General features: G+C 67.4%; 58 protein-coding genes and 3 pseudogenes. 39 read left to right on the top strand and 22 right to left on the bottom strand.

From position 1 onward, the window contains the following. Positions 1-182 precede the first annotated feature (182 nt). On the top strand, positions 183-1,049 hold the full coding sequence (locus tag C5E41_RS28855; protein ID WP_104378872.1) for an alpha/beta fold hydrolase: 867 nt from the start codon (positions 183-185) through the stop codon (positions 1,047-1,049). 79 nt (positions 1,050-1,128) lie between these two features. Here C5E41_RS28855 and C5E41_RS28850 read toward each other — a convergent pair whose 3' ends face one another. Together C5E41_RS28850 and C5E41_RS28845 are read right to left on the bottom strand one after the other, a co-directional pair. Beyond that, complete coding sequence (locus C5E41_RS28850; RefSeq protein WP_104378871.1) at positions 1,129-1,707, bottom strand: isochorismatase family protein; 579 nt, start codon at positions 1,705-1,707, stop codon at positions 1,129-1,131. 35 nt (positions 1,708-1,742) lie between these two features. Further along, positions 1,743-3,056 carry a nicotinate phosphoribosyltransferase gene (locus tag C5E41_RS28845; protein WP_104378870.1) on the bottom strand — a complete coding sequence of 438 codons (1,314 nt, stop codon included), beginning with the start codon at positions 3,054-3,056 and terminating at the stop codon, positions 1,743-1,745. Between the two features lie 242 nt (positions 3,057-3,298). Between C5E41_RS28845 and clpS the strand changes: the two genes are divergently transcribed. The 10 genes and pseudogenes from clpS to C5E41_RS28795 all read left to right on the top strand — a co-directional run bounded on the left by clpS (position 3,299) and on the right by C5E41_RS28795 (position 10,448). Continuing rightward, positions 3,299-3,604: an ATP-dependent Clp protease adapter ClpS gene (clpS, locus tag C5E41_RS28840; protein ID WP_104378891.1), complete on the top strand. Its 306-nt coding sequence runs from the start codon at positions 3,299-3,301 to the stop codon at positions 3,602-3,604. A gap of 22 nt (positions 3,605-3,626) precedes the next feature. After that, complete coding sequence (gene aosR / locus C5E41_RS28835; protein WP_104378890.1) at positions 3,627-4,196, top strand: oxidative stress transcriptional regulator AosR; 570 nt, start codon at positions 3,627-3,629, stop codon at positions 4,194-4,196. Positions 4,197-4,236: 40 nt separating this feature from the next. Continuing rightward, positions 4,237-5,295, top strand: a complete 1,059-nt coding sequence (locus C5E41_RS28830) for a P1 family peptidase (protein WP_258081327.1) — start codon at positions 4,237-4,239, stop codon at positions 5,293-5,295. A 163-nt stretch (positions 5,296-5,458) separates the two neighbouring features. Then, entirely contained in the window at positions 5,459-5,881 is a 423-nt protein-coding gene (locus tag C5E41_RS28825; protein WP_030516111.1) for a Mov34/MPN/PAD-1 family protein, read from the top strand. Between the two features lie 47 nt (positions 5,882-5,928). Beyond that, positions 5,929-6,198 (top strand): annotated as a pseudogene (locus C5E41_RS28820) (MoaD/ThiS family protein); the annotation flags it as partial. Between the two features lie 101 nt (positions 6,199-6,299). Then, complete coding sequence (locus C5E41_RS28815) at positions 6,300-7,262, top strand: cysteine synthase (protein ID WP_104378867.1); 963 nt, start codon at positions 6,300-6,302, stop codon at positions 7,260-7,262. Between the two features lie 99 nt (positions 7,263-7,361). Then, a complete protein-coding gene (locus C5E41_RS28810; RefSeq protein WP_439956553.1) occupies positions 7,362-8,138 on the top strand; it encodes a rhomboid family intramembrane serine protease in 777 nt (258 codons plus the stop codon). A gap of 68 nt (positions 8,139-8,206) precedes the next feature. Then, on the top strand, positions 8,207-8,971 hold the full coding sequence (locus C5E41_RS28805) for a cyclic nucleotide-degrading phosphodiesterase (protein ID WP_104378888.1): 765 nt from the start codon (positions 8,207-8,209) through the stop codon (positions 8,969-8,971). Positions 8,972-9,072: 101 nt separating this feature from the next. Beyond that, positions 9,073-9,840 (top strand): ribonuclease PH, encoded by a 768-nt coding sequence (rph, locus tag C5E41_RS28800; protein ID WP_104378887.1) that lies wholly within the window; start codon positions 9,073-9,075, stop codon positions 9,838-9,840. Next, positions 9,840-10,448 carry a non-canonical purine NTP pyrophosphatase gene (locus tag C5E41_RS28795; protein ID WP_104378866.1) on the top strand — a complete coding sequence of 203 codons (609 nt, stop codon included), beginning with the start codon at positions 9,840-9,842 and terminating at the stop codon, positions 10,446-10,448. The genes rph and C5E41_RS28795 overlap by 1 nt, the downstream gene beginning before the upstream one ends. An 89-nt stretch (positions 10,449-10,537) precedes the next feature. Here C5E41_RS28795 and C5E41_RS28790 read toward each other — a convergent pair whose 3' ends face one another. From C5E41_RS28790 to C5E41_RS28770, 5 genes are all read right to left on the bottom strand, one after another. Then, entirely contained in the window at positions 10,538-10,945 is a 408-nt protein-coding gene (locus tag C5E41_RS28790) for a DUF3817 domain-containing protein (protein ID WP_030516104.1), read from the bottom strand. Then, positions 10,942-11,415, bottom strand: coding sequence for a transcriptional regulator (locus C5E41_RS28785; RefSeq protein ID WP_104378865.1), 474 nt, complete (start codon positions 11,413-11,415; stop codon positions 10,942-10,944). Before C5E41_RS28785 ends, C5E41_RS28790 begins: the two co-directional genes overlap by 4 nt. A gap of 52 nt (positions 11,416-11,467) precedes the next feature. Continuing rightward, the gene (locus C5E41_RS28780; RefSeq protein ID WP_104378864.1) at positions 11,468-12,343 is read right to left on the bottom strand and encodes an oxidoreductase; all 876 of its coding nucleotides are present in this window, start codon (positions 12,341-12,343) and stop codon (positions 11,468-11,470) included. Between the two features lie 434 nt (positions 12,344-12,777). After that, complete coding sequence (locus tag C5E41_RS28775; protein WP_104378863.1) at positions 12,778-13,986, bottom strand: FAD-dependent monooxygenase; 1,209 nt, start codon at positions 13,984-13,986, stop codon at positions 12,778-12,780. A 187-nt stretch (positions 13,987-14,173) separates the two neighbouring features. Further along, entirely contained in the window at positions 14,174-14,833 is a 660-nt protein-coding gene (locus tag C5E41_RS28770) for a PadR family transcriptional regulator (RefSeq protein ID WP_104378862.1), read from the bottom strand. A 151-nt stretch (positions 14,834-14,984) separates the two neighbouring features. Here C5E41_RS28770 and C5E41_RS28765 point away from each other — a divergent pair, with 151 nt between their 5' ends. Further along, entirely contained in the window at positions 14,985-15,599 is a 615-nt protein-coding gene (locus C5E41_RS28765; RefSeq protein ID WP_104378861.1) for an NAD-dependent epimerase/dehydratase family protein, read from the top strand. A gap of 229 nt (positions 15,600-15,828) precedes the next feature. Beyond that, positions 15,829-16,488, top strand: a complete 660-nt coding sequence (locus C5E41_RS28760) for a pentapeptide repeat-containing protein (protein ID WP_104378860.1) — start codon at positions 15,829-15,831, stop codon at positions 16,486-16,488. Here C5E41_RS28760 and C5E41_RS28755 read toward each other — a convergent pair. Continuing rightward, entirely contained in the window at positions 16,485-17,225 is a 741-nt protein-coding gene (locus C5E41_RS28755) for a VIT1/CCC1 transporter family protein (protein WP_258081326.1), read from the bottom strand. The two genes, C5E41_RS28760 and C5E41_RS28755, sit on opposite strands and share 4 nt — an antisense overlap. A gap of 100 nt (positions 17,226-17,325) precedes the next feature. On the opposite strand from C5E41_RS28755, the gene C5E41_RS28750 reads away from it, so the two are divergent. Next, the gene (locus C5E41_RS28750; RefSeq protein ID WP_104378859.1) at positions 17,326-17,973 is read left to right on the top strand and encodes a methyltransferase domain-containing protein; all 648 of its coding nucleotides are present in this window, start codon (positions 17,326-17,328) and stop codon (positions 17,971-17,973) included. Here the strand turns inward: C5E41_RS28750 and C5E41_RS28745 are convergent. Both C5E41_RS28745 and C5E41_RS28740 read right to left on the bottom strand, forming a co-directional pair. Next, on the bottom strand, positions 17,945-18,907 hold the full coding sequence (locus tag C5E41_RS28745; RefSeq protein WP_258081325.1) for an MBL fold metallo-hydrolase: 963 nt from the start codon (positions 18,905-18,907) through the stop codon (positions 17,945-17,947). The two genes, C5E41_RS28750 and C5E41_RS28745, sit on opposite strands and share 29 nt — an antisense overlap. Before the next feature lie 22 nt (positions 18,908-18,929). After that, positions 18,930-19,376 carry a MarR family winged helix-turn-helix transcriptional regulator gene (locus tag C5E41_RS28740; RefSeq protein ID WP_104378858.1) on the bottom strand — a complete coding sequence of 149 codons (447 nt, stop codon included), beginning with the start codon at positions 19,374-19,376 and terminating at the stop codon, positions 18,930-18,932. An 87-nt stretch (positions 19,377-19,463) separates the two neighbouring features. On the opposite strand from C5E41_RS28740, the gene C5E41_RS28735 reads away from it, so the two are divergent. Beyond that, on the top strand, positions 19,464-20,408 hold the full coding sequence (locus C5E41_RS28735) for a phosphotransferase (protein ID WP_104378857.1): 945 nt from the start codon (positions 19,464-19,466) through the stop codon (positions 20,406-20,408). 3 nt (positions 20,409-20,411) lie between these two features. On the opposite strand, the gene C5E41_RS28730 is transcribed toward C5E41_RS28735, so the two are convergent. Continuing rightward, a complete protein-coding gene (locus tag C5E41_RS28730) occupies positions 20,412-20,921 on the bottom strand; it encodes a YbhB/YbcL family Raf kinase inhibitor-like protein (protein ID WP_104378856.1) in 510 nt (169 codons plus the stop codon). A 50-nt stretch (positions 20,922-20,971) separates the two neighbouring features. Here C5E41_RS28730 and C5E41_RS28725 point away from each other — a divergent pair, with 50 nt between their 5' ends. Then, complete coding sequence (locus C5E41_RS28725; protein WP_104378884.1) at positions 20,972-21,268, top strand: DUF6412 domain-containing protein; 297 nt, start codon at positions 20,972-20,974, stop codon at positions 21,266-21,268. A gap of 115 nt (positions 21,269-21,383) precedes the next feature. Then, complete coding sequence (gene yidC / locus C5E41_RS28720) at positions 21,384-22,220, top strand: membrane protein insertase YidC (protein WP_104378855.1); 837 nt, start codon at positions 21,384-21,386, stop codon at positions 22,218-22,220. On the opposite strand, the gene ctaD is transcribed toward yidC, so the two are convergent. Next, positions 22,217-23,962, bottom strand: a complete 1,746-nt coding sequence (gene ctaD / locus C5E41_RS28715; RefSeq protein WP_258081324.1) for an aa3-type cytochrome oxidase subunit I — start codon at positions 23,960-23,962, stop codon at positions 22,217-22,219. The two genes, yidC and ctaD, sit on opposite strands and share 4 nt — an antisense overlap. Before the next feature lie 341 nt (positions 23,963-24,303). On the opposite strand from ctaD, the gene C5E41_RS28710 reads away from it, so the two are divergent. Both C5E41_RS28710 and C5E41_RS34590 read left to right on the top strand, forming a co-directional pair. Beyond that, positions 24,304-26,853, top strand: a complete 2,550-nt coding sequence (locus tag C5E41_RS28710) for an ATP-dependent Clp protease ATP-binding subunit (protein WP_104378853.1) — start codon at positions 24,304-24,306, stop codon at positions 26,851-26,853. Between the two features lie 133 nt (positions 26,854-26,986). Continuing rightward, a complete protein-coding gene (locus C5E41_RS34590; RefSeq protein ID WP_219823277.1) occupies positions 26,987-27,172 on the top strand; it encodes a hypothetical protein in 186 nt (61 codons plus the stop codon). A gap of 57 nt (positions 27,173-27,229) precedes the next feature. On the opposite strand, the gene C5E41_RS28700 is transcribed toward C5E41_RS34590, so the two are convergent. Beyond that, positions 27,230-27,949 carry a TetR/AcrR family transcriptional regulator gene (locus tag C5E41_RS28700; RefSeq protein WP_104378852.1) on the bottom strand — a complete coding sequence of 240 codons (720 nt, stop codon included), beginning with the start codon at positions 27,947-27,949 and terminating at the stop codon, positions 27,230-27,232. 113 nt (positions 27,950-28,062) lie between these two features. Here C5E41_RS28700 and C5E41_RS28695 point away from each other — a divergent pair, with 113 nt between their 5' ends. Continuing rightward, the gene (locus C5E41_RS28695) at positions 28,063-28,833 is read left to right on the top strand and encodes an SDR family NAD(P)-dependent oxidoreductase (RefSeq protein ID WP_104378851.1); all 771 of its coding nucleotides are present in this window, start codon (positions 28,063-28,065) and stop codon (positions 28,831-28,833) included. Between the two features lie 103 nt (positions 28,834-28,936). Then, positions 28,937-29,419, top strand: coding sequence for a nuclear transport factor 2 family protein (locus C5E41_RS28690; RefSeq protein WP_104378883.1), 483 nt, complete (start codon positions 28,937-28,939; stop codon positions 29,417-29,419). A 13-nt stretch (positions 29,420-29,432) separates the two neighbouring features. Here the strand turns inward: C5E41_RS28690 and C5E41_RS28685 are convergent, their stop codons facing one another. Next, a complete protein-coding gene (locus C5E41_RS28685) occupies positions 29,433-30,440 on the bottom strand; it encodes an AraC family transcriptional regulator (protein ID WP_104378882.1) in 1,008 nt (335 codons plus the stop codon). A gap of 69 nt (positions 30,441-30,509) precedes the next feature. On the opposite strand from C5E41_RS28685, the gene C5E41_RS28680 reads away from it, so the two are divergent. Beyond that, complete coding sequence (locus C5E41_RS28680) at positions 30,510-31,982, top strand: flavin-containing monooxygenase (protein WP_104378850.1); 1,473 nt, start codon at positions 30,510-30,512, stop codon at positions 31,980-31,982. 17 nt (positions 31,983-31,999) lie between these two features. Here the strand turns inward: C5E41_RS28680 and C5E41_RS28675 are convergent, their stop codons facing one another. Beyond that, positions 32,000-32,422: a PPOX class F420-dependent oxidoreductase gene (locus C5E41_RS28675; protein WP_104378849.1), complete on the bottom strand. Its 423-nt coding sequence runs from the start codon at positions 32,420-32,422 to the stop codon at positions 32,000-32,002. Positions 32,423-32,571: 149 nt separating this feature from the next. On the opposite strand from C5E41_RS28675, the gene C5E41_RS28670 reads away from it, so the two are divergent. The 5 genes and pseudogenes from C5E41_RS28670 to C5E41_RS28655 all read left to right on the top strand — a co-directional run bounded on the left by C5E41_RS28670 (position 32,572) and on the right by C5E41_RS28655 (position 35,559). Continuing rightward, entirely contained in the window at positions 32,572-33,057 is a 486-nt protein-coding gene (locus C5E41_RS28670) for a methylated-DNA--[protein]-cysteine S-methyltransferase (RefSeq protein ID WP_104378848.1), read from the top strand. Beyond that, positions 33,047-33,799: a 2OG-Fe(II) oxygenase gene (locus C5E41_RS28665; protein WP_104378847.1), complete on the top strand. Its 753-nt coding sequence runs from the start codon at positions 33,047-33,049 to the stop codon at positions 33,797-33,799. The genes C5E41_RS28670 and C5E41_RS28665 overlap by 11 nt, the downstream gene beginning before the upstream one ends. 25 nt (positions 33,800-33,824) lie before the next feature. Further along, positions 33,825-34,100: pseudogene (locus C5E41_RS35460) on the top strand (Ada metal-binding domain-containing protein); the annotation flags it as partial. A 198-nt stretch (positions 34,101-34,298) separates the two neighbouring features. After that, complete coding sequence (locus C5E41_RS34585; protein WP_146099151.1) at positions 34,299-34,808, top strand: hypothetical protein; 510 nt, start codon at positions 34,299-34,301, stop codon at positions 34,806-34,808. Positions 34,809-34,854: 46 nt separating this feature from the next. After that, a complete protein-coding gene (locus tag C5E41_RS28655) occupies positions 34,855-35,559 on the top strand; it encodes a VIT1/CCC1 transporter family protein (protein WP_104378845.1) in 705 nt (234 codons plus the stop codon). 25 nt (positions 35,560-35,584) lie between these two features. On the opposite strand, the gene C5E41_RS34185 is transcribed toward C5E41_RS28655, so the two are convergent. Next, complete coding sequence (locus C5E41_RS34185) at positions 35,585-35,758, bottom strand: hypothetical protein (RefSeq protein ID WP_181063468.1); 174 nt, start codon at positions 35,756-35,758, stop codon at positions 35,585-35,587. A gap of 118 nt (positions 35,759-35,876) precedes the next feature. Continuing rightward, positions 35,877-36,875: an acyl-ACP desaturase gene (locus C5E41_RS28650; RefSeq protein WP_104378844.1), complete on the bottom strand. Its 999-nt coding sequence runs from the start codon at positions 36,873-36,875 to the stop codon at positions 35,877-35,879. A 217-nt stretch (positions 36,876-37,092) separates the two neighbouring features. Between C5E41_RS28650 and C5E41_RS28645 the strand changes: the two genes are divergently transcribed. The 3 genes from C5E41_RS28645 to C5E41_RS28635 all read left to right on the top strand — a co-directional run bounded on the left by C5E41_RS28645 (position 37,093) and on the right by C5E41_RS28635 (position 40,665). Next, positions 37,093-38,337: a KasA/KasB family beta-ketoacyl-ACP synthase gene (locus C5E41_RS28645; protein ID WP_104378843.1), complete on the top strand. Its 1,245-nt coding sequence runs from the start codon at positions 37,093-37,095 to the stop codon at positions 38,335-38,337. 99 nt (positions 38,338-38,436) lie between these two features. Then, positions 38,437-40,329 (top strand): long-chain-fatty-acid--AMP ligase FadD32, encoded by a 1,893-nt coding sequence (gene fadD32 / locus C5E41_RS28640; RefSeq protein WP_104378881.1) that lies wholly within the window; start codon positions 38,437-38,439, stop codon positions 40,327-40,329. A 135-nt stretch (positions 40,330-40,464) separates the two neighbouring features. Beyond that, positions 40,465-40,665: a hypothetical protein gene (locus tag C5E41_RS28635; protein ID WP_030516058.1), complete on the top strand. Its 201-nt coding sequence runs from the start codon at positions 40,465-40,467 to the stop codon at positions 40,663-40,665. A 54-nt stretch (positions 40,666-40,719) separates the two neighbouring features. Here C5E41_RS28635 and C5E41_RS28630 read toward each other — a convergent pair whose 3' ends face one another. Further along, positions 40,720-41,886 (bottom strand): thiolase family protein, encoded by a 1,167-nt coding sequence (locus C5E41_RS28630; RefSeq protein WP_104378842.1) that lies wholly within the window; start codon positions 41,884-41,886, stop codon positions 40,720-40,722. A 218-nt stretch (positions 41,887-42,104) separates the two neighbouring features. Between C5E41_RS28630 and C5E41_RS28625 the strand changes: the two genes are divergently transcribed. The 4 genes from C5E41_RS28625 (at position 42,105) to C5E41_RS28610 (ending at position 47,665) form a co-directional block, all read left to right on the top strand. Further along, the gene (locus C5E41_RS28625; protein ID WP_104378841.1) at positions 42,105-43,619 is read left to right on the top strand and encodes a hypothetical protein; all 1,515 of its coding nucleotides are present in this window, start codon (positions 42,105-42,107) and stop codon (positions 43,617-43,619) included. A gap of 45 nt (positions 43,620-43,664) precedes the next feature. After that, positions 43,665-44,504: a DUF72 domain-containing protein gene (locus tag C5E41_RS28620; protein WP_104378840.1), complete on the top strand. Its 840-nt coding sequence runs from the start codon at positions 43,665-43,667 to the stop codon at positions 44,502-44,504. A 99-nt stretch (positions 44,505-44,603) separates the two neighbouring features. Further along, positions 44,604-45,116: a MarR family winged helix-turn-helix transcriptional regulator gene (locus tag C5E41_RS28615; protein WP_104378839.1), complete on the top strand. Its 513-nt coding sequence runs from the start codon at positions 44,604-44,606 to the stop codon at positions 45,114-45,116. Beyond that, positions 45,113-47,665 (top strand): MFS transporter, encoded by a 2,553-nt coding sequence (locus tag C5E41_RS28610; RefSeq protein ID WP_104378838.1) that lies wholly within the window; start codon positions 45,113-45,115, stop codon positions 47,663-47,665. Before C5E41_RS28615 ends, C5E41_RS28610 begins: the two co-directional genes overlap by 4 nt. Here the strand turns inward: C5E41_RS28610 and C5E41_RS28605 are convergent. Then, a complete protein-coding gene (locus C5E41_RS28605; RefSeq protein WP_104378837.1) occupies positions 47,638-48,114 on the bottom strand; it encodes a hypothetical protein in 477 nt (158 codons plus the stop codon). The two genes, C5E41_RS28610 and C5E41_RS28605, sit on opposite strands and share 28 nt — an antisense overlap. 387 nt (positions 48,115-48,501) lie before the next feature. Between C5E41_RS28605 and C5E41_RS28600 the strand changes: the two genes are divergently transcribed. From C5E41_RS28600 to C5E41_RS28590, 3 genes are read left to right on the top strand one after another with little or no spacing between them, the layout of a single operon-like run. Beyond that, positions 48,502-49,551 (top strand): helix-turn-helix domain-containing protein, encoded by a 1,050-nt coding sequence (locus tag C5E41_RS28600; protein ID WP_104378836.1) that lies wholly within the window; start codon positions 48,502-48,504, stop codon positions 49,549-49,551. Beyond that, on the top strand, positions 49,548-50,951 hold the full coding sequence (locus C5E41_RS28595) for a pyridoxal phosphate-dependent aminotransferase (RefSeq protein ID WP_181063467.1): 1,404 nt from the start codon (positions 49,548-49,550) through the stop codon (positions 50,949-50,951). The genes C5E41_RS28600 and C5E41_RS28595 overlap by 4 nt, the downstream gene beginning before the upstream one ends. After that, positions 50,948-51,955: a hypothetical protein gene (locus C5E41_RS28590; RefSeq protein ID WP_104378834.1), complete on the top strand. Its 1,008-nt coding sequence runs from the start codon at positions 50,948-50,950 to the stop codon at positions 51,953-51,955. The genes C5E41_RS28595 and C5E41_RS28590 overlap by 4 nt, the downstream gene beginning before the upstream one ends. Here C5E41_RS28590 and lipB read toward each other — a convergent pair. From lipB to C5E41_RS35455, 3 genes are all read right to left on the bottom strand, one after another. Continuing rightward, positions 51,913-52,548: a lipoyl(octanoyl) transferase LipB gene (gene lipB, locus C5E41_RS28585; RefSeq protein WP_104378833.1), complete on the bottom strand. Its 636-nt coding sequence runs from the start codon at positions 52,546-52,548 to the stop codon at positions 51,913-51,915. The genes C5E41_RS28590 and lipB overlap by 43 nt on opposite strands. 75 nt (positions 52,549-52,623) lie before the next feature. After that, positions 52,624-53,853: a DUF475 domain-containing protein gene (locus C5E41_RS28580; protein WP_104378832.1), complete on the bottom strand. Its 1,230-nt coding sequence runs from the start codon at positions 53,851-53,853 to the stop codon at positions 52,624-52,626. 122 nt (positions 53,854-53,975) lie between these two features. Next, positions 53,976-54,470, bottom strand: coding sequence for a lytic transglycosylase domain-containing protein (locus C5E41_RS35455; protein ID WP_258081323.1), 495 nt, complete (start codon positions 54,468-54,470; stop codon positions 53,976-53,978). Positions 54,471-54,867: 397 nt separating this feature from the next. Between C5E41_RS35455 and C5E41_RS28570 the strand changes: the two genes are divergently transcribed. Next, positions 54,868-55,377 carry a MarR family winged helix-turn-helix transcriptional regulator gene (locus tag C5E41_RS28570; protein WP_104378830.1) on the top strand — a complete coding sequence of 170 codons (510 nt, stop codon included), beginning with the start codon at positions 54,868-54,870 and terminating at the stop codon, positions 55,375-55,377. A gap of 13 nt (positions 55,378-55,390) precedes the next feature. Further along, a pseudogene (locus tag C5E41_RS28565) lies at positions 55,391-55,644 on the top strand (MFS transporter); the annotation flags it as partial.

Raw genomic sequence — 55,644 nt, 5'->3', positions numbered from 1 at the left:
TCGACCCGACCGGCGGTGGTCGCCCGTGCGTGCCCGCTCCCGTCTGCGCGAGGTTGTGCACAAGCCGGGAGTTGTCCACAGGGGCGTCGGGGTGACGCCGGATCCGGTGGCCGCGTCCGGGACGGCCAGTAGGGTTGGCGGTGATCCGCATCAGGGGGTGCGGTACGGGGAAGGAGACGCGCGTGGAGCCGGATTACCGCACCTGGATCGCCGGGGGTTCGCACCTGGAACTGAGTGGCCACCGGATCTTCCACCGGCAGGACGGCCCGAGCGACGGGCGGCCGGTGACGCTGCTACACGGATATCCGACGTCCTCGCACGACTGGGTCTCGATACTGCCCGCCCTCACCGAATCCGGCTGCGGGGTAACGACTCTGGATTTCCTCGGCTTCGGTGCCAGCGACAAACCGCGCGGGCACGACTACCGGATGACCGAACAGGCCACGCTGGTCGAACAGCTCTGGCAGCGGCTCGGAATCACCGGCACCGCGCTCGTGGCACACGATTACGGGGTCAGCGTGGCACAGGAGTTGCTGGCCCGCGACAGTGCGCGGGTACGGCGGATGGCCTGGCTCAACGGCGGCCTGTACCCGGACCTGTACCGGCCCTTGCCGATTCAGCATCTGATGACCACCCCGATCGGCAAGATACTGAATCCGCTCATGTCCGAGACGACCTTCCGGATGACGCTGCGCAGGATCCTGGGGCGCCCGGTCTCCGATGCCGATCTGCATCAGATGTGGCTGGCGATGACCGACGGCGGCGGTAAGCGCGTGCAATGGGCGCTCAATCGCTACCACGCCGAGCGTCGGGCCAACGCCGAACGCTGGCAGCGGGCACTCGAAAGTTATCCCGGCCCGGTGCTTTTCGTTTGGGGCCCGGCCGACCCGATCAGCGGTGGACACCTGCTGCCGCGACTGCGGGAACGGCTGCCGAAGGCGCGTTTCGAGGTGTTGGACGCGGCGCCCGCGACCGGTCACTACCCGCAGGTCGAGAACCCCGGACCGGTGGCCGCCGCCCTGGTGGAATTCCTGGCCGCGGACTCCTAGTCCATCTCGCGGCGGTGGTCCGGCGTGCGCCGCGGACCGTGCCGGCGTCGCGATCGGGCAAGGGGCCTTCGCCGCCCGCTCATGTGTTCGTGGGCACGCTGCCCGCCAACTCCACTCCGGCCGCCCGCAGACCTTCCAGCGCGGTGGCGGTCGTCTCGGGTGACACCGCCGCGGTGAGATGCAGCAGCACCCGCGTGGACAGACCGGCAGCGCGGGCATCGTCGGCGGTGGCTCGGACACAGTGGTCGGTGGCGATTCCACAGATGTCCACGGCGTCGATGCCGTTGCCGCGCAACCATTCCGCGAGCTCGACCGCATCATTGGTCGAACCCTCGAATCCGGAATAGGCGGCACTGTAAGCGCCCTTGGAGAACACCGCGTCCACCGCGGAGATATCGAGATTCGGATGGAAATCCGCACCCGGCGTGCCGGCCCGGCAGTGCGGCGGCCAGGTATCAACGAAATCGGGACGATCGGAGAAATGAGAACCCGGATCGATATGGAAATCGCGAGTGGCGGCGATCGCGGCATAGTCGCCGCGGTGCGCGGCCAGATAGTCGCTGATCTGCCGGGCCACCGCGGCGCCGCCGGAGACCGCGAGGGAGCCGCCCTCGCAGAAATCGTTCTGCACATCGACGACGATGAGTGCTCTACCCATCTCCCGCACCTCGTTTCGCGCCGGTTGCCTCTACTTCATTGTAGGAATGTGGTCGCGACAGCCGGTTCGCCCGCGGACAGTTTCAGACCTTCCCAGGGCAGGCTGACCAGCCCGCGTGCCACCAACTCCCGGCTGCTCGCCAGGTCCGGTGAATCGGCTACCGGCTCGCCTTTGCGAATGATCGGAATCAGCAGATCCCGCACCTCGTACCCATTGCCGGTGGGTCGGGGCGCCGCGGCCGGATACACGATCTCCTCGACGATGGTGCCGGTATCGCGGGACAGTCGGACCGCGCGCTTGGTGCCGCCTCGCGACTGTTTGTGGCTACTGCGCTTGGCCACCGGGACGCCCTCGACCTCCACCAGCTTGTAGACCATTCCGGCGGTCGGCGCGCCCGACCCGGTGACCAGTGACGTGCCCACGCCGTATACGTCGACCGGCTCGGCGCGGAGGGCGGCGATCGCGTATTCGTCCAGATCACCGGACACCACGATGCGGGTGTGTTTCGCGCCGAGGGCGTCGAGCTGGTCGCGCACCTGCCGCGCCAACACGCCCAAGTCGCCGGAATCGATACGCACACCGCCCAATTCGGGCCCTGCCACCTCGATCGCGCGGGCCACCCCGGCGGTGATGTCGAAGGTGTCCACGAGCAGTGTGGTGCCGATGCCCAGCGCGTCCACCTGACTGCGGAATGCCGCCGCCTCGTGCTGTCCGTCGGGGCCGCTGTGCAACAGCGTGAAGGCGTGCGCGCTGGTGCCGGCGCCGGGAATCCCGTAGCGCCGCACCGCCTCCAGATTCGAGGTGGCGTCGAATCCGGCCAGATAGGCGGCGCGAGCGCAGGCGGGAGCGGCCAGTTCGTGAGTGCGGCGCGAACCCATCTCGATCATCCGGCGCCCCGCGGCCGCGCTGACCATACGGGCCGCCGCGGCGGCGATCGCACTGTCGTGATTGAGGATCGACAGGATCAGCGTCTCCAGTACCACGCACTCGGCGAAACTGCCCCGCACCGACAGGATCGGCGAGCCGGGGAAGTAGAAATCACCTTCCAGGTAGCCGTCGATATCGCCGGTGAAGCGGAAATCGCGCAGCCACTCCAGGGTTCGCGGGTCCAGGAATCGCGCTGCCACAGCGAGTTCGGCTTCGCCGAAACGGAAGTCCCGCAACGCGGTGAGCAACCGGTCGGTACCCGCGACAACGCCGTATCGGCGGCCGTGTGGCAACCGGCGAGCGAATACCTCGAAGGTGCATTGCCGTTGTGCCGAACCGTCGGCCAGGGCGGCCGCGAGCATGGTCAGCTCGTACTGGTCGGTCAGCAGGGCGGTGCTCGCGGCGGCGGCCGATGTGTCCACCCGGCCACTGTAGACATACCGGACGCGCGGCGGCGCGGATGGGCTTCGGGACAGCACGGCGCGGGTGTTGTTAATCCGGAGGCGCGTCGTACTCTGAGGGTATGGGTCTGTGCATGAGAGACGCCGTCCGGATCGCCGCCGGTCCGGTCGGCGCGAACCAGGCAGCGGCGCGAGTGACGGGCCCGCAGGACACGGCGTGGCTCGGGCAGTCGTGGGCGGGGCGGAGCAGCCGCGTATGCGTCGTGGCCGGACAGTTGTCGGCGGCTCAGGCCACACCGGAAGCCGTCGAGGTCACCGAGATCCTGGAGGCCGAGGATCGGCCGTGGGTCACGGTGGTCTGGGACGACCCGGTGAACCTGATGCACTACGTCACCTACATCTTCCAAAAGCTCTTCGGTTACAGCAAAGCCAAGGCAACCGAGCTGATGCTGCAGGTACACAACGAGGGCAAGGCGGTGGTGTCGTCGGGGTCCCGGGACAGGATGGAGCACGACGTTCAGCGTCTGCATGCCGCCGGACTCTGGGCGACCATGCAACGTGACCAGTGACCGCGACGGCTACGGTAGCCCCGTGCGCAAGTGGAGCAGGAAGAACTCGCTGAGCGGGCTCAAGCTGCGGTCGGAAATGGACCCCAGGGAGGCGGACGTCCTGCGTTCGCTGGTGGGGGCGGTAACCGGACTGCTCACCGATCGGGCCCGGTCCACTCCCGAGGACGATCTCGCGGAGCTGACCGGACTTCGCACCGGCAACAGCGTTCCGCCGGAGGACCCGCGCCTGGCGCGGCTGCTGCCCGACTTCCATCGCAAGGAACCCGGTTCCCCGGACGCCGACCGCGCCGATCTCAACAGCGCCCTGCGCAGCCTGCACGAACCCGACATCATCGACGCGAAGGTCGCCGCCGGCATGGTGGTCCTGGAAACCCTGCCCGAGCGCGGCGGCAAGATCGTGCTCACCCCCGAACAGGCCGACGCCTGGCTGAACGCGCTCAACGACGTGCGGCTGGCGCTCGGCACCGCGCTGGGCATCGACGCCGATACGCCGGACCAACTCGAGCCGGACGACCCTCGCGCCCCGCACCTGGACGTCTACCACTGGCTGACCTGGATGCAGGATTCGTTGCTGCACGCCCTCGCTCCCTGATTCCGCTCTCGCGCGGATGCCGACCTCTGCAGGAGGACATGTGACTTCGGTGCCGGGTCAACGCGATGCGATCACCGATGTGGCAGGTGTGCTCGTCGGCCATCATCACGAACTCGATCCGGACGCGACTCCGGGTTCCGGCGCCGCGACTGGCTGCACCGTGGTGCGCGTGCCGGGCGGCGCCACCGCCTCGGTCGACGTGCGCGGCGGGGGACCGGGTACCCGCGAGACCGATCTGCTCGATCCCGGACAGACGGTGCGGCAGGTGCATGCGGTGCTGCTCACCGGCGGCAGCGCCTACGGGCTGGCGGCCGCCGACGGGGTGATGCGCCGGCTGGAGGAGGACGGCGAGGGCATTCCGATGGATCCGGCCGATCCCTCCCGGGTGGTGCCGATCGTGCCGGGCGCGGTGATCTTCGATCTCCCGGTGGGAGCGTGGGATATCCGGCCGACCGCGGAATTCGGTTATCGCGCAACGGAATCGGCGAGTGCGGTGTTCGAGCGCGGCAGTGTGGGCGCCGGTACCGGCGCGCGCGCCGGCTCCCTCAAAGGCGGAATCGGCACGGCCAGTGTGCATTTCACCGCGGGCCCGGCCGACGGTCACACCGTCGGGGCGTTGGTGGTCGCCAATCCGGTCGGCTCGGTATTCGATCCGCGTACCGGTCTGCCGTGGGGAGCCGGTACCGACGGACCGGAGCATTTCGGTCTGGCACCCGCCACCGCCGAAGCGCTGGCCCGCGCCAATGCCCTACCGGTGAAGGGAACGGTGCTCAACACCACCATCGGTGTGGTGGCCACCGATGCCGCGCTGGATCCGGCGGGATGCCGTCGCCTCGCCGTCACCGCGCACGACGGGCTGGCGCGCGCGATCCGCCCCGCCCATTCCCCGCTCGACGGCGACACGCTGTTCGCGCTTGCCACCGGCACGGTGACCACGGAATCGAATATCGCACTGCCACCCGCGTTTCCGGCGGATCTGCCGCTGCTCGACGAACTGTGCACCGCGGCCGCGGTCTGTGTGGAGCGGGCGATCGTGGACGCGATCTTGCGGGCTAGCCCGGTGGCGGGTATTCCGACCTACCGCGAGTTGTTCGGCTGAGTGGTGTCCGGCACCGGCCGAGGTCTTCCGTCGCCGTCCGAGGCGCTATATCAGGCCCGGCCGCGCGGTGGGTGGGAATAGCCGAATATCCTCGGCCGTTGACGGCAGCGATACGGCCCGTGCGGGCCGGGCGCGTCGTGCGGTGAGCGGAAGGATTCGAACTGTGCTGGTGATCAGGGCCGATCTCGTGGATGCGATGGTGGCGCACGCCCGCGCCGATCATCCCGACGAGGCCTGCGGTGTGATCGCCGGCGCCGAGGGCTCCGACCGTCCCGAGCGATTCGTGGCGATGATCAACGCCGAGCGCTCGCCTACCTTCTACCGGTTCGACTCCGGCGAACAGCTGCGGGTCTGGCGGGAGATGGACGACCGCGACGAGGAGCCGGTGGTGATCTACCACTCGCACACCGCCACGGAGGCCTATCCCAGCCGTACGGACATCTCGTACGCGTCCGAGCCGAACGCTCACTACGTGCTGGTGTCCACCCGTGACCCGCACGAGCACGAACTGCGCAGCTACCGGATCCTCGACGGTGTGGTCACCGAGGAGCCGGTGAAGATCGTGACCGAATACCCCCGGGCCTGAGCCCGACGCGTCCGCGAACCAGGCGACCAGAAGAAACAGGAGCACCCATGTCGGTAACCGTGTCCATCCCGACCATCATGCGCACCCTCACCGGAGGTGAGAAGCGGGTCCAGGCGACCGGTTCCACCCTCGCCGAGGTGATCGGCGACCTCGAGGCCAACTACCCCGGACTCGAACAGCGCCTGCTGTCCGACGGCAAGCTCAACCGCTACGTCAACATCTACGTCGACGACGAGGACGTTCGCTTCGCCGGTGGGCTGGAGGCCGAGGTTCCGGCCAACGGATCGGTGACCATTCTTCCTGCCGTCGCCGGAGGCGGCCTGGACAGCACCGTCGCCGGAGGCGGCCTGGACAGCACCGTCGCCGGAGGCGGCCTGGACAGCACCGTCGCCGGCGGCGCGCTCGGCCGCTGATTTCCGTGGCACGCTACGAATCGCTGATCGAGACCCTCGGCAACACCCCGCTGGTGGGTCTGCGGACGCTCTCGCCCAAATGGGACGGTGACGACCACGTCCGGCTGTGGGCCAAACTCGAGGACCGCAACCCGACCGGGTCGATCAAGGACCGCCCTGCCCTGCGCATGATCGAACAGGCCGAGGCCGACGGCACCCTGCGGCCCGGCTGCACGATTCTGGAGCCGACCAGTGGCAATACCGGCATCTCGCTGGCCATGGCGGCCAAGCTCAAGGGCTATCGCCTGGTCTGTGTGATGCCGGAGAACACCTCGGTCGAGCGGCGGCAGCTGCTGACCATGTTCGGTGCCGAAATCATCGACTCGCCGGCCGCCGGTGGGTCCAACCAAGCCGTCGCGAAGGCCAAGCAGATCGCCGCCGAACATCCCGACTGGGTGATGCTGTACCAGTACGGCAATCCGGCCAACGCCGACGCGCACTATCAGGGCACTGGCCCGGAGATCCTGGCGGACCTTCCGGAGATCACCCATTTCGTCGCCGGTCTGGGCACTACCGGGACCCTGATGGGAACCGGCCGTTACCTGCGCGAAAACGTCGCGGAGATCGATATCGTGGCCGCCGAGCCGCGCTACGGCGAACTGGTCTACGGCTTGCGCAACATCGATGAGGGCTTCATTCCGGAGCTCTACGACGAATCGGTGCTGACCTCGCGGTTCTCCGTCGGGCCCTACGACGCGGTGCGGCGCACCCGGGAGCTGGTACTGGAGGAGGGCATCTTCGCCGGCATCTCCACCGGTGCGATCCTGCACGCCGCCCTCGGTGTGGGCAACAAGGCGCTGCGCGCGGGCAAGCGGGCCGATATCGCGTTCGTGGTGGCCGACGGCGGATGGAAATACCTGTCGACCGGCGCGTACGACGGCACGCTCGAGGAAGCCGAGGAACGGCTCGAAGGCCAACTCTGGGCGTAACTCCGGTGGACCGGCCGAATCGCCGGTCCGAGTCCGGTTTCTCGCCGCGGCGGTACCGTTGAGGGCGAGCGACCGGACGGCCGGTCTCGCGAGGAGGTGATGGCGGTGGCCGAGCAGATGGGTTCGTCCTTCGACCCGGATCGGATTGCCGCGCTGCGGGCCGAGCTGCAGAAGTCCGCGGGAACGCCCGCCGGTTCCGTACCGTCCGGTTCGCAATTTCCGCCGTCGCGGCCCGTTCCCGATACGCCGGTATCCGAGTCCGGGCGTACCGCCGCGCTGAAGTTGTTGTGGCAGCGGGCAATTGCGATGACCCTCAGCTTCGTCGCGCTGCTGTACGCGGTCGAGGGGGTCGACACCGTCTCGCATCACGACCTCGACGGTGCGGGGGTGCGGCCCCGGACGGCCGCGGGTCTGGAGGGCATCGTCTTCGCCCCCGTGCTGCACGCGAACTGGGCGCATCTGATCGGCAACACCCTGCCGGTGATCGTGCTCGGACTGCTGACGCTGCTCACCGGGATCGGTCGCGGTCTGGCCGCGACCGCCATCGTCTGGGTCGTGGCGGGGATCGGCACCTGGCTCACCGGGGCGAGCGGTTCGGTGCATATCGGCGCCTCGGTCCTGGTGTTCGGCTGGCTCACCTATCTGATCTCGCGCGGCCTGTTCACCCGCAACCTGGGGCAGATCCTCGTGGGTGTCGTCGTGGGTCTGCTCTACGGCTCGATTCTGTGGGGTGTGCTGCCCGGCCAGCCCGGAATCTCTTGGCAAGGGCATCTTTTCGGTGCGATGGGTGGACTACTGGCCGGCTGGGTACTCTCATCGAGTGAACGTCGTCATCGTCGCGGGGAGAGTGCCGGCCGCCTCGCATCGTCGGGGTGACCGCGGACCCGCCCGGCGATTTGGGGGATCCCCAGTTGAGTGAGAATGCAGCGTGGCAGCATGGGGAAATGCGACTCACCGTCCTCGGGTGTTCGGGCAGTGTGTCCGGCCCGGATTCCCCTGCGTCGGGCTATTTGCTGACCGGTCCGGAGATGACGCCCACCGTGCTCGATTTCGGTCCCGGCGTGCTGGGTGCGTTGCAGCGCCACCTGGATCCCGGTGAGGTCGACATCTTCCTCACCCACCTGCACGCCGATCACTGCCTGGACCTGCCCGGATTGCTGGTGTGGCGGCGGTATCACCCGCACCCGCCGACCGGGAAGGCCATCGTGCAGGGCCCGTCGGATTCGGCGCTGCGGATCGGCAACGCCTCGGCCGAGATCGGCGGCGAATGTGACGACTGGTCCGATGTGATCGATATGCGCCCCTGGGAGGAGGGCGCCGAGGTGCGCTTCGGTCCCGGCCACACGGTGGTCGCCCGCCGGATGTACCACCCGCCGGAGTCCTACGGTCTGCGCATCACCACCGCCACCGGCCGCACCCTGGTCTACACGGGTGACACCGCGTTGTGCCCCGCTGTTTTCGAACTCGCGGAGGGCGCCGACATCCTGCTGTCGGAAGCCTCGTGGACGCACGATCCGGCCAATCGCCCACCGGGAATTCACCTTTCGGGTACCGAGGCCGGAATGATCGCCGCCCGTGCGGGTGTCGGCGAACTGCTGCTCACTCACATACCGCCGTGGATCTCGCGCGAAGACGTCATCGCCGAGGCCAAGGAACAGTTCAGCGGGCCCGTGCACGCGGTATCGCCGGGCGAGGTCATCGACATCTGAGCACGCACCCCGCCGGGGCCGATGGGCTGTGTCGCACCCGGGGCCGTTGCTCTGTGCCCCGCCGGGGGAGGGCCGTCGTACCCATCCCTTAGGCTGGCGTGGTGTCTAGACGAGCCGATGGCAGAGCGGACGACGAACTCCGCGAGGTAAGGATCACCCGGGGATTCACCACGCATCCGGCGGGTTCGGTACTGGTCGAATTCGGTCAGACGCGGGTGATGTGCACCGCGAGCGTCACCGAGGGCGTGCCTCCGTGGCGACGCGACTCCGGATTGGGCTGGCTCACAGCCGAATACGCGATGCTACCGGCCGCCACCCACACCCGCAGCGGGCGCGAGTCGGTGAAGGGGAAGGTCGGCGGGCGCACCCAGGAGATCAGCCGTCTGGTCGGCCGGTCGCTGCGGGCGTGCATCGACCTGGCCGCGATCGGCGAGAACACCATCGCCCTCGACTGCGATGTCCTACAGGCCGACGGCGGCACCCGCACCGCGGCGATCACCGGTGCCTACGTGGCGCTGTCGGATGCGATCACCTACCTGGGCGCCGCCGGCCGCCTGGCCGACCCGCAGCCGATCTCGTGCATGATCGCCGCGGTCAGCGTCGGTGTGGTGGACGGGCGGGTGCGCCTGGACCTGCCGTACGAGGAGGATTCGCGCGCCGAGGTCGATATGAACGTGGTCGCGACCGACACCGGCACCCTGGTCGAGATCCAGGGCACCGGCGAGGGCGCCACCTTCCCCCGCTCGACCCTGGACAAGCTGCTGGATTCCGCGCTGGCCGGCTGTGAGCAGCTGTTCGAGGTCCAGAAGCAGGCGCTCGCGTTGCCGTATCCGGGACATCTGCCCGAGCCGGGCGAGAAGAGGAAGTAATGGCGCGCCGGGTACTGGTGGCCAGTCGCAACGCGAAGAAGCTCGGCGAATTGCGCCGCATCCTCGCCGAGGCGGGCGTCGCGGGTCTGGAGATCATCGGCCTGGACGAGGTGCCGCCGTTCCCGGAGGCCCCCGAAACGGGTGCGACCTTCGAGGAGAACGCTCTCGCCAAGGCTCGCGACGGCGCGGCGGCCACCGGATTACCTTGTGTGGCAGACGATTCCGGCCTCGCGGTCGACGCTCTCAACGGTATGCCGGGCGTGCTGTCGGCGCGCTGGGCGGGCCGCCACGGCGACGACGCCGCGAACAACGATCTGCTGCTCGCCCAGCTGGGAGACGTGCCCGACGAACGCCGCGGTGCCCGCTTCGTCTCGGCCTGCGCCTTCGTCGCCGACGGCCGTGAGGTCGTCACCCTCGGCCAATGGCCGGGCAGGATCGCGCGAAAGCCGATCGGCGACGGCGGTTTCGGCTACGACCCCGTGTTCGTTCCGGACGGCGGATCGGTGTCGGCGGCCCAGCTCACACCGGCGGACAAGGACGCCGCATCCCATCGCGGCCGAGCCCTACGCGCGCTCCTCCCGGCCTTGGCGGCACTCGCCGAGTCCTGAGGCGCTCGACCCTACCGGCCCAACTGCCCAGCGCAGGGGAACCCAGCCGCCCACCGCCTGAATCCGGCCTGAAGACCCGGAGCGGCGGCTCAGCTCAAGAACTCGGCCCGGACCTGGCGGGTGCGGTAGTGCTCGCAGACGAAGGACAGGAACGGGATGGTTCCGGCGAGCGCGGTGATCACCAAGGTCAGCGGCTTCCAGCGCGTCTTGATGCCCAGGTCGATGGTGAACACCAGGTACAGCATGTAGAAGATGCCGTGGATCTGGCCGATGTAGAACAGCCAGTGCGGCGCCTTGCTGCTGTCGTCGAGCAGCAGGTACTTGTACACCATCTCCGCGCACAACAGCAGCAGCCAGACACCGGTGATGTAGGCGAGCACGCGGTAGCGGGTCAGCGCCGACCGGATGCGGCCGGTGTCGCGGGCCGCGGGGGCGGGCGTGCCGGCCGGAGCCGGTGTGGTGGTGGCGGCCGGGGTGGTGGGGTGGTCGGCGCTCAACCGGCTCTCCTCTCGGTGTCGGGGCCGTCGAGCCCCACGGCGTGCATCCGCTCGCGCGCATCCTGTGCGTGCAGATCGGCAAGGTATTTGTTGTATTCGGCCAGCACCGGATCGTCGTCGCGGGCGGCGGTCGGCCGTTCGGGCAGGATGCCGGCCGGGATCTCGCGCGGAGCGGCGCGTTTGGTCTTCCGCCGAGCCGGAGTCGCGGATTCGGCCGGGTTCGATGACTCGGCCGGCTCCGTCGCCTCGGTGTGCTGGGCGGCGGTATCGCGTTCGAGTCGCACGAACCGGAAATAGGCGAAGACCACGAATCCGGCGAACAGCGGCCATTGCAGTGCGTAACCGAGGTTCTGCGCGGTTCCGGATGAGGATTCGAACCGTCCCCACTGCCACCAGCCCAGCCCCAGGCAGGCCAGCGCGGCCACGACCACCAAGATGATCAGAGCCGGGCGACGATGTGGAGCGGACACGCCTACCACGGTACCCGGTCTACTACACGGGCCGTAGTGTGAGGTGCGCTGGTCAGAATTTGTAGGTCACGCCGGTCAGCCGCTCGGATTCCTCCCACAGCCGCCGCTGCAGCTCGGTGTTCTTCGACAGCTCGCTCGACGGTGACGGCCGCACCGGACCGCGGGAACCGAACAGCAGCGTCGGTCCCCAGTAGGTGTTCGGATCGGCATCCGGCACGGTGGCCGCGTAGAGGCTCGACTCCGCGGCCTTGCGCGGGGAGTGCCCGGCCAGTGCGATGAAGGGCTTGGCGACCTTGTCGAGCGGGGTTTCGGTCCGGGTGAACAGATCGGTGGGCGAGACGCCGGGATGGACGGCATAGGACCGCTTGGCGGATCCGGATTCGGCTAGGCGCCGTTGCAGCTCGCGTGCGAACATCAGATTCGACAACTTCGACTGTGCGTAGGCGAGGTTGCGCTGATAGCGGCGGTTCTCGTAGTTGAGGTCGTCGATCCACAGCTTCGGCGTCTGCCGGTGCGCGATGCTGGCGAGACTGACCACCCGGTCGCCGATGCGGTCCAGCAGCAGTCCGGTCAGCGCGAAGTGACCGAGGTGATTGACCCCCCACTGGGTTTCGAATCCGTCCTTGGTCCGCGAGAAGGGGATGTTCATCAGCCCCGCGTTATTGATCAGCACATGGAATTCCCCGGTGCGCTCGGCGAATTCGCGAATCGAGGCGAGATCGGCCAGATCCAGTGCCGAAACTCGGACGTCGCCTTCGATACCGTCGGCGACCTGCTGTGCTGTCGTAGTGTTGCGGCAGGCCATGATCACGGTCGCCCCTTTGGCGGCCAGTGCTCGGGTGGTGTGCTTGCCGATACCGCCGTTGGCTCCGGTGATCACGAACGTGCGTCCGTGCTGCGCCGGGATCTCGCTGGGATTCCACGCCATGGGGAGACCTCACTGTTTACGTTGGGGAGAAGGAGCCTCGTCGCATCCTCACCGCCCGACCTTACTCCAGAGTAAGTTCCGGCGGTAGGGTTCGGTCACGGTGTCATCAGGGTATCGACCGTGGTCCCGGCATGCGAGATTTGAATGCCGGAGATTTGCGGACGAGGTAAGCGAGCTGGCGTATTGCCGTGTTGTGCCGATCGAATCGGGCTAAGGGCACATACTGAGCTAATGTCCGGTGTTGCCGCGGTCGCCGAATCTCCCGCACCCCTGAGCCATACCCGGACGATCGCGCACTCTTCGACCGGGCGCTGGACAATATCACGGCGAAACTGCTGGCGGAAGTGGAACGACCGGAGGCGCTGCGGCTGACGGTGTGATCGTCGCCGGCCGCAGCGCCGGGCCGAATCAGACTGTACTCCAGAGGAATACGCTCATGCGGCAGCGAGTTCGGCGCGCTCGTCGACCGGTGCCTCCCAGTCGATGGTGTAGCTCTGTTCGCGGGCCATGACCTCCTCCATGTTGAAGAGTTTGGTCGCCAGCGGCATGACCAGCGGCATCATCCGGCGCATCACCGGACCGACGGTCTTCGACTGGTTGATCTTGGCTCCCCGGGCCGCTATCTTCTCCACGCGGGGACGGCGGATCCGTTCGTACGCGGCGAAAGCCGTTGCCGGTGAATCGAAATCGCGCAGACAGCGAGCGAGCTGCACCGCGCTCTCGATGGCCATCGACGCTCCCTGGCCGGTGCTGTTGGACGGCGCGTGCACCGCGTCGCCGACCAGCACCACGCGGTCGCGATACCAGTGCGGCACCGGCGGCATGATGTGCAGGCCGCCGGTGACGACCAACTCTTCCGGCCGGGTGTTGCGAACCAGTTCGGCGCCGGGGGTGTCCTCGCCGTAGACCTCGCGTAGGGTCCGCAGCCATCGTTCGGCCGGAACCTCCCGCGCCTCGGTCAGCGAAAGATACTGCTTATGGGGCAGATTGGCGCCCCAGGCGATCCGGCCGTCGGGCATCGACCAGTACAGGTAGTAGGCGTTGCGACCGTAGGCGAACACCATGGTCTCCGGGGTGACCGGGTGCGAGCACTCGGTGTAGGCGCCGAAACCGAGCATGCCGGTGTAGTCGGCGCCCGGGGCGTTCGGATCGATGAGCGTGCGCACACGCGACTTGATGCCATCGGCGCCGACGAGGATATCGGCGGAGGCGGTGGAGCCGTCGGCGAACCGAGCGGTCACGCCGTCGCGATGTTCCTCGACGCCGACCAGGCGCTTGGAGTATTCGACCGCCACGCCGGTGTCGACGGCATGATCATGCAGGACCTGATGCAGGGCGCTGCGATCGATCGCGTGCAGCGGTTCCAGCCCGGCGGCCGTCGGCAGCTCGATGTCCTTGTGGCCCAACGACATCACGGTGCGTGAGATCGGCAGAGCGACGGCGCGCACGGCATCGCCGGCGCCGATGGCGTCCAGGGCGGCCAGGCCGTTGGGTGCGAAACCCAGGGCGCTGCCGATGTTGTAGGCCGGTCCCGGGTAGGCCTCGTAGACGGTGGCCTCGATTCCGGCCTTGCGCAGGGCGGTGGCGGCGACGGGGCCGGCGACACCGCCGCCGATGACGAGGGCGGATGTGACTGCGGACATGGGAATTCTCCTCGAGTGGATGAACCCGATCCGATCCGCGCACGCGCTGCCCAGTTATCCTGAAGTTGCCATACTCGGGCTGGGTTCGCCTGCGTGAATGCGGTTCGAGAGGTGCAGTGTGGATCGGGCTCGGCGCGGTGTTGCCGCACTTCGCCGGGCCCGGTTCATAAGTGGATCAGCGTGGATGTCAGTCGTCGGTCGGCTGTCGGAACGTCCCTCCTTCCACCATCGCGGCGACCTCGGCGGGCGGAATCTGCTCCGAGTGGGCGCGGCGCCAGAAATCGATGTCGGGGAAGGTGCCGGAGCCGAGCTCGGTACGCAGTTCGGCGACCCAGGCCGCCTCGGCCTCGAGCATCGCCACGCCGAATTCGGCCTCGACCAGGAAGAGCCGTGGCAGGAGTTGTGTCTGCTCCTCGATTTCCCGGCGGCGCGCGGCGATCTCCGCCGCGAGCAGCCGGGTGCGTTCGTCGAGCAGTGTCATCACCTCGTCCGGCGGCAGCAGGGCCACGACGGACAGACCCGCCACGAACCGGTGGGGTTCGGGTTCGGGGGACGAGATCAGTTCCCGGATCCAGTCCTCGGCCTCGGCGCGGCCGGCGTCGGTGAGCCGGTAGATCGTCCGCTCGGGCCGGGCGCCGTCGCGCTCGCTGCCGACGACCTCGACGAATCCGTGCTTCTCCAGATTCTGCACAACCGTGTAGAGCGAACCCCATTTGATGTCCATATCGCGGTCCTTGCCGCGTTCGCGCATCTGGGCCGCGATCTCGTAGCGGTGCATGGGACGTTCGATCAGCGTCGCCAGGACCGCCAGAGCCAGTAGATTGGCGACTTTTCGCTTCCGGTGCATCGCCCACACCTCCTTACTCGGCTACGAATATACGTCTACGAGTATCGCTCCGCAAGCGGGAGGCGAATGACGGCGTGGACACGGCGAGCACTCCCGGGTGGTCGAGGTGTCGAACCAACCGGCCGGAGTCGGGCGGTTATCGTGATTCGTCGTGCGGATCTTTGTGGCGGGCGCGACCGGAGTCCTGGGCGCCAGATTGACACCTCTGCTGGTCTCGGCCGGATTCGAGGTTGCCGGGCTCACGCGCTCGGAGTCGAAGACATCGCTACTCACCGGATTCGGCGCCCAGCCGGTCGTCTGCGACGTCTACGACGCGGCGGCGCTGGAACAGGCGGTGCGCGACTTCGCGCCCGATCTGGTGATGCACCAGCTCACCGACCTGCCCGACGATCCCGCCGATCTGCCCGCCGGACGGGCGGCGAATTCGCGGATGCGCCGCGAGGGCACCGCGAATCTGATCGCCGCGGCACAGGCAGCGGGCGCGAAACGCTTTCTCGCCCAGAGCGTCGCGTGGGAGATGACCGGAGAGGGACAGGCCGCCAAGCAGTTCCTGGAGGATGCGGTGCTCGGGATCGGTGGCGTCGTCCTGCGCTACGGCCAATTCTACGGTCCCGGAACCTACTATCCGGAGAACGCGGATCGGCCCGATCCGCCGCGCATTCATATCGCCGAGGCCGCGGCGCGGACCGTGGTCGCGCTGGATCTGGCCTCGGGCATCTACGCGGTGACCGAAGACGGCCGCATGGATTTCGAACCGGTGCAGTAGGTTCGACGCCGGCCGGTCGAGCGCGATCGGTCACCCGGCGCGTTGCCGAAGCAGTTCGGCGGTGGATTCGTCGGCGGGCAGGAAGGATCATCGTCGGCCCCGGCGTGGCGCTCCGCCATACCCTGGAGGGAATCGCGCGAGTGCGGGCCCGCGGACAGACTCGGCGGCATGAGCTACGAACCCACCGATATCTAATTGAAGGATCGGTGCGCATGTCTATGGTGCAGGAATGCCTCGCGACCTCGCCGATCTGCCGTTTGCCCGGAGTCTGACGCCGCTGCTGGAGCCGCTCGCACCCGACACCGAGTACGAGCGGGTCCACCTCGACGCCACGTCCCTCGAGGAGGTGTCGGCGGGCGGCTCCTGGTTCAACGAGTCGGCGCTGACCGGTGTGGTCCTCGGCGGCGGCAGCGTGAATCACTGCCGATTCGACGACGTCTGGCTGCACGGGGTGCGGTGGATCGGGATCGACGCCTGCGAAACTCGTTGGCTGGATGCCGAATTCGTCGACTCCGCGTGGTCGGGAGTGATCGCCGTCGACGCGCGGCTGCGCCGCATCCGGTTCGAGGGCTGCAAATTCGAATCGGTGAACTTCCGCGCGGCCACGCTGCAGGACGTGACCTTCGCCGAATGCGTCTTCCGCGATACCGACTTCTCCGCCGCCACACTTCGGAAGGTCGATTTTCCCGGATCGCGGCTCGAGGGTGTCGCCCTGCACGGGGCCACCTTGAAGGATGTGGACCTGCGGGGCGCGGCCGCCCTGGACCTCATCGCCGATATCGGGACGTTGAAGGGGGCGATCATCACCACACCCCAGCTGATGGAGATGGCGCCCGCCTTCGCACGGGCGGCGGGAATCATCGTGCGCGACAACAGAATCCGAGATTAGCCGCTGGAAATCCCGGGGATCTGGCCGATACCGTAGGTCACCACCATGGCCAGCGCACCACCGATCACCACCCGAAGGACGGCTCGGCGCCGATTGCTGCGGCCCAGGCGCGCGCTCAGCGATCCGGTCGCTGCCAGTGCCACCAGCACCGCGGCGAAGGTCACCGGAATGCGCCAGTTCGCCGGCGGCAGCAGAATCGCCAGCAGCGGCAACAGGGCGCCGCAGGTGAACGCCAGCGCGGAGGAGAACGCGGCCTGCCACGGGTTGGTCAGCTCGTTCGGGTCCAGACCCAATTCCGCCTCGGCGTGCGCGGCGAAGGCATCGTGGGCGGTCAGTTCCTGCGCGACCTGCCGCGCGGTCGCCTCCGTCAGTCCTTTGCGCCGATAGATCTCGGTCAACTCGGTGAGTTCGTAATCGGGATCTTCGGCGAGCTCCCGCTTCTCCAGCGAGAGCAGGGCACGTTCGCTGTCGCGCTGGGTGCTGACCGAGACATATTCGCCGGCCGCCATCGACAGCGCACCCGCGACCAGCCCGGCCACACCGGCGGTGAGGATGGGCGTGGTGGCCGCGGTGGCCGAGGCGACGCCCACCACCAGGCCCGCGGTCGACACGATGCCGTCGTTGGCGCCCAGCACGCCGGCCCGCAACCAGTTCAGCCGGGAGGCGAAACCGCCGCCGTGTGGTTCGTGCGGATGCTTCCAGCTCCCGGAGTCGCGCACACTATCGGAGTCGTTCACGGATGCAGAGTAGGCCGCCCAGCGGGCCGAGTGGTGGACCTGCGCCGCAAGCGAGCCGCGCCCGCCGCTGAGGCGTGTCCGGATCGGTAGCATGTGTGACATGAATTCCCTTGTCACACGCGCTATGTCCACGGTCGCCGAACAGTTGGGCAATCCGCACGGGGTGCTGGGCAAGGTGGTGGCGCGGACGCTGAACCGGACCAATCGCTTCGCCATCGACGCCGCGGTCGAGGCGGCCGAGGTGGGCGCGGGACAGGCCGCGGGCGATATCGGCTTCGGCGGCGGGGTGGGGCTGGCGATCCTGCTGCGCAAGGTCGGTGCGGCGGGGACCGTGCACGGCGTGGAGATCTCTGCGGATATGTCGGCGCGAGCCCGTTCTCGCTTCGCCCGCGATATCGGCACCGGCCGACTGCGGATCGTGGACGGCGCGCTCACCGAGCTGCCGCTCGGATCGGCGAGCCTGGATGCGGTGATCACGGTGAACACCGTCTATTTCATCGACGATCTGGACCGGGCCTGCGCGGAGCTGGCGCGGGTGCTGCGCCCGGGTGGCCGGGTGGTGGTCGGCATCGGGGATCCGGCGGCGATGGCGAAGATGCCGTTCACCGCGCACGGCTTCCGGCTGCGGCCGGTCGAGGAGGTATCAGGCGCGTTGGAACGAGCCGGGCTGACGGTCGAACACCGGCAGATCGACCGGCGGCCGATTCCGGCTCATCTGCTCATCGGACGTCCGGTTCGCGAGGACTGAGCGCCGGCAGGGCGACGACATCGATCGCGCGACTCACGGCGCCGATCTCGTCGGGCACCGCGGCCAGGGCGATATCGACGGTGAAGCCCATCGGCGCGTCCAGCGGCCGGAGGAAATCGTCGTAGTGCATCGGCACGACGGTGGCGGGGCGCAGCCGGGTCAGGATCCGGTGCCAGTAGTCCGCCGTCACCGACCGTCCGGCCACTCCGGCGAGGAAGATGTCGACCTCGCGGTGCCGGATCGCCTCATCGATGAGATCGGCGCTGCCCTGGTGATAGATCTCGATACCGGCCACCGCGATGTGGATGCCCCAGGTCTGTCCGCAGCCGTACGCCATCGGCGCCAGCGCGGCCAGGGATTCGCAACTGGTGTCGCCGGGGGAGGGGATCCGGGTGCCGAAGGGAATCTTCGAATGCACGCTCGGCACGAAGGTCACCGTGAACGGCCCGAGTTCGTAGCGGCGGTACGGCTCCACCTCCACACCCCGTTCGCCGAGTCCGTGCAGAGCCATGAGATTGCGCACCGATCGTGAGCCGTAGACCGGGCAGCCGAAGCGGCGCGCGAGCTCGGGAGCGTCCAGCGCGTGATCCCAATGACCGTGTCCGACAACGATTCCCGATACGTCGCCGAGGCCGGGCAGGAAGCGGTCGATCGATGCGGGATCGGGAAGTGCGGTACGGCGGCGCACCACCGTAGACAGCGGCACCCGGGTGAGGAACGGATCGACGAGCAGCGTCGAGCCCTGGTAGGTCATCCGGTAGCCGGCGGTGCCCAGCCAGGCGAGTTCGAGGCCGGCGGGCAGCGTCAGCGGCCGGGCCTCGAGTTCGCGCAATGCCTGCGCATCCTCGCGGTCGCGAGCGCTCTTGTTCAGGAAGTAGCGGGCATAGCCGGCGGTGTGCCGAAGCGGATCGAGCACCGTCGAGAGTGCGGACATCGGTCCATTGTGCGCCACCGGGTCACGGACGGTCCTCGGCGAGCACCTTGTGCAGGGCGGTGGCGAGAGCGCCGAGTTCGTCGGCGCCCAGACCGGCGAAATGCTGGTCGACGACCGCGTGATGATGGGGGGTGGCCTCGTGCAACCGCTGCCGCCCGGCCACGGTGATGGCGACGTACGCCGATCGGCCGTCGGCGGGATTGGTTTCGCGGGTGACCAGGCCGCGCGCCTCCAATTCGGTGACCAGGCGGCTCACCCGGGTGCGACTGAGCACCATGGTCGCGCCGAGGTCGCTCATCCGCAGACGCGGCGTTTCCGCGAGTTCCACGAGCATGTCGTACCAGCTGGCGGGCATGCCGTAGCCGCGGCGCAATTGGGCATCCAGCTCCGGGCGCAGGTCGACGTACACCCGCTGCAACGCCCGCCACACCTGCACCGAGGTGGGTACTGAGCTCCCGGATTCCGGCACGTCGCCGATCTTAGACGGCCGTCACCCCGGCCGCCCGGTGCGCGCCGATCGGCGATAACCGGTGGACACCGGTTCTACGATGCGGACATGGATATGCGCGCGAGCGTGGAACTTCCGCCCGACTGGCAGGACCGGGTACGCGCCGCCCTCGTCGGCTCGCCCCGGCCGGAGTTGGCGGGTGGTTCACTGCGCCTGCTGGGTGCCGGATTGGACAGCGTTGCGCTCCAGCTGGATTCGGCGGGAAAGCCCTACGTGTTGCGCCTGCCGCAGGACCCGCACGGCGCGGAAGGAATCGCGCGCGAGGCCGGTCTGCTTCCGGAATTGGCCCCCTTCCTGCCGATGCCGATTCCGCAATTCCTGTTCACCGCGCCGAATCCGCTGGGGCCGGGTGAGTTCTGCGTGTATCCGCTGGTGCCGGGCGAATCGCTCGACGAAGCCGAATGGGCCGAGCGGGGCCTGCTGGGCTTGCACGCGGCGCGGACGATCGCGGAGCTGCTCGAACGGATCCACTCGTTTCCGGTGGACCGTGCGCGGAGCTACGGTGTCGAGGTCGCCGATCTGCGGGGTGATTTCGCCGCGGATCTGAAGTCCGTTCGCGGCGCGGTGCTTCCGTTGCTGGACGCGGCCGAGGCCGAGGAGTTGTCCGCGGCCTGGCAGCGATATCTCGACGACGACGCGAACTTCGACTTCGAACCGACCCTCGTCCATGCCGATATCAGCCTGGATCATCTGTTGATCACCGGCGGTGCGATCAGCGGCCTGATCGACTTCGGCGATGTGGAGATCGGGGACCCCGACTACGACCTTTGCTACCTGTACCCGGAGGCGGGGCGCGACTTCGTGCGCGAGATCCAGCGGTGTCGCGCAGGGGATCTCGGGCCGGTCACCGAGAACAAGCTGCGCTTCTGGGCATGTGCCGACCCCGCACTCGACGTGCTGGACGCGATCGAACAGGGCCGGACGGACTGGCGCGAACAGCGACTGGCGGTACTGTGCCAGGCGCTGCGCAGCTATCGGCCGAACGGCGAGTGAGCCTCAACGACGTTCGTAGAAACCATCGATCCGGGCCCGCCCTACGGCCTGCGCGGCCGCCAGCACATCCCGGGGTTTCGCGTTCCCTACAGGTTTCCCCGCGGCTGTGGTGAGGGGCGCGCCGAGGGCGAACAACTGGAAGACGTACCGGTGCGGACCGTGCCCCTTGATCGGCGCGGGCCCCATGCAGCCGCTGCCGAAACCGGATCGCAGCACCCGTACCCCGGGCTCGGTCGTATCGGCATGTAACGCGTTGCGCGACAGGCTCCGCAGCGACGGCTCGAGGAGCGCGACGCAATGGACGAACGGCTTCCGCGTCGGAGCGTCGGAATCCTCGACGACCAGCAGAAAGCCGGCCGTGTCGTCGGGCGCTCCGCTCCAGTCCAGGGCCGGGGACTCGTCGGCGCCACCGATCCGGTGGGAGGCATGCCGGATGTCGAGCGTGGTCTCCGGCTCGAAATCCGGACTCGTGAGCCGAAAGACGGTGTCGCTGCGCGGTCCCTGCCCGGACATGAGGCCGTGGCTCAGCGCGACGCGCCGTGCCGTTGGGTACCCTGATCGGCATGGTGATGCGGATCCGTTCGGCGGCGCTGATGCTGTGCGCCCTCGTGCTGTCCGTGGCCGCCGCCACGATCATGCCTGCGGGCGAACCGAATTCACTGCTGGCGGTTGCCGCCGCGGCGGTCCTCGCGTTGGCGGTGGTCGCCGCCTACTCGAGCCGGGTACGACTGCAGCCGATCGGTGGCAGCAGTGGACCACCCGTGTCGGCGCAGCAGCGGCGGCGGGGATCTTTTCTGCGACAGAGCAATCCGGATACGGCGGGCCGGGTGCGGCCCAGGGCACCGGGTCGCTGGAGCTGATCGCGCGTCACTCACGCCGGTGCTCGCCGCCGGCCGCAGTGAACGCGCAGCTGTCCAGCCGCCCCTGTTCACTCGCCCGTACCTTCACGGGTGCCTCGAAGTGAGGTGATATCCCATGCTCGATTTCGTGTACTACCCGGTCGCCGCCGTTCTCTGGCTCTGGCACACCGGATTCGCCGTCCTGTTCGGTGCCGCGAGCGGCCTGTCCTGGGCGCTGGCGATCGTTATGCTGGTGGTGACCCTGCGCGCTGCCCTGTATCGGCCGTTCCTGGCTCAGGTCCGGTTCTCCCGCACCATGGCCGTTCTGCAACCGAAGATGCGGCAGCTGCGCGCCGAATGCGGCGACGACCGCGAGCGATTGGCCGTGGAAACCCGGAAATTGCAGCAGCAGCACAACTTCACTGTGCTCAGCGGCTGCCTGCCGGTGCTCGTGCAACTGCTGATGTTTCTGGGATTGCTGCATGTGCTGCATTCCTTCGACCGCACCGGCGGCGTCTCGTATGTGCCGTTGCTCGGCAACACCACGGCGATGACCGCCGCGCAGAACGCCGACACCGCGAATTACGTGTTCGCGCCGGAGCAGGTGCGGTCGTTCCTGCACGCCGATCTGTTCGGCGCACCGCTGTCGGCGACGCTGACCTCCACCGACAGCGTGGCGTCGGTGGCGGTCGTGGCGGTCCCGCTGGTGCTGATCGCGGCCGTCGCGACCCACTGCACCGCGCGGGCGTCGATCGGCCGCCAGCTCGAGATCACCCCACAGACGCGGCTGATCAACGCGATGACGTTATGGCTGTTTCCGCTGGGCACACTGGTCGCCGGCCTGGTGATGCCGGTCGGCATCCTGGTCTACTTCGCGACCAGCAATATCTGGACCTTCGTGCAGCAGCATGTGGTCCATCGCAGGCTCGGCCCACTGGACCCCCTGCCGCCACCGGCCGTCTCGACGATCTAGGCCCGTTCCTGTTCGGCCGCGACGGTCTCGTGCACATCCGCATGCGGGGCGCCCCAGCCGATATGCGATTCGGCGCGCAGACGATCGATCATGTGCGGATAGTGCAGCTCGAATGCCGGTCGCTCCGAACGGATTCGGGGCAGTTCGTAGAAGTTGTGCCGCGGCGGCGGGCAGGTCGTCGCCCACTCCAGCGAATTGCCGTACCCCCACGGGTCGTCCACCGTGACCACCTCGCCGTAGCGGTAGCTGCGGAACACATTCCAGACGAAGGTGATCATCGAGAAGCCGAGGATGAACGCGCCGATGGTGGAAATGGTGTTGAGCGTGGTGAATCCGTCGGAGGGCAGATAGTCGGCGTAGCGGCGCGGCATCCCCTCCGCACCCAGCCAGTGCTGTACCAGGAAGGTGGTGTGGAAGCCCAGGAAGGTGGTCCAGAAGTGGATCTTGCCGAGCCGCTCGTCGAGCAGTCGGCCCGTCATCTTCGGGAACCAGAAGTAGATGCCGCCGAAGGTCGCGAACACGATGGTCCCGAACAGCACGTAATGGAAGTGCGCGACAACGAAATACGAGTCTGTGACATGGAAGTCCAGCGGCGGGCTGGCCAGGATGACACCCGAGAGGCCACCGAACAGGAAGGTGACCAGGAACCCGAGCGCCCAGAGCATCGGCGTTTCGAAGGTCAGCTGCCCCTTCCACATCGTGCCGATCCAGTTGAAGAATTTCACACCGGTCGGCACGGCGATCATGAAAGTCATGAACGAGAAGTACGGCAGCAGTACCGCTCCGGTGGCGAACATGTGGTGCGCCCACACGGCCACCGACAGCGCTCCGATGCTCATGGTGGCGTACACCAGCGCGGTGTACCCGAAGACCGGTTTGCGGCTGAACACCGGGAAGATCTCGGTGACGATGCCGAAGAACGGTAGCGCGATGATGTATACCTCGGGATGGCCGAAGTACCAGAACAGGTGCTGATAGAGCAGGTTACCGCCGGTGGCGGGATCGTAGATGTGACCACCGAGGTGCCGGTCGACCATCAGGGCCATGAGCGCCGCGGTGAGGATCGGGAAGGCCAGCAGGACCAGCACGCTGGTGACCACGATGTTCCAGGTGAACAGGGGCATCCGGAACAAGGTCATCCCCGGTGCGCGCAGGACGACGACGGTGGTGAGCATGTTGACCCCGCCGAGGATGGTGCCCAGACCGGAGACGGCCAGGCCCATGATCCACATATCGCAACCCACCCCGGGGGAGTGCACGATATCCGAGAGCGGGGTGTAGGCGGTCCACCCGAAGTCCGCGGCGCCGCCGGGGGTGATGAATCCGGCGGTGGCCACGGAGGCGCCCAGGAGATAGAGCCAGTAGCTGAGTGCGTTCAGCCGCGGGAAGGCCACATCGGGCGCGCCGATCTGCAGCGGCAGGATGCAGTTGGCGAAGCCGAACACGATGGGGGTGGCATAGAACAGCAGCATCAGCGTGCCGTGCATGGTGAACAGCTGGTTGAACTGCTCGGGGGAGAGGAACTGCAGCCCCGGGCGGGCGAGCTCGGCGCGCATCAGCAGTGCCATCAGCCCGCCGATGAGGAAGAATGCCATCGAGCTGACGATGTACATGATCCCGAGCAACTTCGGATCGGTCGTCGTGACGATCGACCAGATCTGGGAACCCTTCGGGGCGATCCGCCGGGGATAAGGCCTTACGGCTTCGATCTCGGCGGCGCCGCGAGATGGTGCTGTAGTCACAGTTCCTCCTCGGAGCCCAACCATCTTCGAGTGTGGCACCGCGGCAAGATCAACGTGTTCGAATCCCGCCGGGCATCGGTGCGCGATCGGTCGTGATCTTCGCCGGACGCGGCCCATGCTCCCATCGATACCCACTTCCCGGCAGATGGATCGCCGGAAACTCCCACGTGGATCGCTGGGAAGTAACGGATGCGTCGGTGACCTCCACGGAAACGACGGCCGGGAGTACGGTGGGACCCGACCGTTTCGGAGTGGTTCTGAGGTGAGTGCGGCGGTGCGGACCGTAGCTGTCCGTTCGCTCGCCGCTGCGACGACGAGATTCCGAGATACGAGGTGTGGACATGACCGCTGCCTGGCCCAGTTCGTTCAGCTCCTTCGACGATCTGTTCAATCGCTTCTTCGGCCCCGGAATGGCCGCGCAGCCACCGGTACAGCGCATCGACCTGGGGCGGCTGCTCAGCGACAGCGCCAAGGAGCTGATCGCGATCGCCCGCTCGGCCGCGCAGGACTGGGGTAATCCGGAAGTCACCGCCGAACATCTGCTCTATGCCGCCACCCAGGTCGAACCGTCGCGCGGGATCATCGGCCGGCTGGGCCGGGATCCGGACCAGGTCGCCGCGCAGATGCGCGGTGCCGTCGGCAGCGGAGAGGCCACCGCGGCCGCGGGCGGCCAAGTCGTCCTGGGACCCGGCGCCAAACTGGCCCTGCGCACCGCGCAGCGCAACGCCGCCGAGGCGGGATCCAGCTACATCGGCCCGGAGCACATTTTGCTGGGCATCGCCGACAATCCGGAAAGCCCTGCCGCGCAGGCTCTTTCGGGGGCCAAACTGCCCGTCGCCGAGGCGCAGAAGAAGCCCACCGACACACCGACGCTCGACGAATACGGCCGGGATCTGACTGCCGAGGCCCGCGCGGGCAAGGTCGACCCGGTCGTCGGCCGTGCTGAGGAGATCGAGCAGACCGTCGAAATCCTGTCCCGGCGGCGTAAGAACAACCCGGTACTCATCGGCGATCCCGGTGTCGGCAAGACCGCGATCGTCGAGGGCTTGGCGCAGCGCATCGTCAACGGCGATGTGCCCAGCACCCTGGCCGACCGGCGGGTGGTGGCCCTCGATGTGGGCTCGCTGGTGGCGGGCAGCAAATATCGTGGCGAATTCGAGGAGCGGCTGACCAAGATCCTCGACGAGGTCCGCGAGCACTCCGACGAGCTGGTGCTGTTCATCGACGAGTTGCACACCATCGTGGGCGCCGGCACCGGCGGTGAGGGCTCGATGGACGCGGGCAACCTGCTCAAACCGGCGCTGGCCCGCGGCGAACTCCATGCCATCGGCGCCACCACCGTCGACGAATACCGTCGTTACATCGAAAAGGACGCCGCCCTGGAACGCCGCTTCCAGCCGGTGCTGGTCCCGGAGCCGTCGGTGGCCGACACCATCGAAATCCTGCGCGGCCTTACCGATGCCTACGAGGAGCACCATCAGGTGCACTACGACGACGAGGCGCTGGTCGCCGCGGCGGAGCTTTCCGACCGCTACATCACCGACCGGTTCATGCCCGACAAGGCGATCGATCTGGTCGACCAGGCCGGCGCCCGGGTCCGGTTGCGCACCCGTATGCCGGGCCCGTATCTGCGTGCGGCACAGGAGGAATTGTCGCGCCTCGAGCGAGAGAAGGATGCCGCCGTCGCGGCCGAGGACTACGCCCGCGCGGACGAACTCAAGAGCGAGATCACCGCTGCCGAGGAACGGGTCGGCCACATCACCGGCGACGAGGCGCCGACGGTCACTCTCGACGACATCGCCGAGGTGGTGTCCAAGCAGACCGGAATTCCGGTGTCGGAGTTGACGGTCGAGGAACGGCAGCGCCTGCTGCAGTTGGAGGACGTGCTGCACAAGCGGGTGATCGGGCAGGACGAGGCGATCGTGGCCGTCGCCGAGGCGGTGCGCCGCGCCCGCGCCGGGATGAAGGATCCGAACCGTCCGATCGGCTCGTTCCTGTTCCTCGGCCCGACCGGTGTGGGCAAGACGGAATTGGCGAAAGCGCTGGCGGAGGCGGTATTCGGCGACGAGAACCGGCTGATCCGATTCGATATGAGCGAATTCCAGGAGAGGCACACGGTGTCCCGGCTGGTCGGCGCACCGCCCGGATATGTGGGCTACGAGGATGCCGCACAGCTCACCGACAAGGTTCGCCGCCAGCCGTATTCGGTGATCCTGTTCGACGAGGTGGAGAAGGCACATCCGGACGTCTTCAATGTGCTGCTGCAGTTGCTCGACGACGGGCGCGTCACCGACGCCAAGGGCCGCACGGTCGATTTCAAGAACACCATCGTGATCATGACCAGCAATATCGGTTCGGATCTGATCCTGAAAGCCACCTCGGCGGAACTCGACGACATCACCCCGCGGCTGATGGAACGGCTGCGACAGCATTTCCGGCCGGAATTCCTCAACCGCATCGACGAGACCATCGTGTTCCACCGGCTCGACCGGGAACAGCTGCGCCGCATCGTCGATCTGGTTCTCGACGGCCCCCGGCGTCGCCTGCGTGCCCAGGATATCGAGCTCGACGTCACCGACGCGGCGCGAGATTGGTTGTCCGAGAACGGTTATCAACCCGAATTCGGCGCTCGCCCGCTCCGCCGGACGGTGCAGAAGCAGCTGGAGAATCAGGTGTCGCGGCTGGTGCTCGGTGGCGAGCTGAACCCAGGCGACACCGTGCGCGTCGATGCGGACGAGTCCGGGCTGATCGTCTCCGCGGTGGCCGGATCCGGGGCCGAACGCTCACTCGACGGCTCCGTCAACGGTCAGAAGCCGACGGGAAAGAAAGCGAACGGTAAGGCCGATGCCAAGTCCGAGAAGAAGTCCGGAGCGAAATCCGGGAAGAGCTGACATCCGCCAGGGGTCCGGGTGGTGAGCTACCTGGCCGACCCGCGCGTCGACGCCTACATCGACGCGCTACCGGCGTGGCAGCGTGATATCGGCCGCGAGGTGCGATGCCGACATATTCCTTTACGACGGTGCGATGGTTCCCGATCCGGAGGGCATCATCACGGGTCGTCACGACAACACGACGGCGCGCACCGTGGCGATTCGCGAGGGGGAGAAGATCAACGCCCCCGCGTTGCCGGCAATGCTGCGGCAGATCATCGCGAACGATCGCGCGGGCGGTTGGCGCACACTGAAAAATGATGCGGCACCGGTGGATTGACGAGGCGCTGCGGCCGAAGGTGGTCAGTCCGGTACGCGTTCGGCACCGTGGCCACTCTCAGCCCGCCGTTGTCGTGTTCGCCTGGGCTTGCGCATAGACGCCGACGGTGAGTTCGCGCATGCATCTGACCACCAGCGGAGCCGGTCCGCTCGGGCGGATACCGGTTTCCGTTGCGGCCGAAGATGTTTCGGCAACACTACCCGGCTGTCCCACCGGGCCGTCGTCGTCGGCCCATTGCTCGAGTCCGATGCGGATCGCGCCGGCGGCGGCCGCGGCCAGGGTGCGCAGGCGCAGCGGATCGGTTTCCGGGGACAGTTTCGTCAGCAGTTCCAGCAGCGCGTGCTCACCGGTGAGGTTGACCCGGAACCAGACCGCGCGCAGGGCCGAGTCGTCGGCCATCGCGCGCAACAGGCCGCGGGTGATGTCGAGTTCGTCGCGGTCCACCACGTTCAGGGCGCGGATCGCGGCGGTCTCCAGTTCCGTGATGGTAGGCAACCGGTCCGGTCCATCGCCGAGGATGTCCAGCCAGCGAGACGCACCCGCCGACAGCATCGGTTCCACGGCATCCTCTTTGGTGCGGCAATAGCGATAGAAGGTGCGCAGGCCGACGCCGGAGGCGGCGGCGATCTGCTCGGCGGTGACCGCCGCGGTGCCACGCTCGGCGAACAAGCGAGCGGCGGTGTGGGCGATCTCCATCCGGGTCGCCGACTTGCGCCGCTCGGCCAGGTTCGGACGCGGCGATGCGGTGGCCGACGGGCCGGTTCTCGATTCGGGCATGAGTCACCTCCTGTCCGCACAGTCTAAGCGCGAATTGCTACTCTGGCACAACGTGCCACTTAGGCGTACTGTGTCAGTCGAATGGGAAAATCGCAGTTGAGGAGAGTTTCGCAATGGAGCGTTTCGCAGACCGCCGGGTTCTGATCACCGGCGCCGGATCCGGTATCGGCCGCGCCACCGTGCATCGCATCCTGTCCGAGGGCGGCACCGTGGTGGCCGCGGACGTCAACGAGGCGGGCCTGGCCGAAACCGCGAAGCGGGCCGCCGAGAAGGGCAGCGCCGATCGGCTGACCACCGTCACGATCGACATCTCCGACGAGTCCTCGGTGCAAGCTGGGGTCGCCACGGCCGTGGAGACCCTGGGCGGGCTGGACGCGCTGGTCAACGCGGCCGGCATCCTCCGCTCGGCGCACACCCACGAGATGTCGCTGGCCGACTGGAACCGCATCATCACCACCAACCTCACCGGCACCTTCCTGATGATCCGCGAATCGCTGCCCGCGCTGCTGGACAGTGGTCGCGGCGTAATCGTGAACTTCGCCTCCACCTCCACCTACTTCGCGCACCCGTATATGGCCGCCTATGCCGCGTCGAAGGGCGGCATCATGTCGATGACCCATGCGCTGGCCTCCGAATACTCCAAGCAGAACCTGCGTGCGGTGGCCGTGGCGCCCGGCTCGATCTCGAGCGATATGACCGACGGCCGCGGCCCGGGCCTGCCCGAGGACGCCGATTTCTCGCTGTTCACCAAGCTCATGCCGATGCTCGGCCAGGGTTTCGCCTCGCCCGATACGGTCGCCGGCGTGGTGGCCATGCTCGCCTCCGACGACGGCGCCTTCATCACCGGCACCGAGGTGCGCATCGACGGCGGCACCCACGCCTGATACGGCGAATCGGTCCGAGCCGTCCCGGTCATCGGGAAAGCCCGGACCGAAACGGAAACCTGTTCTATTGTGCTGGCGGGGCCGAAACCGGGAGGTGACCGCGATGGATCTGGTTGCGTTGGAAGAGATTCGTACGTTGAAATACCGCTATCTGCGGACGCTGGATCTGCGGGAGTGGGACGAGTTCGCCGATACCCTCGCCGCGGACGCGGTGGCCGATTACGGCTCGCCGTCGGGTGGTAAGCCGCTGCAGTTCGAGGGCCGCGACGCCATCGTCGGCTATCTCAGCGGCGCGATGACCGGAACCATGATCACCTCGCACGTGTGCAGTCACCCCGAGATCGCGGTGGACGGTGATTCCGCCTCCGGCAGTTGGTGTCTGGAGGATACGGTCATCGTTCCCGAGCACGGGATCATGATTCGCGGCGCCGCGTACTACCGCGACACCTATCGCCGTGAATCCGACGGCCGCTGGCGCATCACGAAGACCGGCTATCAGCGCAACTACGAGACGATGATGCCGCTGTCCTCGATTCAGGGATTCACCATCACCGCCAGCCGCTGGGACCCCAGCGTCACGCACTGACCCGACCGGCCGCTCAAGCCCGGGCGGTGCGCCGGATCGCGGTGGGAGTGCTGTCCCACCAGCGGCGCGCGCAGCGGGTCAGGGTGGCCTGTTCCGCGAGGCCGAGCAGTGAGGCGATCTGGCTCATCGGCAGATCCGTCGTCGTCAGATAGCGTCGGGCCTCACCGCGGCGCACATCGTCGACGATGGCGGCGAAGGTCGTGTGCTCGGCCGCCAGGCGGCGCTGCAGGGTGCGCGGATGGATCGTCAAAAGCCTTGCCACCGAATCGATCTGCGGTGCGGTCGTGCCCAGGAGCTGTTGCACTGCGGCCCGCACCCCCGGCACCGCGGAGGCGCCGGTATCGCCCGCCTGTTCGGCCAGGAACGCCACCGCCAGCCGGCGCAGATTCGCATCGCCGCCCGCGATCGCCCGGCTCGTGAGGTTGCTCGGCAGCCGAAGGATGGCCGCCGGTCGCTCGAAGCGCACCGGGACGCCGAAGAAGTTCTCGTAGGCCGCGCGCGGGCCCGGTGGGCGGTACGGCAGCTCCACCGAGCGCAGGCCGTACGGCCCGTCCACCAGCCGGATCAGGGTGCGATGGAGAAAGCCCAGGCCGAGATCGGTGCCCTGGACGGGTTGGGGAAACCCCGGTTCGACGCCGTAGCGCAGGGCCGTCACACCGCGGTCGCCGTAGGGATCGGGTTCGATGGTCAGGCTCAGCGAGCGCGCGTGCACGAATAGGTAGCGCGAGGTGCACTCCAGCGCGTCGGCCAGGGTCGGCGAGCTGCGGATGGCCAGCGCCAGTGGTCCCAGCATGCCGAGGTCCTGCCGGGCGGCGATCCGGAGGCCCAGATCGGGACACCGCAGCCGGTCGGCGGCGATCTCCAGTACCAGTGCCATCGCCTCGTCCGACACCAGCAGATCGTCGGCGTCCAGGGCGGCGATCGGATAACCGGCCGCGGCCGCGTATTCCTCCGCATTTCCCCCGAGTTCGGCCACGGTCGCGCGAAAACCGCGCAAACCGGCCGAGCGGATCACCGACATGTCATTCAGAATCAAATACTTGTCGCGCAAAGTCAAGAATGCCGGAGGCGGAACCGGGAGACTGGAACCATGACCGCAGTTGGTGAGTATGTCGACGTCGTCATCGTGGGCGCTGGTCTGTCCGGAATCGGCGCCGGCTACCGCGTGCAGACGGAATTGCCCGGAAAGTCCTATGCGATTCTCGAGGCGCGCGAGACCCTGGGTGGTACCTGGGACCTGTTCCGGTACCCTGGCATCCGCTCGGATTCGGACATGTTCACCCTCGGCTACCCGTTCGAGCCGTGGCGCGATGCCAAGTCGATCGCCGACGGTCCCTCGATTCTGCGCTACATCACCGAGACGGCACGCCGCTACGGGATCGACAAGCATATTCACTACGGCACCAAAGTCGTTGCGGCGCAATGGTCCAGCGCCGAGTCGCGATGGACGCTGACCCTGCGGCAGGGCGCTGCGGAGCGCACGCTGAGCTGCCGCTTCCTCTACTCCTGCGCCGGCTACTACGACTACGACCAGGGGCATGCGCCCGAATTCCCGGGCGTGGAGACATTTTCCGGCACCATGGTGCATCCGCAGTTCTGGCCGGAGGATCTCGATTACGCCGGCAAGAAGGTCGTGGTCATCGGCAGTGGCGCCACCGCCGTGACGCTGGTTCCGGCGATGGCCGAGCAGGCCGAACTGGTGACCATGCTGCAGCGTTCACCAACCTGGATCTCCGCGGTGCCCGGCCGCGACAAGCAGGCCGACAAGATTCGGGAACTGCTACCGGCGGGCTTGGCGCACCGGGTGATCCGCACGAAGAACATCCTGTTCAACGTCGGTTTCTATCAATACTGCCGGCGTCGTCCGCAGGCGGCGCGCAAGCTGCTCACCGGGCTGACCACTCGCATTCTCAAGGATGAGAAGGTGGTCGCCGAACACTTCACCCCGGAGTACAACCCGTGGGATCAGCGCCTGTGCGCGGCGCCGGACGCCGACTTCTTCAAGGCGATGCGCACGGGCAAGGCCGAGGTGGTCACCGATCACATCGATACCTTCGTGCCCGAGGGAATCCGGCTGACATCGGGCCGGGTGCTGCCCGCCGACATCGTCATCTCGGCGACCGGTCTGAAGCTGCTCGCCTTCGGCGGTATCACGCTGGAGGTCGACGGTGAGCCGGTGAACCTGTCCGACCGGTTCGTCTGGCAGGGAACGATGCTCACCGGCGTTCCCAACTTCGCGGTCTGCATCGGCTACACGAATGCGTCCTGGACGCTGCGCGCCGACCTGACCTCACGGCTGGTGTGCAGGGTGATCGCCCATATGGACCGGCGTGGCTACGAGGCGGTGGTGCCGCAGCCGCAGGGCGAGCTCACCGAACATCCCCTGCTCGACCTCGCTTCCGGCTATATCCAGCGGTCCATCGGCGACTTCCCGCGGCAGGGCGATCGGCATCCGTGGAAGGTGCGCCAGAACTACCTGCTGGATTCGGCCACCACCATGCGCACGAATCTGGACAAGACCCTGCAGCCGGTCCGGCGCACCGCGGTGCTGTCGAACGCCTGAGCGCCGCGCCGGTCCGGTCAGCTCGCCCAGGGGCCGAGCCCGCCGAACTTGTCGATCCGAATGCGGGTCAGCAGTCCCGGCGGTGCGTCGGCAGGAGGGAAGTCCAGACCCGGTGCGGCGAGCACGGCGGCCAGCTCCTTCAGCAGTTCGGGTGCCCCGCCCTCGACGATGCGCGCGGTGCCGGTGACCGACAGATACGGTCGCGTGAACTCGCTCGGCTGATCCGAGACGATGGTCAGCGCCACCCGCGGATCGCGGCGCACGTTGCGCACCTTCAGATATTCGCCGAGATGCGCGCTGACCAACTCGTCGCCCTCGGGAGTGGACTGCAACGCCACCCAGACGACGGAGATCTGCGGGCTGCCGTCGGCATTGAGGGTGACCAGGGTCGCGTTGGCACCGGCGCCGACGAATTCGCGCGCGGAATCGGGAAGTCGCATATCCGATGCGACGCCTGCGTGAATCATTTCATTCCCGCGGCGCGCGCACCGGCCGCACGGCTGGACGTGATGTCTGATTTCCGCCGGTATTCGATCCGGGGCTCCGGCAGATTGGGGAGCGTACGGATCGAATACCGAAAGGATCAGCAATGACGGTCTACACGACGACGGCGAGTCCGCTCGGCGAGCTCATGCTCGTCGGCGAGGTGCGCCCGGGTGGTGTCGCCCTCACCGTCCTGTCCATCGTGGGCGAGAAAGATGTTGTCGCACAAGCCGATTGGTCCGAGGTTCGCGCCCCGTTCGAATCTGTCGTCGATCAGCTCGACAGCTACTTCGCCGGGCAGCGCACCCGCTTCGAACTCGACTACGCGGTCGAGGGCAGCCAATTCCGCCGACGGGTGTGGCAGGCGCTCGACGACATCCCGTACGGCCGCACGGTGACCTACGGCGACATCGCCGCCCGGGTCGGTGCGCCGCGGGCAGCGGTGCGGGCTGTCGGGGCCGCGATCGGCGCCAACCCGGTTCTGATCGTGCGACCGTGCCATCGAGTGATCGGCGCGAACGGCCGCCTGACCGGCTACGCGGGCGGGATCGACCGCAAGCGGCAACTGCTGGAGCTCGAACATGCCGCGTGACAACGGTCCGGGAGCGACCGTGCCGGGGCTTACCGCGACGTCGTTCGGCGCTCGGGTGGATGCGCAGGACTGGACGCGGATCGCCGACGACCTCGACGAGCACGGGTACGCGCTCAGCGGGTGCCTGCTGAGCGCGGGTGAATGCCGCTCACTCGCTGCCCTGTACGCCGAGGACGACCGCTTCCGCTCCACCATCGAGATGTCGCGCCACCGTTTCGGGTCCGGCGAATATCGCTACTTCACCCACGATCTGCCTCCGGTGGTCTCCGAGTTGCGCGCCGCGCTGTATCCGAAACTGCTGCCCATCGCGCGGATGTGGGCGCAACGACTGGGCCGCCCGGGTTCGTGGCCGGACGGCCTGGACGACTGGATCTCCCAGTGCCACCGGGCCGGGCAGAACCGCTCGGCGCAAATTCTGCTGCGCTACGGCCCGGGCGATTGGAACGCGCTGCATCGAGACCTCTTCGGCGATATGATCTTTCCGCTGCAGGTGGTGATCGGACTGGATGCCGCCGGCTCGGACTACACCGGCGGCGAATTCCTGATGGTCGAACAGCGTCCGCGCGCCCAATCCCGCGGCGCGGCAATCACTCTGCCGCAGGGGCACGGGCTGGTCTTCACCACCCGGGAACGCCCGGTGCGGTCCACTCGCGGCTGGTCGGCCGCGCCCGTGCGCCACGGCGTGAGCGTGGTGCGCAGCGGGCACCGCCATACCCTCGGCCTGGTTTTCCACGATGCGTGAGGGCGGCATCGATGGGGTGAGGTCGATGGATGGTGAGGACGGTGCTCCGGCGCGGTATTTCATGCTGCTCGGCTCCGATGCCGTGCCGTACCGCAGCCCGACCGCGGGAACAGTCGGCGGGCATCGGCGTCAGCGCATCTACGGGCGGCTGGACTGTCCGGCGGCACTGCGCGCGCTGCGCCGCGGCAACTACGCCGCATACCGGGTGTTCTTCGCCGACGAGGCCACCGCCGTCGCCGCCGGATACCGGCCGTGCGCACGATGTCTGCCGGAGGCGTATCGGCGCTGGAAGTCCGAGCGCTCAGGTGCTGCGCTGCCGCCGCCGGATCGGCGGCCGCGGCGGACCGATGTGCCGGTGCACCAATTGCAGGGCGGCCAGCAGGATCAGCGAGAATCCGGTGGACAGGTAGTCCTCGGTCAGCACGCCGAGCACGGCCAGGCCGCCGAAGACCGGTAGTTCCAGCCAGGAGCACCAGGCCAGTAGTCGTAGCCGGGAGGCATGGGAATCGAGCCAGGCCAGGCCGTCGTCGACGATGTCGGCGGCCGTGTCGAACTCGACCAACCCGTCGCCGACCTGCACGAACCGATGTACCGCCTGCTCGCGACTGATCCGCCCCAGCCACACCTCGTCGATGAGCCGCTTACCTTCGACCGCGACTTCCGTGACGACCGCGTCCATTCTGCGCCAGTCCCTTTCCAGTTGGTCTCGCAAAGTGTAAGCGCCGCGAGCCGCAATCACCCCGCAATCCGGCATCCCCTCTGCTGGGTGGCGCCACACCGCCCCAGCCGGGAAGGTCCACGCTCCTCGGGCGATCAACGCGAATCGGACAGCGCCGCAGCGCGTGCGCGTCCGGCCGGGAGGCGCCGCCGAAAGGCCTGGCGACGAACGCGATTCGATATCGGACGCAATGATCGGTGGGTGTTCCGGCTTTTCCGAAATAAGGTATGGAATACCTTCCTGTGCAATGGTTTACCTAAATTCGGCCAGCCTTTCTTTGCTGGCGAGTAAACGGCGGCCGGGTTATTTTTGTCTGGTGCAAGCGGATACGGCGGTAATGGAGAGTGTGGTACGGCCGGAAACTCACGGGCAGGGTTTGTCGGTACGACTGAATTGGCTTCGGGCCGGGGTGCTGGGTGCCAACGACGGAATCGTCTCCGTCGCAGGGATTGTCGTGGGTGTGGCGGCGGCCACTACGTCGACGTCGGCGATCGTCACCGCGGGCGTCGCGGGACTCGCGGCGGGCGCGGTGTCGATGGCACTGGGCGAGTACGTGTCGGTCAGCACACAGCGCGACAGTGAGCGCGCGGTGCTGGCCATGGAACGGCGTGAACTCGCCGAGGACCCGGCGGGGGAACTTTCCGAGCTTGCCGCCATCTACGAGGGCAAGGGCCTGACGCCGGCCACCGCGTGGAAGGTCGCCGAGGAGTTGACGGCCAAGGATGCGTTCGCCGCCCACGCCGAGGCCGAATTGGGAATCGACCCGAGTGAACTGACCAACCCCTGGCATGCCGCGCTGTCGTCGGCCTCGGCGTTCACCGTCGGGGCCCTGCTGCCGCTGCTGGCAATGCTGGTACCGGCGGCGATCCGGGTTCCGGTCACCGCGACGGCGGTTCTGGTCGCACTGGCCGCGACCGGCGCCGTCGGCGCCCGTCTGGGGCAGGCGCCGGTGGGGCGCGCGACGATTCGCGTGCTGGCGGGCGGTGCGCTGGCGATGGCGACGACCTATGTGGTCGGCCACCTGGTCGGTATCGCGGTCTAGCGTGCGGTCGGGACGGCAGGCGAAATCAGTGGTTCCGGAACCGGTTTCCCACCCGCAGCCGGTCCATGACCGCGCGCATCTTGGCTTGCCGGTGCGGATCGCCGATCCGGAATTCGACGTGCACGACGGGATGGGATGCGTCGATCAGCGCCACGGTTTCGCGGTCCGTGGGGTGAGCAGCGCGGGGTGAAGCGGTCATAACTCCCAGTGTGCACCCGCGGCTATTTTCTGGCAATGTGTTCTGCCGCTCTGTCGCTTTCGAAACCCAATCGAAATGCTCGGCGATGCAGTCGCTTACACCGCCGCGCCGCTGCCGCTCACGGCCGGGAGCCCACCAGCTCCCGTTTGCGGGCCTCCCGGGCCAGCGCCCGGTCCCGCTGTTCTTCGAAACGCGCACAATCGTTTCGCAGTTTCTCCAGGAATTCGCCGAGGGCATTGCGCGCCCGGTCGCCGCGCGCGGTGAAGTCGTTGCGATCGAACACATTCCACTTGCGCAACACCGGCATCACCACGTCCTCCAGATGCTGACGCAGATCGTAGATTCCATGTTTGGCCATCAGCACGCCGTTGCGTCGCCAATCCGGCATTCCGGCGCCCGGCATCTGGAAATTGCACACGATATCGGCAATCGCCTCCAGCGCCTGGTCGGGCGCCAGATCCAAAGCCGCCGCGCACATATTGCGGTAGAAGATCATATGCAGGTTCTCGTCCGTGGAGATGCGCGCCAGCATGCGGTCGGCGACCGGATCGTCACAGACCTTCCCGGTGTTGCGGTGTGAGACCCGGGTGGCCAGTTCCTGAAAGGTCACATAGGCGACCGAGTGTAGGAATCCGGTGTCGGCCCGGTCCACCACGGCTGCCTTGCCGCTCTCGCGCACGAGTTTCATCGCGTCGTAGCCGTTGGTCATGTGGACCATCCGAGCCCGTTCCAGCGCCACGGGATCGACCGCGCGGGTGACGACCAGATAGTCGCGAATCGCGATGCCGTGCCGGTTCTCCTCGGCCGTCCAGCGCCCCACCCAGGTCCCCCAGGCGCCGTCGGCGGAGAAGTTCTCGGCGATCTCACGATGGTAGGACGGCAGATTGTCCTCGGTGAGAAGATTCGTGACCATCGCGGCGCGGGCCACCTCGCTCAGCCGTGACTGGGCGGGGTCCCAATCGGTTCCGCCGAGGGCGGCGAAATTGCGTCCCGCATCCCACGGGACGTAGTCGTGCGGATGCCACGTCTTCGCCATCGACAGATGCCGATGGACGTTGCTCTCCGCCACGGGCTCTAGTTCCAGCAGCAACTCGAGTTGGGTGAGATTCCTGACCACGGTGTTGCCCTTCCTCGTTGTGGATCGTCGTGCGACGCTGCGGGAAGAAACCGGTACAGTGCAGTCACGACCGGGTTGCCGGGTGGCACTCAGGGCTCCGCCGGTCGGGTTCGCCTCGCTAATGTAGCCGCTCCACCGCCACCGTTGTCGCTCCAGCTTGTATTCGCCGCAGTGTTGCCCCTGTTCCGCAGTGTTGCCTGTCGAAAGTGAGCCGAGAATGACGGTTTCCAGCCGTACGCGCTACCGCGATGTCGTCGTCACCAGCTTGGCCGCGACCACGTCCATCGCCGGTGATGTCGACTCGACGTGGAAGGGACTGCTGAACGGTGAGAGCGGAATCGACGTACTCGACGACGGTTTCATCGACCAGTTCGAACTCCCGGTCCGCATCGGCGGTCATCTCAAGGTCGTTCCGTCCACCGTTCTGAGCCGTGAGGAGACCCGCCGGCTGTCCTACGTCGAGCAGATGGCGCTGGTGCTGGGCCGCGAGGTGTGGCGCAACGCCGGTGCGCCCGAGGTCGATCCGGAGCGGCTCGGCGTCTCCATCGGCACCGGGCTCGGTGGTGCGGAGGCGCTCATCGACGTCAAGGACAAGATGGCCAACGGCGGATATCGCCGGGTCAGCCCGCTCGCGGTCCAGATGATCATGCCCAACGGCGCGGCCGCGGTGGTCGGGCTGGAATTGGGCGCCAAAGCCGGTATCGCGACCCCCGTTTCGGCGTGTTCCTCGGGGTCGGAGGCCATCGCCAACGCGTGGAAGATGATCGTGATGGGCGATGCCGACGTGGTCGTGGCCGGCGGTGTGGAGGGGTCGATTCAGGCCGTGCCGATCGCCGCGTTCACCATGATGCGCGCCATGAGTACGCGCAACGACGACCCGAAACGCGCCTCGCGTCCCTTCGACACCGATCGCGACGGATTTGTCTTCGGTGAGGCCGGCGCGATGATGGTGCTCGAATCCGAGGAACACGCCCGGGCTCGCGGCGCCGTCGTGCACGCCCGGCTGCTCGGCGCCGGTCTCACTTCCGACGGTTTCCACCTGGTGGCGCCGGATCCGGACGGCAAGGGCGCGGCGCGGGCCATCACCCGCGCGCTGCAGACCGCCGGTTTGTCGAAAACCGATGTGGGACATGTGAACGCGCACGCCACCGCCACCCCGATCGGCGATACCGCGGAGGCCCGTGCCATCGCCGCGGCGGTCGGCAGCCACGCCTCGGTCTATGCACCGAAATCTGCGCTGGGACATTCCATCGGCGCCGTCGGGGCCCTGGAATCGGTGCTCACGGTGCTGTCCATTCGCGACGGCCTCGTCCCGCCCACGCTCAACCTGGACAACCAGGATCCGGATGTCGATCTGGACATCGTCAAGGGTCAGGCCCGGCCCGGGCGGATCGACTACGCGGTCAACAATTCCTTCGGATTCGGCGGCCACAACGTGTCGTTGACCTTCGGACGGTACTGAGTTGCCCCCGCCGGAGCCCCGCCGAGGGCGGGCTCCGGGCTTTCGTTCCTGCGTGACTGTTCGTGCGTGACGTGCGTGCGTGAAAAGGATAAGGGAATGATCGGCGAGACCTTCGATGACTATCTGGACGAACACGGCAACATCAAGATTCTGGGCGATGCGACCCTGATCGATTTCGTCGACAAGCACAGTGCGGCGAACGGGGACGAGCTGGCCTACCGCTACATCGACTATTCGCGCGAGCGCGACGGTGAGTACCACGAGCTCACCTGGCGTCAGTTCGGTGCGCGGTTGCGGGCGGTGGCGGCCCGGTTGCAGCAGGTGACCCGGCCGCGCGATCGAGTGGCCATTCTGGCGCCGCAGGGCCTGGACTACGTGGTGGCGATGTTCGCGGCGGTGTACGCGGGCAATATCGCTGTACCGCTGTTCGATCCGGAGGAACCCGGCCACACCGACCGGCTGCACGCCGTACTCGGCGACTGCCGGCCGACCGCGATTCTGACCGCGAGTTCCGCGGGGGCCGGGGTGCGGGAGTTCTTCCGCGGCATGCCGGCGCGACAGCGTCCGCGCATCATCGCGGTCGACGCGATTCCCGACAGCGTCGGCGCGGGCTGGACCGAACCGGATATCAACATCGACAGCGTCGCGTATCTGCAGTACACCTCCGGTTCCACCCGCACGCCCGCCGGCGTGGAGATCACGCATCGCTCGGTCGGGACCAATCTGTTGCAGATGATCGACGCGCTCGGCATCGACGAAACAGCTCGTGGCGTCACTTGGTTGCCGCTGTTCCACGATATGGGTTTGCTGTGTGTGATCCTGCCGGCGATCGGCGGCAAGTTCATCACCATCATGTCGCCGAGTGCGTTCGTCCGGCGGCCCTATCGCTGGATCAAGGAGTTGGCCGCCGCCTCGGACGGCGCCGCGACCTATGCCGCCGCACCGAATTTCGCGTTCGAACACGCCGCGGCGCGCGGACGGCCGAAGGCGGGCGAGCACCTCGATCTGTCGAATGTAATCGGTCTGATCAACGGCAGCGAGCCGGTGTCGGTGTCGTCGATGGCGAAATTCAACGAGGCCTTCATGCCCTACGGATTGCCGAAGACGGCGATCAAGCCGTGTTACGGGATGGCCGAGGCCACCCTGTTCGTGTCGGCCACCCGGCGCGAGGACGCCGCGCGGGTCGTCTACGCCGACCGCACCCGCCTCAATGCCGGACACCTGGTAGAGGTCGTGCCGGATGCGGAAGACGCCGTGGCACAGGTGTCCTGCGGGTATGTGGCGCGTTCACAGTGGGCGGTGATCGTCGACGACAACGGCGCCGAACTGCCGGACGGCCGGGTGGGCGAGATCTGGTTGCACGGGGAGAACATGGGCATCGGCTACTGGGGTCGTGCCGAGGAAACCGAGGCGACCTTCCGCAACCGGCTCAGCGCCCGGCAGCCCGCCGGCAGCCATGCCGAAGGCACTGCGCCGCAGGCGTATTGGATGCGCACCGGGGACTACGGCGTGTATCACGACGGCGAGTTGTACATTACGGGGCGGGTCAAGGATCTGGTGATCGTCGACGGGCGCAACCACTATCCGCAGGATCTGGAGATGTCGGCACAGGAGTCGTCGACCGCATTGCGGCCGGGTTTTGTCGCGGCCTTCTCGGTGCGCGGTGACGAGCTGCCCGCCGAGCTCGCCGGCTCCGGGGCGGGAGGCGAACATCTGGTAATCGTCGCCGAACGGGGAAGTGGCGCAGCGAAACTCGATGTGGGACCGGTGGCAGAGGCGGTGCGGTCGGCGATTTCGGCGCGCCACGGGGTCACCGTGCGCGAACTGCTCCTGGTCCCGGCCGGATCGATTCCGCGCACGTCGAGCGGGAAGATCGCCCGACGTGCTTGTAAGACCGCATATCTGACGGGAACGCTGCGCGGCGGCCACCGGCAGCTGGCCTTCCCGGACGTCTCCGACGACTTAGCCGCGGCGGAGCGGGCGGCCGATTAGGTGAGGCAATCCTCGTGTGCCCGTTGAGATGTCCTCTGGGCACCGGATTGTCCGGTACTTGTCCGTCGGCGACGTCCCATTGCGGAGTTACCGTGTAGCTACATCAACATGTAGAACCGGATATGGGGCAATGTCATGGAGTTGTCTACCGATTATCTCATTGTGGTGATGGCACATTCGGCGCCCACCCGGCCCTTGACAGTGGAACGTGCGCATCAGGTGATGCAGTTGCACACCGATTGTTCGACCGACGGCTGCGGTATCAAGCAGGCGGCGTTCGACGCGCTGGTGACCGCCGGGCATATCGTGCCCGACAGTTGCCGGCGCCGCGGGTAGCGTGCGTCGGTCGGCGTCGGGGACGCCGACCGGCACGCGTGAGCCGTTCGATCGTCAGAGTCGTTCGATGACGGTGGCGTTGGCGAGGCCACCGGCCTCGCACATGGTCATCAGTCCGTAGCGGCCGCCCGACTGTTCGAGGTGGTTGACCAGCGTCGCGAGGATACGGATGCCCGAGGCGCCGAGCGGATGCCCCAGCGCGATGGCGCCGCCGCGGGGGTTCAGCTTGGCCGGGTCGGCGTTCAGTTCGTGCGCCCACACCAGCGGGACCGGCGCGAAGGCCTCGTTCACCTCGTAGGCGTCGATGTCGTCGATCGACAGACCGCCGCGCGCCAGCACTTTCCGGGTCGCGGGGACGACCGCCGTCAGCATCAGCAGCGGATCGTCGCCGGTGACGGCGAAGGAATGGAAGCGGGCGCGCGGGCGCAGGCCGAGTGCGGTGGCCTTCTCCTCACTCATGATGAGTGCCGCGGAGGCGCCGTCGGTGAGCGGCGAGGAGTTGCCCGGCGTGATGGACCACTCGATCTCGGGGAAGCGGGCCAGGTACTGGTCGTCGGCGAAGGCGGGACGCAGACCGGCCAAACCCTCGACCGTGGTGGACGGGCGGATGGTCTCGTCGGCCTGCAGGGTTCCGGCCGTGACGATCTCGCGATCGAACCCGCCCGCAGTGGCGGTCTCGGCGGCCAGCCGGTGCGATCGGGCCGCGAATTCGTCCAGTGCGGCGCGGTCGAACTTCCACCGCGCGGCGATCAACTCTGCCGAAATACCTTGCTGCACAAGACCTTCGGGATAGCGGTGGGCGATCGGTCCGCGATTGGCGTCGGCGCCCTGGCCGTTGGAGAACATCGGGACCCGCGACATCGACTCCACACCGCAGGCGATGGCGATGTCGTAGGCGCCGGCGATCACCCCCTGAGCGGCGAAGTGCGCGGCCTGCTGGCTGGAGCCGCACTGGCGGTCCACGGTGGTAGCGGGGACGGCCTCCGGAAATCCGGCCGCGAGCACCGCCGTGCGGCCGATGTTGAACGCCTGTTCCCCGCTCTGCGTCACACAGCCGGCGATCACGTCGTCGACCAGCGCCGGATCCAGGTCGTTGCGTGCGACCAGGTCGGTGAGCACTCCGGCCAGCAGGGTGGCCGGGTGGACCTGGGACAGGCCGCCACCGGTTTTTCCCTTACCGGACGGGGTCCGGACGACATCGACGACGACTGCCGTGGTCATAGCCACTCCGATCGATAACAGTTACTCGAGGTTCTGATAAGTTAACACCGATTCCTTCTTTTCGGGGAATGGGCCCGGTTCTGCCGGTGACATACGGCCCGGTGGCGCGCGGCTCGCGGGCATCGTCGGCTGCTGCGCGGTCCCCGGATGTGGCAGACTCGGCACGGCACGATGCGGCCGGTCGACGACCGTATGCGGAAGGTGATGCGGGAGTTGGGATGGCGAGTGCGCTGAGCGCGATCGAACAGCAGGTGGCCGAGCACAGACGGGCCGCCGCCCAGGAACGATCGGCCGAGGCCGAACTGCGCCTGGCGACGTCGCTGTGCGAGCTGGCCCGGGCCTGCCTGGACACCAAAACCGAAGGCGCCGACCGTGACCGCGCCCCCGCCGCGCTGGAACCCGCCCAGGAGGCGGTGCTGATCCGGCTGCACTGGCTGACCGCCGGGCATGTGACCGCGCAATTCGCCGGGAAGGTCACCGAGGCGTTGCGACTGTTCGAGCAGGCCGCCCGCACCATCGGTCATCGTGAACTGGCCACCGCGACCATCCGCCAGGCCTGCGACGCGTATCACCAAGTGGCGCAGAACTATCCGATGGCGGCCGGCGTGTGCGCCGACGGTCTGTCCAAATGCGGGGTGTGGCTGTGCCGGCTGGATCCGGAATCGGCGGTGGCGGCCAGTGCCGAGGCGGTGCGTATCCGCGCGGGTCTGTTCGCCGCCAATCCCGATCAGGCGGGCCGCTATCTGGCCAGCCTGAACATGCTGCTGCGCACCCTGATGATCGGCCGCGCGCGCAAACAGGCACTGGCGATGTATCGCGAACGGTATTCGGCGTGGACCACGCCGGAGATGACCACCCGGTTGCGTGAGACCTCGATCGACGAGCTCGAATTCACCAGCAAAACCCATGCCGCCCTGGTGAAATTGGAATGCCCGACGCTCGAGCGGGCCGGATATCTCACCCAGCAGCAGATCCTCTACCAAACCGCCGGCGATCTGACCACTATCGAGGAGATCAACTGGAAGCTCGGTCTGGTCGGACTCAAACCCCTCGCCGCCGGTGCGCTGGCGGACCCGCCGTCCAAGCCCATGGAGATCGCCACCTCCTACGGTGCGTTGAGCGTGCGCTGCGCCGCCGCAGACGCGGTGGCCCGGGTGCGCGCGGCGGTGATCGAGGCCTATGCCGCCGACGGCGCGCATCCGGTGGACAGCAGTGCCTTCGCCGGAGTCGGCGACACCCATTGGCATATGCCCGATCCCGCCCTCAATGCCGATCCGAACCTCGGTGACGACGTGGTGCTGCTGCAGCGCGCGGGCAGCTGGGTCCATGTGCTGAGCCTGTTCTGGGAACTCGCCCCCACCGGCAAAAACCCGCTGGCGCTGCGGCTTTCGCGGCAATGGCCGGTGCTCGCGGTCAACACCATCGAGAATCTGACCTACGAATTGTGCTGGTACGCAGACGGTGCCGCGCGGCAGTTCGCCGCCCTGGGCCGCCCGGCCGGGCAGGAGCCGCTGGACACTCCGCTGGCGCCGTTGGACTTCGCGATGCTCGCCGACTACGGCGCCGACTACGCCTCCGAAACCCAGGTCCGGGCGGCGTTCGGCAACTCCGGCATGTTCGCCAAGCTGACCAACCTGCCCGCCAGTGGAATCCGGCAGGCGGGGCAGGCGCGTGCGCTGGCCGATTACGGCGACCAGATCCTGTTCTTCCGCGGCGGTACGCGGCAGGGCTGAGCCGCCCCGCGGTACCTGTCACCGCGGGCGGTTACCGTCGACACCATGACACTCTCGGTCGGATGCGCGCAGTGGACCCACGAGGCGTGGCGCGCGTATCAGCCGGATTCGCGGCGGCGGCTGGGCGGTTATGCCCGGTACTGCACCGCGGTGGAGGGCAACACCACCTTCTACGCGACGCCGAGTCCGGCCACCGTACGGTCGTGGGTCGAGCAAACGCCCGACGACTTCCGATTCGTGCTCAAGCTGCCGAGGACCATCACCCATGAACGCCGGATGCGCGGTGCGGAAACGGAATTGGCGGAATTCCTCGGCGCCGTCGAACCGCTGGGGCCGCGCATCCACGCGCTCTGGGCGCAATTGCCGGCCTCGTTCGGGCCGGACGATCTCGGCGTGCTAGCCGGACTGCTGCACCGCCTGCCGCGCCGGTATCGCTGCGCGGTCGAGGTGCGCCACCGCGCGTTCTTCGCCGATCCCGAGGCCGCCGGTCGGCTGGAGTACGTGCTGGAACGTGTTGGCGCCGAATGGATTCCGTTCGACACCACCACTCTGTTCGCCGCGCCGCCGCGCAGCCCCGGTGAGTACGAGGCGAGCGCGAAGAAGCCGCGGCTGCCGCGCCGCTTGCGCGCACTGACCGCCTATCCGATCGTGCGGTATCACGGCAACGACGATATCGAGGCGACCGTCGCCGGCTGGCGGCCGTGGCGCGACCTCGTCGTCGAGTGGTTGCGGGAAGGACGGTCACCGACGGTATTCGTCCACACTCCCGACAATGCGGATTCGCTACTCCTGGCCCGGCGGTTCTACGATGACGTGCGGTCCGCCGGCGCGGAACTGCCGGCCCTGGTGGATCCGGCGCCGATCGAGCCGATGACCTTGTTCTGAACGAAACGAACCACCGCTGTACGCCGTCTGTATAGTTGGCGTCGGCAACTATTTGTACGCGCCAAGCAAGTCTGCAGATCTGGGAAAAGGGGACACCCGATGACCGCTGCCGGCCTTGACCGCACCGTCACTGCCACAGCGCTCGACGACGCCGATCGACTCGGCGCCCAATTGATCCGGTTCGTACGCGCGGTGAATCGCGCCAAGACGCAGCTGTCCAAGACCGGCCCGGACGGACTGGAGAAACTCGCCTACGCCATGCTCTTCTGTCTGGTTCACGACGGACCGCAGCGGACGGGCAAGCTGGCCGAGCAATTGCACGCCGAGATCTCCACCATCAGCCGGCAGACCAGATCTCTCGTGGCACACGGCCTGGTCGAGCGTCGCGCCGATCCGATCGACGGCCGGGCATGCGTACTGGCCGCGACCGACGAGGGTGTTCGGGTGTTCGCCGAGAATCGGCGCCTGCGCAACCTCTGGATCGCCGAGGTGATGGCCGATTGGCCCGCCGCGGACCGGTCCACGCTGATCGCGTTGCTCGACCGGCTCAATTGCGGTATCGAATCAACCCCACCATCGACGGCCGAACCGAAACAGGGCTTGGAAATATGACCACTTCGACCACCCGGGAGCCGGCGGCGCAGCCGACTCCGGGCCCCACGCCGGGCACACTCTCGCATCGGCAGGTTTTGACTATTTTGTCCGGTTTGTTGCTGGGGATGTTTCTGGCGGCGCTGGATCAGAATATTGTGAGTGTGGCGATTGTCCGGATCGCGAATAGTTTGCATGGTTTCGATCAGCAGGCGTGGGCGACGACGGCGTATTTGATTACGGCGACGATTTCTACGCCGTTGTACGGCAAGTTGGCCGATATTTATGGTCGTAAGCCGTTTTATTTGCTGGCGATCGGTATTTTCGTGGTCGGTTCGGCGGCGTGTACGTTCGCGACGTCGATGTACGAGCTGGCGGCGTTCCGCGCGTTCCAGGGGCTGGGCGCGGGTGGCCTGATGTCCTTGGCGTTCACCATCATCGGCGATATCGTGCCCGCTCGCGAACGCGTGCGGTATCAGGGCTATTTCATGATGGTGTTCGGCACCGCGACGGTCGCCGGCCCGGTGCTCGGCGGCTTCTTCTCCGATTACGACACGCTGTGGGGGATCGACGGCTGGCGCTGGGTGTTCCTGGTGAACGTCCCGATCGGCGTGCTGGCGCTGGCCGTGGTCGCGAAGGTGCTCAACGTGCCGCACGAGCGGCAGCGGCATCGGGTGGACTGGTGGGGTGCGATCGCGCTGGCGATCTGTGTGGTTCCGTTGCTGATCGTGGCCGAACAGGGCCGCACCTGGGGCTGGGAATCGCCACGCGCGCTGCTCTGCTACGGGATCGGCGCCGCCGGTCTGGTGCTGTTCGTCCTCGTGGAATTCCTGATGAAGGATGCCGCGCTGATTCCGCTACGGCTGTTCCGGAATTCGACGTTTTCCATCACCATCCTCGGCGGCTTCATCGTCGGTATCGCGATGTTCGGCGCGGTCAGCATGGTGCCGCTGTATCTGCAAGTGGTGCGCGGATATTCGCCCACCAAGGCCGGTCTGCTGATGCTGCCGCTGGTACTGGGCATCATGATCGGCTCGCTGATCGCCGGGCAGATCACCAAACTCACCGGCCGCTACAAGATCCTGCCCGTGCTGGGCACTTTCGTCATCGCGTGCGGGGCGGCCCTGTACGCACAGGTGCATTACGACAGCCCGCTCTGGCAGCCGCTGGTGTACAGCGCGGTTATCGGCTTCGGGCTCGGTGGCTGTATGCAGACGTTGATCATCGCGGCGCAGAATGCCGGGCCGCGGGCGGATATGGGTGTGTCGACGGCGTCGGCGACCTTCTTCCGGCAGATGGGCGGCACGCTGGGTGTCGCGGTCTTCCTGACGATTCTGTTCAATCTGTTGCCGCACAAGATCACCGACGCCTTCGGCGGTGTACTGCCACCCGGATTCGACACCGGAAAACTCGACCAGTTGCAGGCCAACACCAGCGGTATCGCGGCACTGCCGGCGCAGGTGCGCGATCCGATTCTCATCGGCTTCACCGAATCCCTGCACGGCGTGTTCTACGCCGCCGCCGGGGTGGCGCTGCTGGCCTGTGTGGTGCTGCTGTTCATGAAAGAGATTCCGCTGCAGGACAGTTCGACGCCACCGGCGCAACCGCAGCGCGTGGAGCCGGCGCCGGACGAGCGGGCCGTGCCCGAGCCCGACGCGGAGGCGGCCGGGTCGGAGCCGGAGGGCTGGGAGCGAGAGCCGTTGCGGGAGGCGGACGGCGGGGCCGTCCGTCCGGAACCGGCGCCTGCCACTGCCGGAACGGGCGCGCACGCCGCGTTTCCGGAGGTTACCGGCGAGTCGGCCGGCGACGCGCCCTTGTCCGGACGCATCCACCGCGAAGACGGGCAGTCGGTACCCGGCGCGGCGCTGACGCTGATCGATCAACGGGGACATCAGGTTTCCCGCGCCACGACCGACGCCGCGGGCGCTTACCGCCTGCGCGTGCCGGTCCTCGGCACCTATGTGCTGATCGTTTCCGCCGAGGGGCATCAGCCCGCCGCGGTGAACGTCGCGATCGGTTCCGAGCCGCAGACGGTCGACCTCACCCTGCCGGGCGCGGGGGAGCTGTCCGGCATCGTCACCGAGGGGCCGGGCCGTCCCCTCGCGGGCGTGACCGTCACGCTGACCGATCGGCGGGGCGAGGTCGTCGGTGCGGCGGTGACCGGCGCCGACGGCGCCTACGCCTGCCACGGCATCGTCGCCGGCACCTACACCCTGGTCGCGGTCACCGGACATCGCAGGCCCGATGCCATCACGTTGACCGTGCCCGCGACCGGCATGCTGCGCTACGACATCGACCTCGCGCCGACGGCGGTGCTGTCGGGCCGGGTGCGCTCCGAGCGCGGTCCGGTCGCTCATGCCCACGTCGCGGTGCTGGACTCGGGCGGCACAGTGGTGGCCGCCGCGTTGACGGACCCAGACGGTCGCTACCGGATCGACGATCTTCCCGCCGGCGACTACACGGTGGTGGGTCGCGGCTATCCGCCCGCCAGTGCGCGGGTCGCGGTCGACGGCGAGCGGATCGCCCACGACCTGCGGCTCTGCTACGACGGCGTCGCCGACAGATCGTGATCGGTATGCCGCGGCCGGTGCAGCGAGACCGGGGTGCGGTGGGCGTGCGGTAGGTGCGGGTGGCCCCGGAACGGGCCGTATTCGGTGGTGTTCGGCCCCCCATCGCCCGGCCCGATATCCCCGGGCTCGATATCGCCCGGTCCGACATCGCCGGATCGCAGGGCGGTGCGCTCGAGGACCCGGGCGCACAGCCGAATCACCGCCTCGTCCAGGGTGATGCCGAGTTCGGCGGCGTGCAGGGTGGCCATCTCGACGGCCCCGAGGTCGTCCACGAAAGCCGGATCGGACAGGATCTCGTCGACGATCATGCCGCTCAGCGCCTGTTCCTGGGTCAGAAGCTCGCCGGGCAGCCAGCTCAGCAGCCACTGCCCGGGAAGTGCGGGCAGACGCTGGGCAGATTCCGGGGTGACATCGCTGGTCATCAACCAGTCGGTGATATGAAGCGTCATGGCATTCCCCTTCCACCAAGCCGGTCGCTGCGGCGGTCGTTGCCGCTCCGATAAACGGAGAGCCGGTGGCTATAGCTAAATGCTAAGGACGGCTTTCCGGGGCTGTCAACTAAGCATCTGTGCTTATCTGCGATATCTTCGGTACCTCAATGCCCAACTTCAATCAGATATGCCCAGCGAATATCTGCATTGATTACCGCAGATGGGCGCGAAGGTGTGAAAGTTGGCTCTGCGGAACGATTTCGGGCGTCTTGTGGCAGAATCTGTGGCAGGCCGGGCACATTCGCGTTATCTCCGAGCTGTGTTCGACGTGCGTTCACCGGAGTAATGAAAAATTGATGTTTAGCCGATGATGCAATGGGCCACGTGTGATTAGAATTCTGCACCGTGACACAATCTGACCCAGACGGTGGCGAGCGGATCGGCGAACTGGTGCGCCGGCTCCGTATCGAGTCCGGTCTCACCCAGGCCGCGCTGGCCAAACAGGCGGACTGTTCGCGCAGCCTCGTACAGCAGATCGAGAACGGCACCCGAGTGCCGCCGCTGCCGCTGCGGGAACGTTTGAGTTCGGCACTGGGGCAGGAACTTCCGATGGACGGCGTCGCCGGCTCGTCCGATCCCGGCGGGCATTACGACCTGCGGATGCGTTTCAATGTGCTCCTCGGCAAGGACCCTGCGGTCGTGGATCGGGTGTTGACGATCGCCCAGACCGTGCTAGACGCCCGGGGTGCGCGCGAGGAGGTGGAGCCGCTGCGCCTCATCGCCGCCCGCCAGCTCGAACGCGCGGAAGAGTTGCTGGCGCAGATACCTTCGCGCAGTGCGACGGTGTGGGAGTGGAATACGGTCAACGACTGGCTGACTATTCTGGAACAGGCCGAGCGGTCCGTTCGCGCGATACACACCGCCGACCTGGGCACCATCGGCGGTGACGTCGGCGACGACTACCATGCCGCGATCGTGCGCCTCGCCGATTCGGTGCACGAGCCGCGAGTCACGGTGCGGCGCATGTACGTTCTGGACCGCATCGAGGATGTGTGGCCCTACGACGACAAGTTGTGGTGGCAGGCGCGCTCCGGTGTCGAGAGTGTGCTGGTCAAGCGTGAGCACGCGCGCAACGCGCAGAGCATGCTCGTCGTCGACGACCGATACGTCTGCGTAGGGGAATACGACTACTCGCGGCAGACTCGGGTCGCGACGCGTTTCTCGGTGCTCAAACACGATGTGGCGTTCGCGGTCCGGCGCTTCGAGAAGCTCTACGACCTGCGGCGCATCGGTTCGGCGATCGTGGTCAACGATCTGCTGGCCGATCCGCAACTGGCCCGGTTCGAGCGTCTGGGCGACGATGAGGGACGGGAGCTGTTCCGCGAGACGCTCGTTCGAGCGTGGAACGATATCCCGGCCCCAGGCCAGGCGCCGCTGGAAACAGGGCGGCTGTGACAACCGGCCCCCGGCATCCCGGGCGGGCCGCCGCCGGGCTGATCCTGCGTTCGGAGGAGCGCAAGAAGGAACTGCGCCGGCAGCTGCCGGAGACAGTGCCATTTCTCGGCCGATCCGGTCGCCGGTACCACGGTGTGCTGGACGCGTATCACGGCGAAACCGGATTCGAGATCGATCCGGCGGCGGCGCGCGCGCTGCGGCGGGCGTGGAACGATGTGGCGCCCCATCGGATCCGGCGCCGAGGCCTGCCGGACTACGACAAGCGGCAACCACTGGAGTTGCGCGAGTCGGCCGCCGCCCGCCTGTTCGACCGGCTGCACCGCCCCGCCGACGGAATAGCCGGCGTCCGGGTTCGTCCCGAAGAGGTTATCGTCTGCCCGTATTCGAGCATGCTGATGCTCGAGGAGGTGATCGCCACGGTCGTGCGGCCCGGCGGCGTGATCGTCTGTCCCGAGGGCTTCTACAAGAACTTCGCCACCCACATCGCGAAATTCGATGTGCGAGTGGTTGTTCCGGAGGCGACTCCGGACGATTCGTTCCGAATCGACCCGATGGCACTGGCCCGGGAACTGGAACGGCACGGTGACGACGTCTGCGCGGTGTTGCTCACGCTGCCGGGCAATCCCGTCGTCACGCGATACTCACCGGACGAATTGCGGGAGCTGGCAGGGGTTCTGGTCGCGGCCGGTGTTCCGGTGGTCTGCGATATGGCCTTCGACCGGATCGTCGGCGGGCACATTCCGCTCGCCGCGCTGGAGGTGCCGACCGCGCACGGTCCGGTCCGGCTGTACGACCGGATGGTGACGGTCACCGGTAATTCCAAGGGCTACAACGCCTTCGGCCCCTGTAAGCTCGGCGCGGCCTGCTCCGGTGACGCGCAGTGGCTGGAACGCATCCGGGCGCGACTCACCATCGCCTTTCAGCGGGAGAGTACGCACTTGGTGCGTGCCGTGCTGGACCATACGCCCGACGCCTATTTTGAGCACAACCGGAAGCTGGTGCGCGAACAGTTCGACACCGCCTTGGAGCGGATCGCCGCGATCAACGCCGAATTCGGATCGAATACATTGCGGCCGTTGGGGTCCGGCGCCAGCATGTTCGTGTCCGTGGTCGCCGATTCCACTCTTCTGGACGCGGCCGGGGTGGGCGACAGCGCCGCATTGGAGGATCTGCTGCTGGCCGGTGCGGGAATCGACAGCGTCGCGCTGGGCCGCACCGGATCACCGCGGCCGGGTGTGCGGCTCAACGTCCTCGCACCCCGGCACGGCCCCGGCACCGAGTCCCGGGAGTTGATCGACGAGCTGTTCGACCGGCTCGGCGGGCTCGTCGCGGATCTGGCCGGTGGCGCCACCTATCGCGACATCCTGCGTCGGCGCGGTATCGCGGAGCCGCCGGCGTGATCGTCGGCGTGCTGCGCGAAACCGCCGCCCGGGAACGGCGGGTGGCGCTGACACCGGACGGTGCGCGATGCCTGACCTCGGCGGGGATGCGAGTTGTCGTGGAGGCGAATGCCGGGCGGGCGGCCGGCTTCGGCGACGCGGCCTACCGGTCCGCGGGGGCAGCCGTCGCGGCGGATCCGGTCACCGTGGTCGCGGCCTGCGATGTGCTGGCTTGGGTGAAGCCGACTACACATGATCTGCGCACGATGTCGCGGCGGCCGCACCTCACGCTGATCGGCTTCCAGGACCCGCTGCGGCGAGCCCCGCAGATCGCCGAACTGCGCAGCTTGGGCGTGGAATCGGTAGCGTTCGAACTCTTTTCGCACGAGACCGGTGAATTGGACGCGCTCTCGGCGATGAGCCGGATCGCCGGCAGCGTGGCCTATCTCGCCGGCCGGCGGCTGGTGCCGCGCACCGTGCGCCGGCCGATCCGCTCACTGATCCTGGGATGCGGCCAGGCCGGACTGTCCGCGGTCGCCGCGGCAGCCGCCTGCGGGGCCGAACCGCCCGTGATACTGGGGCGCCGGCCCGAACTGCGGCAGACACTGAATGCCCAGGGCCCCAATGTTTTTCACTGGTCCGGCGAGGTCGACGCCGCCTGCGTCCTGGAGCGGATCCGTGCGGACAAACCGGATCTGGTCTTCTGCGCCGCGGTGCGACGCGGACAACAGGCGCCACTGCTGGTCGACCGCACCGCACTCGACGCGCTCGGGGACGGTGCGGTCGTGGTCGACCTGACCGCCAAGGCCGGTGGCAACTGCGCGGCGACCGTCACCGACGCGACCGTGGTGCTGGGCAACGGCGTTGTGGTGACCCATCGCTCGAACTATCCGGCGCGCCGACCGGCCCCGGCCAGCCGGGCCTACAGTGCGGCGGTAACCGCGTCGATACTGCGACTGGCGGAATGTGGGCCGCCGAATGCTCAGACGGCCTCGAACGCCTCCGCCACGATCGGCCGGACCTGATCCATTCGCGCGCCCGGCTGTTCGCGCCGCACCGACGTCATATCCACATCGGGCAGCCCGCAGGCGACGGCCCACTGCCACGGCTCCAGATCGCCGTCGACGTTCAGCGCGAATCCGTGACTGGTGACGCCGCGGCTCTGCCGCATGCCGATGGAGACGATCTTGCGGCCGGTCTCGACGGTCCACACGCCGGTGAGCAGTTCCGAACCCGGTGGGGTGTCGCGGCGTTGCGCCCGGATGCCCAGCCAGTCCAGCGCGGCGACCAGGCGGTGCTCGACCTCGCGGATATAGTCCACCACGCCCTCGCCGTCACCGAGTTTCACGACGAGATATCCGACCAGCTGTCCCGGGCCGTGATAGGTGAGCTGCCCGCCGCGGGTGGTCTCGACCACCGGAATCCCGTGGTCCGGATCGGGGAGATGCGCACTCGGCGTCCGGCGCCCGATCGTATAGACCTGTGGGTGGCTGAGCAGCCACAACGTATCCCGACGTTCGTCGCGCTGGCGCTGTTCCACCAGTTCGGCCATGCGCTCCATGGCCTTGTCGTAGTCGACGAGTTCATCCTGGATCAATGTCAGCGGCCGCGACCTCATGCTCCGAGAATACGACCGGGCTCGGCAGCGAACTCGTGCGGTAGTCCTCGATACGCCGGCGCCGGTCGTCGGCCCTCAGTGCGCTTCGGTGTTGAGCTTGTCCCGCGCCGGCAGCGCGTCGCCGTCCACCGTGACCCGATCGATGGGGAACCCGCCGTCGAGGCTGGACAGCTCGCCGGGGTCGCCGCGCAGCGTCAGTTCGTCCCCGCCGAGGGACAGATGCTCCAGCTCGGTCTCGGTGGCAGCGGGCGCCGGGTGGCGCCGTTTGTGAACGATGCTGCTGATGTAGGCCGCGGCGATGATCCCCACTCCCAGCAGGCCGGTAACCACCTCGTTCAGGTGGTGGCCGGTGGAGACCAGCAGGATCGCCGCGAGCGCGCCGATCGCCCAGTGCGCACCGTGTTCGAGGTAGATGTATTCGGCCAGAGTGCCGCGCCGGACCAGGTAGACGGTGATCGAACGGACGAACATCGCGCCGATCAGACCCAGTCCCAGGGCGATGACGATCGGATCCGCACTGATGGCGAAGGCGCCGATCACGCCGTCGAAGGAGAACGAGGCGTCCAGCACTTCCAGATAGATGAAGCCGAAGAAGGCGGCGCGCCCGGTCAGAACGGCGGCGCGCGAGGGGCCCTGGCCGGGCTGCTCGTTCTCGAAATGCGCGCCGAGACCGTCGACGAGGAAGTAGGTAGCCATGCCGAGAGCGCCGGAGACCATGACGACGTCGGCTTTGTTGTTGGGGGCGAGCACACCGGCGGTGAGCACCAATGCGATCAGCGCGATCACCACCGTGAACATCGAGAACCGCCCGATCCGCGCCAGCGGTCGCTCCAGCCAGCTCAGCCAGGTGACCTCACGCTGGGTGCAGATGTAGTTCAGGAACAGTAGCAGCAGGAACATGCCGCCGAAGGCCGCGATCTTCGGATTGGCGTCGTTGAGCAGCGTCTCGTAACTGGGCCGGCCGTCGGAGAAGAACGGCGCGCCGCCGGCGGGAGGGTTCATCGCCAGCCGCAGCGCCTCGATCGGGTCCAGATGCGCACCGATCGCGACCACCACCAGCGGGAACACCAGGCGCATACCGAAGACCGCGATCACCATGCCCACGGTCAGGAAAATGCGCTGCCAGAACGCGCTCATGCGTTGCAGGACACTGGCATTGACCACCGCGTTGTCGAACGACAGTGATACCTCGAGAACGCCGAGGGCTGCGACCAGCACCACGGCCTCCGGCCCGCCGTACAGCAGCGCGACGACGAGAGACGCCGCGGCAACCAGGAACGACAGGGCGAAAACTCGCACGAACATGCCGATGCCTTTCGTCAATTCGACACCCGCGGGGGGTATGACCTCGCGGGTTACAGCATTCAGAGTGCTCGCAACCCTGCCTTCGATTGTGACAGCTGAAGTGGTCCGGCGACAATCGAGGGCTAGTACCAGTGGTGGGACTGCCAGAACGCCCAGGCCCCGTCGGGGCTGCCGTACCGCTCGACCATGTAGTCGTAGGTCCAGCGGAGCTGGGTCACCGGGTTGATCATCCAGTCCACCCCGTGGGAGGCCATCCGCTCCGGCGGCAACGCCTGCCCCAGACCGTAGGCGCCCGATTCCGGATTGACCGCGAACGGATTCCAGCTGCTCTCGTGTGTGATCACGTTGTCGAACGAGGGGAACTGCGGAACCGGGACGATCGTGAGAGCGACCGCCTTCATCGGCAGGCCCAGCAGCAGACCCGCGGTGGCGGAACCGGAGGATGCCGCCGAACCCGAGGCCGAACCGGATGCCGATCCGGAGGTGTCGGCGCAGGCGGGCCCGCACTCGGCGCCGGCCGTCGCGACGAGGGCCGTCGGTGCGCCGACCAGCCACAGCGCGCAGAACGCGGCGAGAGCGGCGCGGCGGAGATGGGGCGATGGTGTCGCTTCGGTCACAATTTCGGCTGCGGTCCGGGTGAGGTCGAAAGATGGCGACGAGGTTGCCGAGCCGATCGGCGAGGCGAAGGCAGCCGAAAAATGCGTTGCGGAATCCGCGGTGTTCGGAGTTTGATTTGTCGGCTGGGCCGGAATTCGGACGGGGTCGATTGGCGCAGACATGGTCAGTTCGGTCCTTCCGCGTCGACTTGCCGATCGATCAGAGCCGGAAATGCGACAGCTCGAGCAAACCACCGGTAATCCCGAGATGTCCGGATTGCGCTCGGCGTGTCCGGTTCGGTGTTCCCGGGTGTGAGCCGGGGTACGTGCGAGTGGGATCCGAACGTATGTATAGTTGGCCTCAGCAACTAGTTGTACATGCTAATCAAATGCGTCGTGGGTAGAAGGAAGTTCGGTCATGGTCGTCGATGCCCGTGATCCCGGCGCCGGCGTCACCGAACAGGATGTGGCCGATCGACTCGGCGGCCAGCTGATCCGGTTGATGCGGGCGATCGGCAGAACCAAATCGCATACAGCCAAGTACGGTCCGGACGGTCTGGAACGATCGGCCTACTCCGTGCTGTTCTGCCTGGTGCATGACGGTCCGCAGCGAACGGGGAAGCTGGCGGACACCCTGCACACCGAAACATCGACCATCAGCAGGCAGACTCGATCGCTGGTGGCGCACGGCCTGGTGGAACGCCGAGCCGACCCCGTGGACGGGCGGGCCTGCGTGCTGGCGCCCACCGCCAAGGGGGTGCGGGTCTTCGAGGAGAACCGTCGAAACCGCAACCGCTGGCTGGCCGGGGTGATGGCCGAGTGGCCCGCCGACGAACGGGCCAGATTTACCGATCTCCTCGAGCTGCTGGTCAGCGGCATCGAAGAATTCACAGCCGAAAAATCCACTGCAACAGCCGATTCGAATTAGGGCTTACATACACATGACGACTTCGACCAGTGAGGCTCCGCCAGCGCAGCCGAACGCTCCGACCGTCGCGCCGCCGGCGGACGTGCGGCCGTCTCTGTCGCATCGGCAGGTTTTGACTATTTTGTCCGGTTTGTTGCTGGGGATGTTTCTGGCGGCGCTGGATCAGAATATTGTGAGTGTGGCGATTGTCCGGATCGCGAATAGTTTGCATGGTTTCGATCAGCAGGCGTGGGCGACGACGGCGTATTTGATTACGGCGACGATTTC

It is taken from the genome of Nocardia nova, from assembly GCF_002933465.1.
In the GTDB taxonomy this organism is placed as follows: Bacteria; Actinomycetota; Actinomycetes; order Mycobacteriales; family Mycobacteriaceae; genus Nocardia; species Nocardia nova_B.
The sequence above is the reverse complement of the archived record's forward strand: the minus strand, read 5'-3'. Positions and strand labels throughout refer to the sequence as shown.

Coding starts and splice junctions, on each gene's coding strand:
- C5E41_RS28570 (WP_104378830.1), top strand. CDS start 54,868: ATGGTCGTCGATGCCCGTGATCCCGGCGCCGGCGTCACCGAACAGGAT.
- C5E41_RS28850 (WP_104378871.1), bottom strand. CDS start 1,707: ATGGGTAGAGCACTCATCGTCGTCGATGTGCAGAACGATTTCTGCGAG.
- C5E41_RS28695 (WP_104378851.1), top strand. CDS start 28,063: ATGGAGCGTTTCGCAGACCGCCGGGTTCTGATCACCGGCGCCGGATCC.
- C5E41_RS28795 (WP_104378866.1), top strand. CDS start 9,840: ATGGCGCGCCGGGTACTGGTGGCCAGTCGCAACGCGAAGAAGCTCGGC.
- C5E41_RS28710 (WP_104378853.1), top strand. CDS start 24,304: ATGACCGCTGCCTGGCCCAGTTCGTTCAGCTCCTTCGACGATCTGTTC.
- C5E41_RS34185 (WP_181063468.1), bottom strand. CDS start 35,758: ATGACCGCTTCACCCCGCGCTGCTCACCCCACGGACCGCGAAACCGTG.
- C5E41_RS28620 (WP_104378840.1), top strand. CDS start 43,665: ATGACACTCTCGGTCGGATGCGCGCAGTGGACCCACGAGGCGTGGCGC.
- C5E41_RS28605 (WP_104378837.1), bottom strand. CDS start 48,114: ATGACGCTTCATATCACCGACTGGTTGATGACCAGCGATGTCACCCCG.
- C5E41_RS28775 (WP_104378863.1), bottom strand. CDS start 13,986: ATGTCCGCAGTCACATCCGCCCTCGTCATCGGCGGCGGTGTCGCCGGC.
- C5E41_RS28770 (WP_104378862.1), bottom strand. CDS start 14,833: ATGCACCGGAAGCGAAAAGTCGCCAATCTACTGGCTCTGGCGGTCCTG.
- C5E41_RS34590 (WP_219823277.1), top strand. CDS start 26,987: ATGGTTCCCGATCCGGAGGGCATCATCACGGGTCGTCACGACAACACG.
- C5E41_RS28610 (WP_104378838.1), top strand. CDS start 45,113: ATGACCACTTCGACCACCCGGGAGCCGGCGGCGCAGCCGACTCCGGGC.
- C5E41_RS28805 (WP_104378888.1), top strand. CDS start 8,207: ATGCGACTCACCGTCCTCGGGTGTTCGGGCAGTGTGTCCGGCCCGGAT.
- C5E41_RS28725 (WP_104378884.1), top strand. CDS start 20,972: ATGGTGATGCGGATCCGTTCGGCGGCGCTGATGCTGTGCGCCCTCGTG.
- C5E41_RS28690 (WP_104378883.1), top strand. CDS start 28,937: ATGGATCTGGTTGCGTTGGAAGAGATTCGTACGTTGAAATACCGCTAT.
- C5E41_RS28580 (WP_104378832.1), bottom strand. CDS start 53,853: ATGTTCGTGCGAGTTTTCGCCCTGTCGTTCCTGGTTGCCGCGGCGTCT.
- C5E41_RS28645 (WP_104378843.1), top strand. CDS start 37,093: ATGACGGTTTCCAGCCGTACGCGCTACCGCGATGTCGTCGTCACCAGC.
- C5E41_RS28700 (WP_104378852.1), bottom strand. CDS start 27,949: ATGCCCGAATCGAGAACCGGCCCGTCGGCCACCGCATCGCCGCGTCCG.
- C5E41_RS28680 (WP_104378850.1), top strand. CDS start 30,510: ATGACCGCAGTTGGTGAGTATGTCGACGTCGTCATCGTGGGCGCTGGT.
- C5E41_RS28675 (WP_104378849.1), bottom strand. CDS start 32,422: ATGCGACTTCCCGATTCCGCGCGCGAATTCGTCGGCGCCGGTGCCAAC.
- C5E41_RS28655 (WP_104378845.1), top strand. CDS start 34,855: ATGGAGAGTGTGGTACGGCCGGAAACTCACGGGCAGGGTTTGTCGGTA.
- C5E41_RS28670 (WP_104378848.1), top strand. CDS start 32,572: ATGACGGTCTACACGACGACGGCGAGTCCGCTCGGCGAGCTCATGCTC.
- C5E41_RS28730 (WP_104378856.1), bottom strand. CDS start 20,921: ATGTCCGGGCAGGGACCGCGCAGCGACACCGTCTTTCGGCTCACGAGT.
- C5E41_RS28780 (WP_104378864.1), bottom strand. CDS start 12,343: ATGGCGTGGAATCCCAGCGAGATCCCGGCGCAGCACGGACGCACGTTC.
- yidC (WP_104378855.1), top strand. CDS start 21,384: ATGCTCGATTTCGTGTACTACCCGGTCGCCGCCGTTCTCTGGCTCTGG.
- C5E41_RS28745 (WP_258081325.1), bottom strand. CDS start 18,907: ATGTCCGCACTCTCGACGGTGCTCGATCCGCTTCGGCACACCGCCGGC.
- C5E41_RS28665 (WP_104378847.1), top strand. CDS start 33,047: ATGCCGCGTGACAACGGTCCGGGAGCGACCGTGCCGGGGCTTACCGCG.
- C5E41_RS28630 (WP_104378842.1), bottom strand. CDS start 41,886: ATGACCACGGCAGTCGTCGTCGATGTCGTCCGGACCCCGTCCGGTAAG.
- C5E41_RS28615 (WP_104378839.1), top strand. CDS start 44,604: ATGACCGCTGCCGGCCTTGACCGCACCGTCACTGCCACAGCGCTCGAC.
- C5E41_RS28735 (WP_104378857.1), top strand. CDS start 19,464: ATGGATATGCGCGCGAGCGTGGAACTTCCGCCCGACTGGCAGGACCGG.
- lipB (WP_104378833.1), bottom strand. CDS start 52,548: ATGAGGTCGCGGCCGCTGACATTGATCCAGGATGAACTCGTCGACTAC.
- C5E41_RS34585 (WP_146099151.1), top strand. CDS start 34,299: ATGGGAATCGAGCCAGGCCAGGCCGTCGTCGACGATGTCGGCGGCCGT.
- C5E41_RS28810 (WP_439956553.1), top strand. CDS start 7,362: ATGGCGGTGGCCGAGCAGATGGGTTCGTCCTTCGACCCGGATCGGATT.
- C5E41_RS28635 (WP_030516058.1), top strand. CDS start 40,465: ATGGAGTTGTCTACCGATTATCTCATTGTGGTGATGGCACATTCGGCG.
- C5E41_RS28685 (WP_104378882.1), bottom strand. CDS start 30,440: ATGTCGGTGATCCGCTCGGCCGGTTTGCGCGGTTTTCGCGCGACCGTG.
- C5E41_RS28760 (WP_104378860.1), top strand. CDS start 15,829: ATGCCTCGCGACCTCGCCGATCTGCCGTTTGCCCGGAGTCTGACGCCG.
- C5E41_RS28625 (WP_104378841.1), top strand. CDS start 42,105: ATGGCGAGTGCGCTGAGCGCGATCGAACAGCAGGTGGCCGAGCACAGA.
- C5E41_RS28750 (WP_104378859.1), top strand. CDS start 17,326: ATGAATTCCCTTGTCACACGCGCTATGTCCACGGTCGCCGAACAGTTG.